The organism is Paramagnetospirillum marisnigri (assembly GCF_001650715.1).
Lineage (GTDB): Bacteria > Pseudomonadota > Alphaproteobacteria > Rhodospirillales > Magnetospirillaceae > Phaeospirillum > Phaeospirillum marisnigri.
Genome location: NZ_LWQT01000044.1, coordinates 57,672 through 112,188 on the forward strand (window position 1 = coordinate 57,672; position 54,517 = coordinate 112,188).

Annotated in this window: 53 protein-coding genes and 1 tRNA gene (2 of these 54 only partly in view); 30 read left to right on the top strand and 24 right to left on the bottom strand. The window is 67.3% G+C overall.

What is annotated here, in order from left to right:
- The 4 genes from A6A04_RS06070 to A6A04_RS06085 all read left to right on the top strand — a co-directional run.
- A protein-coding gene (locus A6A04_RS06070; RefSeq protein ID WP_068490947.1) for a carbonic anhydrase crosses the window boundary here: on the top strand, window positions 1-382 show its end. The gene continues 389 nt to the left of window position 1, outside the view; the window shows 382 of its 771 coding nt (coding positions 390-771); the start codon falls outside the window, past its left edge; its stop codon occupies window positions 380-382.
- 11 nt (window positions 383-393) lie between these two features.
- Window positions 394-1,167, top strand: a complete 774-nt coding sequence (locus A6A04_RS06075) for a hypothetical protein (protein WP_068491384.1) — start codon at window positions 394-396, stop codon at window positions 1,165-1,167.
- A gap of 30 nt (window positions 1,168-1,197) precedes the next feature.
- Complete coding sequence (locus A6A04_RS06080; RefSeq protein WP_068491382.1) at window positions 1,198-2,073, top strand: site-specific tyrosine recombinase XerD; 876 nt, start codon at window positions 1,198-1,200, stop codon at window positions 2,071-2,073.
- A 181-nt stretch (window positions 2,074-2,254) separates the two neighbouring features.
- Window positions 2,255-2,485 carry a helix-turn-helix domain-containing protein gene (locus A6A04_RS06085; RefSeq protein ID WP_068490948.1) on the top strand — a complete coding sequence of 77 codons (231 nt, stop codon included), beginning with the start codon at window positions 2,255-2,257 and terminating at the stop codon, window positions 2,483-2,485.
- Between the two features lie 4 nt (window positions 2,486-2,489).
- On the opposite strand, the gene A6A04_RS06090 is transcribed toward A6A04_RS06085, so the two are convergent.
- Window positions 2,490-2,834, bottom strand: coding sequence for a hypothetical protein (locus tag A6A04_RS06090; protein ID WP_068490949.1), 345 nt, complete (start codon window positions 2,832-2,834; stop codon window positions 2,490-2,492).
- 139 nt (window positions 2,835-2,973) lie between these two features.
- Here A6A04_RS06090 and A6A04_RS06095 point away from each other — a divergent pair, with 139 nt between their 5' ends.
- The 4 genes from A6A04_RS06095 (at window position 2,974) to A6A04_RS06110 (ending at window position 7,964) form a co-directional block, all read left to right on the top strand.
- Window positions 2,974-4,533: an ArnT family glycosyltransferase gene (locus A6A04_RS06095; protein WP_245651093.1), complete on the top strand. Its 1,560-nt coding sequence runs from the start codon at window positions 2,974-2,976 to the stop codon at window positions 4,531-4,533.
- The gene (locus A6A04_RS06100) at window positions 4,530-5,747 is read left to right on the top strand and encodes a glycosyltransferase family 9 protein (protein ID WP_068490950.1); all 1,218 of its coding nucleotides are present in this window, start codon (window positions 4,530-4,532) and stop codon (window positions 5,745-5,747) included. Before A6A04_RS06095 ends, A6A04_RS06100 begins: the two co-directional genes overlap by 4 nt.
- Window positions 5,744-6,463: a glycerophosphodiester phosphodiesterase gene (gene ugpQ, locus A6A04_RS06105; protein ID WP_068490951.1), complete on the top strand. Its 720-nt coding sequence runs from the start codon at window positions 5,744-5,746 to the stop codon at window positions 6,461-6,463. The genes A6A04_RS06100 and ugpQ overlap by 4 nt, the downstream gene beginning before the upstream one ends.
- Before the next feature lie 103 nt (window positions 6,464-6,566).
- Window positions 6,567-7,964: an NAD(P)H-dependent flavin oxidoreductase gene (locus tag A6A04_RS06110; RefSeq protein WP_068490952.1), complete on the top strand. Its 1,398-nt coding sequence runs from the start codon at window positions 6,567-6,569 to the stop codon at window positions 7,962-7,964.
- An 84-nt stretch (window positions 7,965-8,048) separates the two neighbouring features.
- Here A6A04_RS06110 and A6A04_RS06115 read toward each other — a convergent pair whose 3' ends face one another.
- The 5 genes from A6A04_RS06115 to A6A04_RS06135 form a co-directional block, all read right to left on the bottom strand.
- The gene (locus A6A04_RS06115; protein WP_068490953.1) at window positions 8,049-8,285 is read right to left on the bottom strand and encodes a DUF2934 domain-containing protein; all 237 of its coding nucleotides are present in this window, start codon (window positions 8,283-8,285) and stop codon (window positions 8,049-8,051) included.
- A 440-nt stretch (window positions 8,286-8,725) separates the two neighbouring features.
- On the bottom strand, window positions 8,726-9,766 hold the full coding sequence (locus tag A6A04_RS06120; protein ID WP_068490954.1) for an HD-GYP domain-containing protein: 1,041 nt from the start codon (window positions 9,764-9,766) through the stop codon (window positions 8,726-8,728).
- 120 nt (window positions 9,767-9,886) lie between these two features.
- Entirely contained in the window at window positions 9,887-11,170 is a 1,284-nt protein-coding gene (locus tag A6A04_RS06125; protein WP_068490955.1) for a TAXI family TRAP transporter solute-binding subunit, read from the bottom strand.
- Window positions 11,171-11,176: 6 nt separating this feature from the next.
- Window positions 11,177-12,772: a copper resistance D family protein gene (locus A6A04_RS06130; protein WP_068490956.1), complete on the bottom strand. Its 1,596-nt coding sequence runs from the start codon at window positions 12,770-12,772 to the stop codon at window positions 11,177-11,179.
- Between the two features lies 1 nt (window position 12,773).
- A complete protein-coding gene (locus A6A04_RS06135) occupies window positions 12,774-13,133 on the bottom strand; it encodes a copper resistance CopC family protein (RefSeq protein WP_068490957.1) in 360 nt (119 codons plus the stop codon).
- Window positions 13,134-13,301: 168 nt separating this feature from the next.
- On the opposite strand from A6A04_RS06135, the gene A6A04_RS06140 reads away from it, so the two are divergent.
- The gene (locus tag A6A04_RS06140; protein ID WP_068490959.1) at window positions 13,302-15,851 is read left to right on the top strand and encodes a hypothetical protein; all 2,550 of its coding nucleotides are present in this window, start codon (window positions 13,302-13,304) and stop codon (window positions 15,849-15,851) included.
- A gap of 6 nt (window positions 15,852-15,857) precedes the next feature.
- On the opposite strand, the gene A6A04_RS06145 is transcribed toward A6A04_RS06140, so the two are convergent.
- A complete protein-coding gene (locus tag A6A04_RS06145; protein ID WP_156612494.1) occupies window positions 15,858-16,118 on the bottom strand; it encodes a hypothetical protein in 261 nt (86 codons plus the stop codon).
- Window positions 16,119-16,225: 107 nt separating this feature from the next.
- Window positions 16,226-17,062: a xanthine dehydrogenase gene (locus tag A6A04_RS06150; protein WP_068490963.1), complete on the bottom strand. Its 837-nt coding sequence runs from the start codon at window positions 17,060-17,062 to the stop codon at window positions 16,226-16,228.
- A 127-nt stretch (window positions 17,063-17,189) separates the two neighbouring features.
- Here A6A04_RS06150 and A6A04_RS06155 point away from each other — a divergent pair, with 127 nt between their 5' ends.
- The 3 genes from A6A04_RS06155 to A6A04_RS06165 all read left to right on the top strand — a co-directional run bounded on the left by A6A04_RS06155 (window position 17,190) and on the right by A6A04_RS06165 (window position 19,027).
- Window positions 17,190-18,185 (top strand): SPOR domain-containing protein, encoded by a 996-nt coding sequence (locus A6A04_RS06155; RefSeq protein WP_245651094.1) that lies wholly within the window; start codon window positions 17,190-17,192, stop codon window positions 18,183-18,185.
- 175 nt (window positions 18,186-18,360) lie between these two features.
- Window positions 18,361-18,573: a hypothetical protein gene (locus A6A04_RS06160; RefSeq protein ID WP_068490965.1), complete on the top strand. Its 213-nt coding sequence runs from the start codon at window positions 18,361-18,363 to the stop codon at window positions 18,571-18,573.
- A gap of 106 nt (window positions 18,574-18,679) precedes the next feature.
- Complete coding sequence (locus tag A6A04_RS06165) at window positions 18,680-19,027, top strand: carboxymuconolactone decarboxylase family protein (protein ID WP_068490966.1); 348 nt, start codon at window positions 18,680-18,682, stop codon at window positions 19,025-19,027.
- On the opposite strand, the gene A6A04_RS06170 is transcribed toward A6A04_RS06165, so the two are convergent.
- Together A6A04_RS06170 and A6A04_RS06175 are read right to left on the bottom strand one after the other, a co-directional pair.
- A complete protein-coding gene (locus tag A6A04_RS06170; protein ID WP_068490968.1) occupies window positions 19,000-19,563 on the bottom strand; it encodes a biliverdin-producing heme oxygenase in 564 nt (187 codons plus the stop codon). The genes A6A04_RS06165 and A6A04_RS06170 overlap by 28 nt on opposite strands.
- Window positions 19,560-21,809, bottom strand: coding sequence for an ATP-binding protein (locus A6A04_RS06175; protein ID WP_068490970.1), 2,250 nt, complete (start codon window positions 21,807-21,809; stop codon window positions 19,560-19,562). Before A6A04_RS06175 ends, A6A04_RS06170 begins: the two co-directional genes overlap by 4 nt.
- A 260-nt stretch (window positions 21,810-22,069) precedes the next feature.
- On the opposite strand from A6A04_RS06175, the gene A6A04_RS06180 reads away from it, so the two are divergent.
- On the top strand, window positions 22,070-22,765 hold the full coding sequence (locus A6A04_RS06180; RefSeq protein WP_068490972.1) for a Crp/Fnr family transcriptional regulator: 696 nt from the start codon (window positions 22,070-22,072) through the stop codon (window positions 22,763-22,765).
- On the opposite strand, the gene ccoG is transcribed toward A6A04_RS06180, so the two are convergent.
- Window positions 22,766-24,205 carry a cytochrome c oxidase accessory protein CcoG gene (ccoG, locus tag A6A04_RS06185; RefSeq protein ID WP_068490975.1) on the bottom strand — a complete coding sequence of 480 codons (1,440 nt, stop codon included), beginning with the start codon at window positions 24,203-24,205 and terminating at the stop codon, window positions 22,766-22,768.
- 227 nt (window positions 24,206-24,432) lie between these two features.
- Window positions 24,433-26,046 (bottom strand): SagB/ThcOx family dehydrogenase, encoded by a 1,614-nt coding sequence (locus A6A04_RS06190; RefSeq protein ID WP_068490977.1) that lies wholly within the window; start codon window positions 26,044-26,046, stop codon window positions 24,433-24,435.
- A gap of 78 nt (window positions 26,047-26,124) precedes the next feature.
- Between A6A04_RS06190 and A6A04_RS06195 the strand changes: the two genes are divergently transcribed.
- Entirely contained in the window at window positions 26,125-26,484 is a 360-nt protein-coding gene (locus tag A6A04_RS06195; protein WP_068490979.1) for a hypothetical protein, read from the top strand.
- A gap of 151 nt (window positions 26,485-26,635) precedes the next feature.
- On the opposite strand, the gene A6A04_RS06200 is transcribed toward A6A04_RS06195, so the two are convergent.
- Entirely contained in the window at window positions 26,636-27,382 is a 747-nt protein-coding gene (locus A6A04_RS06200; RefSeq protein WP_245651095.1) for an SPOR domain-containing protein, read from the bottom strand.
- Between the two features lie 202 nt (window positions 27,383-27,584).
- Between A6A04_RS06200 and A6A04_RS06205 the strand changes: the two genes are divergently transcribed.
- A complete protein-coding gene (locus A6A04_RS06205) occupies window positions 27,585-27,785 on the top strand; it encodes a hypothetical protein (RefSeq protein WP_156612495.1) in 201 nt (66 codons plus the stop codon).
- Here the strand turns inward: A6A04_RS06205 and A6A04_RS06210 are convergent.
- Complete coding sequence (locus tag A6A04_RS06210; protein ID WP_068490983.1) at window positions 27,746-28,675, bottom strand: LysR family transcriptional regulator; 930 nt, start codon at window positions 28,673-28,675, stop codon at window positions 27,746-27,748. The genes A6A04_RS06205 and A6A04_RS06210 overlap by 40 nt on opposite strands.
- A 92-nt stretch (window positions 28,676-28,767) precedes the next feature.
- On the opposite strand from A6A04_RS06210, the gene A6A04_RS06215 reads away from it, so the two are divergent.
- Window positions 28,768-29,535, top strand: a complete 768-nt coding sequence (locus tag A6A04_RS06215) for a DODA-type extradiol aromatic ring-opening family dioxygenase (protein ID WP_068490985.1) — start codon at window positions 28,768-28,770, stop codon at window positions 29,533-29,535.
- Window positions 29,536-29,612: 77 nt separating this feature from the next.
- A complete protein-coding gene (locus tag A6A04_RS06220; protein WP_068490987.1) occupies window positions 29,613-30,026 on the top strand; it encodes a bacteriohemerythrin in 414 nt (137 codons plus the stop codon).
- On the opposite strand, the gene A6A04_RS06225 is transcribed toward A6A04_RS06220, so the two are convergent.
- Together A6A04_RS06225 and lipB are read right to left on the bottom strand one after the other, a co-directional pair.
- On the bottom strand, window positions 30,027-30,980 hold the full coding sequence (locus A6A04_RS06225) for a glycosyltransferase family 2 protein (protein ID WP_068490989.1): 954 nt from the start codon (window positions 30,978-30,980) through the stop codon (window positions 30,027-30,029). It lies immediately after the preceding gene.
- A 17-nt stretch (window positions 30,981-30,997) separates the two neighbouring features.
- Window positions 30,998-31,630: a lipoyl(octanoyl) transferase LipB gene (gene lipB / locus A6A04_RS06230; protein WP_068491392.1), complete on the bottom strand. Its 633-nt coding sequence runs from the start codon at window positions 31,628-31,630 to the stop codon at window positions 30,998-31,000.
- 81 nt (window positions 31,631-31,711) lie between these two features.
- Between lipB and A6A04_RS06235 the strand changes: the two genes are divergently transcribed.
- Window positions 31,712-31,798: transfer RNA gene (locus A6A04_RS06235), tRNA-Leu, on the top strand.
- A 227-nt stretch (window positions 31,799-32,025) separates the two neighbouring features.
- Window positions 32,026-34,296, top strand: a complete 2,271-nt coding sequence (locus A6A04_RS06240; protein WP_068490991.1) for an NADP-dependent malic enzyme — start codon at window positions 32,026-32,028, stop codon at window positions 34,294-34,296.
- A 9-nt stretch (window positions 34,297-34,305) separates the two neighbouring features.
- Here A6A04_RS06240 and A6A04_RS06245 read toward each other — a convergent pair whose 3' ends face one another.
- Together A6A04_RS06245 and A6A04_RS06250 are read right to left on the bottom strand one after the other, a co-directional pair.
- Window positions 34,306-34,932 (bottom strand): HD-GYP domain-containing protein, encoded by a 627-nt coding sequence (locus A6A04_RS06245; protein ID WP_068490993.1) that lies wholly within the window; start codon window positions 34,930-34,932, stop codon window positions 34,306-34,308.
- Window positions 34,933-35,009: 77 nt separating this feature from the next.
- Complete coding sequence (locus tag A6A04_RS06250) at window positions 35,010-35,576, bottom strand: cob(I)yrinic acid a,c-diamide adenosyltransferase (RefSeq protein WP_068490995.1); 567 nt, start codon at window positions 35,574-35,576, stop codon at window positions 35,010-35,012.
- Between the two features lie 99 nt (window positions 35,577-35,675).
- On the opposite strand from A6A04_RS06250, the gene lptG reads away from it, so the two are divergent.
- From lptG to A6A04_RS06275, 5 genes are all read left to right on the top strand, one after another.
- On the top strand, window positions 35,676-36,779 hold the full coding sequence (gene lptG, locus A6A04_RS06255) for an LPS export ABC transporter permease LptG (protein WP_068490997.1): 1,104 nt from the start codon (window positions 35,676-35,678) through the stop codon (window positions 36,777-36,779).
- Between the two features lie 2 nt (window positions 36,780-36,781).
- On the top strand, window positions 36,782-37,498 hold the full coding sequence (locus tag A6A04_RS06260) for a phosphatase PAP2 family protein (RefSeq protein WP_068490999.1): 717 nt from the start codon (window positions 36,782-36,784) through the stop codon (window positions 37,496-37,498).
- A 129-nt stretch (window positions 37,499-37,627) separates the two neighbouring features.
- Complete coding sequence (locus A6A04_RS23395) at window positions 37,628-38,242, top strand: cold-shock protein (RefSeq protein ID WP_082914743.1); 615 nt, start codon at window positions 37,628-37,630, stop codon at window positions 38,240-38,242.
- Between the two features lie 323 nt (window positions 38,243-38,565).
- A complete protein-coding gene (locus tag A6A04_RS06270) occupies window positions 38,566-40,158 on the top strand; it encodes a hypothetical protein (RefSeq protein ID WP_245651096.1) in 1,593 nt (530 codons plus the stop codon).
- Window positions 40,155-41,645: a glycosyltransferase family 39 protein gene (locus tag A6A04_RS06275; protein ID WP_082914744.1), complete on the top strand. Its 1,491-nt coding sequence runs from the start codon at window positions 40,155-40,157 to the stop codon at window positions 41,643-41,645. The genes A6A04_RS06270 and A6A04_RS06275 overlap by 4 nt, the downstream gene beginning before the upstream one ends.
- A 16-nt stretch (window positions 41,646-41,661) precedes the next feature.
- Here the strand turns inward: A6A04_RS06275 and A6A04_RS06280 are convergent, their stop codons facing one another.
- From A6A04_RS06280 to A6A04_RS06290, 3 genes are all read right to left on the bottom strand, one after another.
- Complete coding sequence (locus tag A6A04_RS06280) at window positions 41,662-41,862, bottom strand: hypothetical protein (RefSeq protein WP_068491007.1); 201 nt, start codon at window positions 41,860-41,862, stop codon at window positions 41,662-41,664.
- A gap of 98 nt (window positions 41,863-41,960) precedes the next feature.
- On the bottom strand, window positions 41,961-42,791 hold the full coding sequence (locus tag A6A04_RS06285) for a M23 family metallopeptidase (RefSeq protein WP_068491009.1): 831 nt from the start codon (window positions 42,789-42,791) through the stop codon (window positions 41,961-41,963).
- A complete protein-coding gene (locus tag A6A04_RS06290; protein WP_245651097.1) occupies window positions 42,763-43,476 on the bottom strand; it encodes a hypothetical protein in 714 nt (237 codons plus the stop codon). The genes A6A04_RS06285 and A6A04_RS06290 overlap by 29 nt, the downstream gene beginning before the upstream one ends.
- A gap of 211 nt (window positions 43,477-43,687) precedes the next feature.
- Between A6A04_RS06290 and A6A04_RS06295 the strand changes: the two genes are divergently transcribed.
- From A6A04_RS06295 to A6A04_RS06315, 5 genes are all read left to right on the top strand, one after another.
- Window positions 43,688-44,074 carry a DUF6165 family protein gene (locus A6A04_RS06295; RefSeq protein WP_068491012.1) on the top strand — a complete coding sequence of 129 codons (387 nt, stop codon included), beginning with the start codon at window positions 43,688-43,690 and terminating at the stop codon, window positions 44,072-44,074.
- 216 nt (window positions 44,075-44,290) lie between these two features.
- Window positions 44,291-45,406, top strand: a complete 1,116-nt coding sequence (locus A6A04_RS06300) for a glycosyltransferase family 9 protein (RefSeq protein WP_068491014.1) — start codon at window positions 44,291-44,293, stop codon at window positions 45,404-45,406.
- Window positions 45,403-46,521, top strand: coding sequence for a glycosyltransferase family 9 protein (locus A6A04_RS06305; protein ID WP_068491015.1), 1,119 nt, complete (start codon window positions 45,403-45,405; stop codon window positions 46,519-46,521). Before A6A04_RS06300 ends, A6A04_RS06305 begins: the two co-directional genes overlap by 4 nt.
- 172 nt (window positions 46,522-46,693) lie before the next feature.
- Window positions 46,694-47,842: a glycosyltransferase family 9 protein gene (locus tag A6A04_RS06310; RefSeq protein WP_068491018.1), complete on the top strand. Its 1,149-nt coding sequence runs from the start codon at window positions 46,694-46,696 to the stop codon at window positions 47,840-47,842.
- A gap of 42 nt (window positions 47,843-47,884) precedes the next feature.
- Window positions 47,885-48,541, top strand: a complete 657-nt coding sequence (locus A6A04_RS06315) for an MBT domain-containing protein (RefSeq protein ID WP_068491020.1) — start codon at window positions 47,885-47,887, stop codon at window positions 48,539-48,541.
- A gap of 12 nt (window positions 48,542-48,553) precedes the next feature.
- On the opposite strand, the gene A6A04_RS06320 is transcribed toward A6A04_RS06315, so the two are convergent.
- Window positions 48,554-51,307, bottom strand: a complete 2,754-nt coding sequence (locus A6A04_RS06320) for an ATP-dependent DNA helicase (RefSeq protein WP_068491022.1) — start codon at window positions 51,305-51,307, stop codon at window positions 48,554-48,556.
- 57 nt (window positions 51,308-51,364) lie between these two features.
- Window positions 51,365-52,864, bottom strand: coding sequence for a bifunctional metallophosphatase/5'-nucleotidase (locus A6A04_RS06325; RefSeq protein ID WP_068491023.1), 1,500 nt, complete (start codon window positions 52,862-52,864; stop codon window positions 51,365-51,367).
- 242 nt (window positions 52,865-53,106) lie between these two features.
- Here A6A04_RS06325 and A6A04_RS06330 point away from each other — a divergent pair, with 242 nt between their 5' ends.
- Entirely contained in the window at window positions 53,107-54,267 is a 1,161-nt protein-coding gene (locus tag A6A04_RS06330; RefSeq protein ID WP_068491026.1) for a tetratricopeptide repeat protein, read from the top strand.
- Here the strand turns inward: A6A04_RS06330 and A6A04_RS06335 are convergent, their stop codons facing one another.
- Window positions 54,268-54,517 carry the 3' portion of an Hpt domain-containing protein gene (locus A6A04_RS06335; RefSeq protein ID WP_245651098.1) on the bottom strand. The gene runs 143 nt beyond the window's last position, so the window shows 250 of its 393 coding nt (coding positions 144-393); the start codon falls outside the window, past its right edge — the gene reads right to left on this strand; the stop codon is at window positions 54,268-54,270.

The following is a 54,517-nucleotide window of genomic DNA, read 5'->3' on the forward strand; positions in this document are numbered from 1 at the left end:
CGCCACCTTCGACATGGAATGCCACTTCGTCCACAAGGCGGCGGATGGCGGTCTGGCGGTGCTCGGCGTGATGATCGCCAAGGGGGCGCCCAATCCGGCGCTGGAAGCCATCTGGCAGGTGATGCCCGCCAATGGCGGCGAGACGGTGACCGCCGCCGCCATGCTGGATGCCTCCATGCTGCTGCCCAAGGACGTGGTGACCTTCCGCTATGCCGGGTCGCTGACCACGCCGCCCTGTACCGAGGTGGTGCAATGGGTGGTCTTTCGCCAAGCCATCACCGCCTCGGCCGAGCAGTTGGCCCGCTTAGCCAAGCTGTTTTCCAACAATGCCCGTCCGGTGATGCCGCTCAACCGGCGCAAGCTGTTGCTCGACGTGATGTGAGGATGGCCAAGATGCTCCGTCTCGCTATCCGTTCGCTCCGACTGGCGCCATTGTTGCTTTTGGCCGCCTGTGCCACCGAGCCGGGGGGCATGGCCGCGTCGGCTCCCCCCGACAGCATCGCCGGAACCTGGATCGTCACCGATGCCTTTCCCGCCGGGCCGGTCACTGACATGGCGTCGGCGCCCCGCGGCCAACGGGTCCGTCTCGACCCGGATATGGCGGGCGACGTGGCCGGGCGCGCCTGTCCCTGGCCGAGCTATGCCGAGTCCATGGGCGCGGCGGAGTCGGTGCTGGGCCATGGGGGCGCCGCGACGCCGCAGCCGATCCTGACGGTGATGTGCGCGGGCGAGGCATTCGCCCGCTATGCCGTCCAGGCAGATGGCAGCCTGCTCACCCGCTTCGGCGCCTGGCTGCTGCGGTTGGAGCATGGCGAGAAGCTGGCGACCAATCCCGCCCCCATGACGCCCGAGGCCGTGCCCATGCCGCTCGTCGCGCCTCCCCCTCCGGCGGCAACGACACCGCCGGCGGTCATGGCGCCGCCTACCCTGGTCTATCTTGCCTCGTACCGCACCGAAGCCTGGGCCCGCAAGGGTTGGGGCATCCTGTCGGGCCAGGCCGCCTCGCTGAAGGGGATGGAGCCGGTCATGCGCAGTGTCGATATCAAAGGCATGGGCAAGTTCATCCGCCTGTTCGCGCCCGCCCAGGATGGCGCCCAGGCCAAGGCCATCTGCAAGGAGCTCTCCAAGGCCATTGCCGAGTGCGGAGCCGCTGGTCGCGATAAGTAAGTGACGCGCCATACCGAGGCCTTTCTGGAGATGATGGCCGCCGAGCGGGGCGCGGCGGCCAATACCCTGGATGCCTATCGTCGTGATCTCGACGACCTGCAGGACTGTGTGGGCGATCCTCTCACCGCCGATGCCACGGCGGTGCGGGGCTGGCTGGCTCGTCAGGCGCAATTGGGCATGGCGCCCCGCACCCAGGCCCGCCGCCTGTCCTGCATCCGGCAATTCTATGGATTCCTGGTGGCCGAGGGGCTGCGCCGCGATGATCCGTCCGCCGACCTGGATTCGCCCCGGCTGGGGCGGCCACTGCCCAAATATCTGAGCGAGGACGAGGTCAAGGCGCTGCTGGATGCCGCCCGCGCCCTGGAGGCCGAGGCTGGAGTCCTGGCCACCGCCCTGCTGGAGACCCTCTATGCCACCGGCCTCAGGGTCTCGGAACTGGTGTCGCTGCCCGCCGCCGCCGTCGCCCGCGACCCGTCGGTGCTGGTGGTGCGCGGCAAAGGCGGCAAGGAACGCATGGTGCCGCTGTCCGATCCAGCCCGCGCCGCCCTAGCCGCCTGGCGCTCGGTGCGCGACGCCGCCCAGCCCAAGTCCCGGCCATCGCGCTGGCTGTTTCCCTCCACCGGCGTGTCGGGACACCTGACCCGCGCCGGTTTCGCCGCCATGCTGGGGCGTATCGCCTTGGCCGCCGGGATTGACCCCGGCCGGGTCTCGCCTCACGTGCTGCGCCATTCCTTCGCCAGCCATCTTCTGGCGGGCGGCGCCGACCTGCGCAGCCTGCAGCAGATGCTGGGGCATGCCGATATCGCCACCACCGAGATCTATACCCATGTCCAGGAAGCGCAGCGCCTGAAGCTGGTGACAAGCTGCCACCCTCTCGCGGATTTGGCGGCGAAACGACGGGAATGACCGCAATAGGAGACGGGGAATTGCCGGATAAAATCTAATGTTTTGGTTGCATTACGTCGATGATCGTGGATAATACTTAGTGATTATGACGATTGTTGACATGAGTCTCATATATATGCATTTTCTCCATCTGCCAGTCTTCGGGAACCGATGAATCGGGGCCCTGGGTACGGAGCGGACCATGACGGAAGACGAATTCACCATTGCTTTGCAGCGCCTTGGCTTGTCCCAGGCGGCCCTGGCGCGCCTGCTTGACGATCTGGGCGAGCAGCAGCCCGCCCCCACCACCGTATGGCGCTGGGCGGATGGGCGATCCAAGGTTCCCATTGGGGTGGGTGCGCTGCTGCGCCTGCTGGAGCAGTTGCCCGACGAGTTGCGGATTCAGCTGACGCGCAAGGCGCTGCGGGTCTGAGCGGCTACTTTTCCAGCACCGTCCAGGCCTTGTCGCCCTTGACGAAGCGGCCCGAGGCCTTTTCCGTCTTCTCGCCCAGGGGGCCGTCCACGGTCATTTCGAAGTCACAGCGATAGCCGGGCGTCCCGTCCGCCTTGGCGCAACTGATCTTGCGCAGGGCCTTGATCTTGGTGCTGAGATCCTTGCCGATCAGGCTGCCGACGCTGCCCAAATCCTTGTTCAGGGATTTGTAGGTTTCCTCGACCGCCGCCTTCATGTCTCCGTCCGACGGCTCGCCGCCGCAGGCCGCCAGCGTGGCGCAGGCCAGAACGGCCACGGACAGTCCCTTGAAGCTCCTTGATCCCATCATGATGTCATCTCCCCGAACGATGTCATCCGGTATAGCTGGAAGACCACGGCCCCACAACCGTGTCCTCTGGCACGGGGGCGGGTTTCATGGTATTGCCGGGCCTCTTTTCGCGGGTCGGTAAAGCTAGGGAGGCTGGCTGGTGGCAGACGCGTCGCTTCCGACGCCCCGGTGGGAGACGGCCCTGAGCCGCCCGATCCTGATCCTGGTCTTGCTGGTGGCGGGGCTGACCCTGGTTCGCATGGGGGTGGCCGGCTCCGCCCTGCTGTCCGGCGACGAGGCCTATTACTGGCTGTGGTCGCGTCGGCTGCAACTGTCCTATTTCGATCATCCCGGCATGGTGGCGTGGTGGATGGCGGCCTCCACCTGGGTCTTCGGCGAGTCCGAACTGGCGGTGCGCCTGCCCGCCATACTGGCCTCGGCGCTGGTGACCGGCCTGGTGTTCGATACCGCGCGGGTGGCCTTCGGCGATGTGCGCGCGGGTTTGTGGGCCGCGGCCTGGCTCAACGCCACCGTGCTGTTCGGCGCGGCGGCGGTGACCGTGACCCCCGATCCGCCGCTGCTGGCCGCCTGGACCACGGCGCTATGGGCCATGACCCGGCTGATGCGGCAAGGGCGCGCCGTCTGGATTTATGTGCTGGGGGCGGCGCTGGGCCTGGGCTTCGCCAGCAAATACACCATGGTGCTGATCGCGCCGGGCATTCTGGCCGTGTTCCTGCTGTTCCCCGAAGGGCGCCGCTGGTGGCGCAGCCCGCATTTCTATCTGGCCATCGCCCTGGCGGTGGCCTGCACCGCGCCGGTGCTGGTGTGGAACCTGACCAATGACTGGGTGTCGTTCAGGAAGCAGTTGTCCCATTCCTTCGACACGCCGGTCAGCAGCCCACTCAAGAGCCTGGGCACCTTTGTCGGCACCCAGTTGGGAGTGGTGACGCCGCTGGTGCTGGGCTTTGCCCTGTGGGGCATGGGTTGGGCGCTGTGGGCGGGCTGGCGGCGGGGGCGTGCCGACTGGTTCCTGCTGGGCGCCAGCTCGGCCCCGGTGCTGGCCTTCTTCCTCAACCACAGCCTGGGCGGACTGGTGCAGCCCCATTGGGCCGGTCCCGCCTATCTGGGCGGGGTGATGGCGGCGGTGGGCGGCTGGCGCTCGTGGCCGCTCGGGGAGGGGCCGCGCGGCCGCCTGGGCGAGTCCCTGTTCAAGGCGGCGCCGCTGCTGGGGGCCGTGCTGTTGGCGGTGGTCTATCTTCAGATGGCGACGGCGCTGCTGCCGGTGCCGCCGAAAAGCGATCCCCTCGGGCGCCTGGGGGGCTGGGACCGGGTGGCGGAGGCGGTGGAGGAGCAGCGCCGCCTGCATCCCGACGCCTTCGTCTTCGTCCAGAAGCACGAGATGAGCGGGCTGTTGACCTATTACCTGCCGGGCCATCCAAAGGCCTATCTGACGGGTTCGGCTGGAATTCCCCGAATTCCCTCGTATGATGCCGGGGACGTGGCCGGGCTGAGGGGACGCGACGCACTGTTCGTGACTCGCGTCAGCCCGCGCGGGGTGGAGGACGCGGCGAAATTCTTCGACCGGATCAGCCTGGTGGGCGCGCTGGATCGCAGCTGGGGCGGGCGGGTGATCGACCGCTACGAGATTTGGCTGGCCGAGGGCTATCGCCAGGGCATGTTCGAGGAATTCGCCGAGGATAAGGCACGGGGGGTGCAGTGAACGTCGATCGCATGCGGCAGATTGATTTTTGGGTGGGGGTGCCGCTGTGCGCCGTGGTCAGCCTTGTCCATCGCCTGTGGCGGCTGTTCCGACCCGAGGCGCCACGCAGCGGCCGCGACATCCTGTTCATCGAATTGTCCGAGATGGGCAGCGCCGTCATCGCCGATTCCGCCTTCAAGCGGGCGCAAACCCTGTTTCCCGAGGCCCGGCTGCATTTCCTGATCTTCGCCAAGAACCGGCCCAGCCTGGATATCATGGGGACCATTCCGGCCGAACGCACCCTGACCATCCGCGCCGAGTCGCTGGTGACGCTGGTGATCGACACCGTCCGCGCCATCATCGCCATGCGCCGCCTGGATCTGTTCGCCGCCATCGACATGGAGATGTTCTCGCGCTATTCGGCGCTGCTGACCTTCTTTTCCGGCGCGGCCAACCGGGTGGGTTTCCATCCCTTCCACACCGAGGGCCTGTACCGGGGCGATCTGCTGACCCACCGGGTGCACTACAATCCGCATCAGCATGTGGCCAAGTGCTTCCTGGCCCAGATTCATGCCCTGACCGAGCCCGCGGGCACCACGCCCCACACCAAGATCATCTTTTCCGACGAGGATATCCGGCTGGAGCGGATCGTGCCGCCCGCCGCCGAGATTGAGGCCTTCCGCGCCCGCATCATCGAAGCCCATCCGGTGCTGGCCACGGCCCCGAAATGGATTTTGCTCAATCCCAACAGCAGCGAGTTGATGCCGCTGCGCAAATGGCCCGCGCAACGCTATATCGAAGTGGCCCGCCGCCTGTTGCAAGACCCAGAAATGGCGGTGCTGATCACCGGAGCGCCGGGTGAACGGGCCGAGGCCCAGCGGCTGTGTGACGCGGTGGGGGGCGAACGCATGGTCAATCTGGCGGGCTTCACCCGCATGACCGACTTGCTGCCGCTTTACACCCTGGCGACGCTGATGCTGACCAATGACAGCGGTCCAGCCCATTTCGCCGCCCCCACCGGCCTGAAGACCATCGTGCTCTTCGGTCCCGAGACGCCCAAGCTTTATGGGGCGCTCAATCCCAATGCCGAATTCCTGTTCGCCGGGCTGGCCTGTTCGCCCTGTGTCTCGGCCATGAACCACCGCAATACCGCCTGTGACGATGCCCGCTGCATGACCGCCATTCCAGTGGATGCAGTGATGGAGCGCATCGCCGACCTGCTTGCCCGCCCGTGATCCGGCCGCCGCCGGTCATCGGTCATCGCGGCGCCGCCGGTCTGGCACCCGAGAATACCCTGGCCTCGTTCCGGCAAGCCGCCGCCCTGGGGGCGGGCATGGTGGAGTTCGATGCGCGGCTGTCGGCCGATGGGGTGCCGCTGGTCTTTCATGACGACGGTCTGGCCCGCACCACCAACGGCGTAGGTGAGGTGGCCGAGATGTCCTGGGCGGAATTGGCGCGGCTGGATGCCGGGGCCTGGTTCGGGGCGGATTTCGCGGGCGAAGCCATTCCCCGTCTGGATCGGGTGCTGACGCTGTGCCTGGAACTGGGCCTCGCGGTCAATATGGAGATCAAGCCCGATGCCGGGCGCGAGGCCGAGACCGCGCGGGTCTGCCTGGAGGCCGTCCGGGGAGCCTGGCCCGCCGAGGCCGAGCCTCCCCTGATATCGAGCTTCGCCCGATCCTGCCTGGAAGTGGCTCGCGATCTGGCGCCTGCTTGGCCGCGCGGAATGCTGGTGGAGACGGTGCCGCCGGATTGGCGCGCCGAGGCCGGGCGCCTGGGATGTGAGGCCATCCATGCCGAGCACGACGGGTTGGAGTCCGAACTGGTTGCCGAGATCACGGCTTCCGGGCTATTGGTAATGGCCTACACGGTGAATGACAAACAACGACAACAAGACCTTTGGGAGATGGGCGTGACGGCGGTATTCACCGATTTTCCGTATTCGTCATGATTCCGTAACGTCACTGGTGACGCCCTTCGCCCGGCACTATATAAGACCCCTCTTGGACAGGTGGGCGCCCGCCTGTCGTTTGGCCTAAGGAGTGATCGTCGCCTTGAAACCGCTCGATCCCATTCTCATTTCCGGTCGTGAAGTCCTGCCCATCGTCGAAGGCGGCAAGGGAATCAACGTCTCCAATGGTGAAAGCTCCGGCGCCTGGGCGGCTGCCGGTGGTGTCGCCACCTTCTCGGGCGTCAATGCCGATCTCTATGACGAGAACGGCAATCGCATCGATATGGTCTATTACGGCAAGACCCGCACCGAGAAGCATAATGAGCTGATCGCCTACGGCATCCGGGGCGGCATCGCCCAGGCCCGCATCGCCCACGACATCTCGGGCGGCCACGGCCGTATCCACATGAACGTGCTGTGGGAGATGGGCGGCGCCGAAGCCATTCTGGAAGGCGTGCTGGACGGGGCCAAGGGGTTGATCCACGGCGTCACCTGCGGCGCGGGCATGCCCTACAAGGTGGCCGAGATCGCGGCCCGCTATGGCGTCTACTACTATCCCATCGTCTCCTCGGCCCGGGCCTTCCGCGCCCTGTGGAAGCGCGCCTACAACAAATACGGTCAGTTGCTGGGCGGCGTGGTCTACGAGGACCCCTGGCTGGCAGGCGGCCATAACGGCCTGTCCAATTCCGAGGACCCGAAAAAGCCCGAGCCGCCCTATGGCCGGGTGCGCGAACTGCGCGCCGTCATGAACGAGTGCGGCCTGAACCAGACCCCCATCTTCATGGCGGGCGGCGTCTGGTGGCTGAAGGAATGGGAAGACTGGATCGGCAATCCCGAACTGGGCCCCATCGCCTTCCAGTACGGCACCAGGCCGCTGCTGACCAAGGAAAGCCCCATTTCCGATGCCTGGAAGCAGCGCCTGCTGACCCTGCAGCCCGGCGATGTGCTGCTGCATCATTTCAGCCCCACCGGCTTCTATTCGTCGGCGGTGAAGAACGGCTTCATCAACGAGCTGTGCCAGCGCCTGGATCACCAGATTCCCTATTCCAGCGAATGCGTCGGCGACCACGAAGCCGAACTGCCCATCGGCGCCAGGAAGCGTATCGTCTGGGTCACTCCCCATGACCGCGACCGCGCCCTGGGCTGGATGGCCGAGGGCTTCACCGAGGCGCTGCGCACCCCGGATTCGACCCTGATCTTCGTCACCCCGGACAAGGCCGAGGAAATCCGCATCGATCAGGTGGCCTGCATGGGCTGCCTGTCCCAGTGCATGTTTTCCAACTGGGCCCAGAATGAGGCGGGCACCACCGGTAAGAAGGCCGATCCCCGCAGCTTCTGCATCCAGAAGACGCTGCAGAATATCGGCCATGGTGGCGACGTCGAGCATGAACTGATGTTCGCCGGGCACAACGCCTATCGCTTCGGATCCGATCCGTTCTATGCCAATGGCTTCATCCCCACGGTGAAGCAGTTGGTCGAGCGCATCGCCACCGGCGAATAAGGTCTGTCCGGTTTCGGTGGAAGTCCCCTCTCCTCGTCACCCTCGGGTCAAGCCCGAGGGTGACAAGGAAAAGGCCCGCCCTTCCTATTTCGCCTTGGGTTTGGCCGCCGTCTTCGTCTTGGCGGGTGCCTTCGCCTTGGCCGCAGCCTTGGGGGCCGCGTCAGCCTTCGGCTTGGCGGGCGCCTTGGGCTTGGCCGCCTTGGCCGGAGCGGACAGCGCCTCTTCCGCCTGCAGCCAGAAATCCATGTCCCGCCCTTCGGGGCGCCCGGCCTCGTCCCACAGACGATAGGCCAGATCCTTGACGTCATTCCGGTGGCTCATGGGTGCGTTCCTCTTGCCGCTGCTGCGTATCGCCGAAACTTTAGCGCACGCGGTGCGGCGCGACAATCTCGGCAGACGGCAAGGCGGCCGCGTCATCGAGGCTCGAAGCTCTATAAAAGCCGAAGCCCCGCGGGGATCAAAGTCCGGCGCGGGGCATTTGGCTTGCGGGCTCACAGGCCCTGTTATGTCGGCGCTCTGGCCGATAAGTCGTGCATCAGTACTGTAAAAGTCGGAGATGCCAAGCTAGCAGCACCTCATATTCGACCCGGTGGCGTCATGTCTATTGTAACACCCTCCCATCCCTTACGGCGCGCCCCACATGAGGCGGGCTGTCAGTGGATACTCTGGTGACAATCGTCCAAGCCGCTGTGTCCTCCTGATTTGCTACAAAACAATTATGTCTCAACTTGCCGCCTATTGTCAATGAGTCGGCGCTGGCCTTATGACGATAACCTCATTATGTCAGTGGGATCTTCGTCGAAAGGCATGGCGCCGTCCTTTTCGCGAACCAGGTCGAGGCAGGCCGCCACCACCTTGGGATCGTAGCGGGTGCCGGAATGACGCTCGATTTCTTCCATGGCGGCCGCCAGCCCCAGGGCCGGGCGATAGGGACGGTGCGAGACGATGGCCTCGAAGACGTCGGCCACGGCGATGATGCGGGCCTCCAGGATGATCTGGTCGCCCTTGAGCCCATCGGGATAGCCCGAGCCATCCATGCATTCATGGTGCTGGCGCACCATCTGGGCCACCGGCCAGGGAAAATCGATATTGCGGATGATCTCCCAGCCCATGCGGGGATGGGTCTTGATCACCTGGAAGGCTTCGGCCGACAGCTTGCCGGGGCGGCTGAGGAATTCAGCGGGAATGTGGATCTTGCCGATATCGTGAATCAGGCCGCCGGTCTCCAGCCCCTCCACCATATCGTCAGCCAGGCCCAGTCGCCTGCCGATGGAACCGGCCAGTTGCGACACCCGGCGCTGGTGGCCGGTGGTATAGGGATCGCGCATTTCCAGGGCCAGCGACACCGTGCGCACGGTCTGGCGCAGCACCTGCTTCAGCCGCTCGGCACTGGCGCGGCGTTCCTGGTCCATGGCCATGCGCTCGATGCCATAGAGGATGGTGCGGCGGATGGAATGGCCGTCGCCCTGGCCCTTGATCAGATAGTCCTGGCAGCCGTGCTGCACCGCCTTCAGGGCCATGTCCTCGTCCTGAAGCCCGGTCACAACGATCAGCGGAACGTCGGGAGCGGCCTTGCGGATGGCGTCGATACCCTCGGTGCCGTGGGCGTCGGGCAGCGACAAGTCCAGCAGGACCGCATCCGGACCATTCGCGGCCAGCCGCGCCAGCCCAGACGCCAGACAATCGGCGAAGGTCATGTCGAATCCGCCGACTTCGGAGAGAAGCAACTCCATCAAGCGGGAATCACCGGGATTATCCTCGATCAGAAGGACCCGGATCATGGATGAGGCTGTAATGGCCATCACCCGTCCTTTCGCAATAATTTCTTCATGCAGTGTGGGGCACGGAACGGTGACGGGGGTATGCCGGTTCGGCATATCCGATCCGCGATTCCCGCTGGAAAAGATGATGTCTCTGGCCGCTTATGGCCTGCGCCCGACAGCCAGTGCGTCGCGGGCATGCTCATAGGCCAGTTGGAAGGCCTCCATGCCATGGGGGGACACCGTGCCATCGGCCAGACCCAGCAGCACCTGATTGAGAATCTGTTCCAACTCGGCCTCGGCGGCGTTCATCTCCTCGGCGCTGGCGGCGGCCTTGATGCGCTGGCCCAGGCGGATGACATCTGCGGTGCGGTCGCTGGCCACCGGGCGGCGGCGGCGGAGAACCGTGCCATACAGGGCGACGGCCATGGAGCCGACGACGCTGGCCACCGACATGCCGATATAGATCAGGTCGGAATAGCGGTCGAAGAAGGTCTTCACCTCGCTGTCGACATATTGGTTGGCCCCCTCATGGGCGGGGATCAGGGCGCCTTTTTCGGTGTCGGGCGGTTCGATATGGGTGGCGAAGGCGTTTTCCACCGCCAGGAGGCGGCCGCTTTCGAACAGGGCCCGCATCAGCTCGACCACATGCTGCTCGGCCAATCCCCGCCGGACCACCAGAATCTTCTGCAGCGCCACCGTCTCCATATCCTCGTCGGGGATGCGGGGCGAGCCCATCAGCAGGCCGGCCTCGATGGTTTCGGCCTGGATGCCGGGAAGCTTGCGCTGCAGCGCCTTGGCGTCGGTCAGGGCATGGACGGTATAGCCCTTGGCGGTATTGGACAGGAACTCGAAATCCGACGACACCCCCAGGCGTGACAGGGGATAGACCAGGACCGCCAGATCGGCCTGGGCCGGGATCAGCTTGTCCATCTGGGTGCCCGGCGGATGGGTCTTGATCTCGGTCTTGGCGAAGTCGAACTTGTACTGCTCCAGCAGGCGGCGCAGGAAGGCCTCGTTGCGGCCGTCGCGGCCGATCACCGCCACCTTGCGCCCCTGGAGGTCGGCCAGGGTGGACATCTTGGCCCGCTTGGCGCTGATCAGCAGCAGCACCTCTTGTTCCAGCACCGCCAAGGCACGGGCATTGGTGGGTATCTTGCGGTCATCGGTGCGGATGATGGCCAGATCGGCTTCGCGGTGGGTGAAGCTGTTCAAGGCCTGGGTGCGCGATTCCGAGGTGATCACCGTCAGGCGCACCGAGGAATGGTTCTGGCGCAAAGCCTCCGCCAGCTTGGCCGCGAAGCGGTTCTCGGGCGTGCCCTCGGGGCCGACGGCGATGGTGATGACCGTGGGGCGGCGGATCCACTCATTGGCCACCAGCACCGCCACCACCGTCAGGAAGGTGGTGGCCAGCGCCAGCAGCAGGATGCGGATCCGGTTGGGCACTTCTTGCTAAAGCTCCCGATAAATGATGAGCAGGACGCCCACCATGGAGAAGCAGATCGGCCAGACCAGTCCGGCCACGGTCTTGATCCGGCCATCGGTGCGGATTTCCAGCCAGCGCATCCAGCCAGCCATCACCCCGAAGATGCCCATGGGAATATGGCTGAACTCGATCAGGAAGCGCTCCTTGACGTCGCTCAGCGTGTGGTTGTGCACCAGCAGCAGGGCGGCGCCCACCGCGCACAGGATGGGGAAGATCAGGGCGTGGCGCTCGGCTTTCAGCCGACCGGTGCGCACCGCCCATTCGAACAGGCCGAAGGGGAACAGCAGCAAGCCCACCACCCGGTGCTGGAACACCTCGGGATCGGTCAGGGTCTCGAAGAAGCCCCGGGGGCCGATGGGCCAGCTTTCCGGGTCGGAACGGATCATGATGGCGGCGCCCAGGACCAGGAAGATCAGCGGCCAATGCCGTGCCCAGCGGGCACCGGCCCCATTGGCGATGGCCATCAGCCCCATGGCCAGCACGAAGATGCCCGCCCAGTTGTGGTTGAACTCCGACCACATCTTGTCGGCGGTTTCCATCTCGGCGGTCTTGCCCTCGGCGTCCACATAGATGCTCAGCGTCGAGGGATCGGGGCTGACCAGGCGCGGCATGCGGTCGGGCAGCATGCGCTCGGCGATTTCCCTGATCGTGGCCTGGAACTCGGTCTGGTCGATGGACGGCGGTTGCGAGGCCATGGAGGCGGCGATCATCAGCACGGTGATGCCGATGCCGATCTCCACCTCGGCGAAGCGGCGCAGGCGGAACAGGCCCTTTTCCACATCGCCCTCGGGGCGGTGGGTGGCGGAGCGGTTCATGGCGGCGAGCAGCAGCAGAACCGCCAGCAAGGTGATCTTGGCCCCGGTCATGATGCCATAGGCGGTGCCCACCAGCCCGGCGAGGGTGTTGATGTAGCCCCAGGCCAGCAGGGCGGCGCCGGCCAGCAGCAGACCCACCGCCACGGTGAACAATTGCGAGAACCGCACGCCGACGGCCAGGCGGATATGGCTGTCCTTGAAGCGGCCCAGGGCCAGCAGCATGAAGGGAATGCCACCGATCCACAGCGAGGCGCCCAACTGGTGCAGCACGCCCGCCGCCACGAAATAGGGGCGGTCGTCCAGGCGGGCATAGGCGTGGCTGGACAGGATGGAGGCGATCAGCACCACCGCCGCGGCGGCGGCCAGCACATAGGCGCGATTGCCCCCGGCGGAGCGCGCCGCCAGCCCGGCGGCGACGGCGGCGGCGGCCATCACCAGATTCCAGGCGATGAAATCGGCGCCCATGGCCTCGTGGGTGTCGATCTCCAGTCCCGCCACCAGCTGCGCCAGGGTGTTGAGGATGGCGATGGTCACCACGGCGGTCAGGGCGAAGCCGGACCACGAGGTCCAGCGCAGGCCGGTGGCCTCGAGCTCGGCGGCCTGGCCCGCCAGGCGGGGCGCCATGGGCCGCACGAAGGCCAGCACGAACATGACGCCGCCCAGTACGAAGGACTGGGCCGTCAGTTGCAGGCCGCGCAGGATGACGCCGATGAAAGCCAGGATGTCGGGAGGAAGGGCGGCCAGCATCTCAGCGCTCCTTCGCGGTGAAGGGAACCTTGCCGCGGCTGACATGGCCGTCCACCGACAATACGTCCCACAGCAGCTGATAGGTCCCGGGCGCCAGCTTGGCCGCCGTGGCGGCCAGATCGGCCTCGGTCTTGCCCTGGCGGACCTCCAGTACGGACTCGCCGCCCGGTCCCTTCAGCACAAGGCGCGACCGCCTCGCGTCGACCCGGCTGTTGTAGCGGAGCACGAACTCCACGGCCTCGCCGACCACGGTGGCCTTGGCGTTGGGTTGCGAGTCCACCAATACCGCATGGGCCCGGACCGGGGACGCCATCAGCAGCCCAATGGCTACCGCGACGCATGACAATAGCAGTCGACTCATTTCTCCACATTCCCTGGCAATCATCCGAATTCGCGGCAGACCGTGCCACGGTCCGGCCGCCGGAGCAACCTTCTGGCATACATGTGCGGTGTGATTTCCGCGCATGCGCTCTTGACGGATGGCCCCGGGGCGGCACAGTGATGGCCGAGGATGGTCTTAGGGGATGACATGGAGCGCGGTGAGCCCGAAGAGCTGTGGCGGCGGTTGCAGGCCGAGGGGGCTCATGCCCTGGACGCGGCCGAGCGGTTGCGTCTGGCGTCCTGGGCGGAAAGCCCGGCCCCAACCCATGAGGCGGAGGCGACCCGCCTGCAGGAACTGGCCGCCGCCCTGATCGCCGAGGGCGAGACCGAAGCCGCCCTGGCAGCCCAGCGGCTGGCGGTGGACGGGTTCGAGCGTCTGGCCGTGCCCGGTTCGATCGCCCGGCTCGATGCGTTGCGCTCGCTGGCCACCGTGCTGCTGCGGGCGGACCGGCTGGACGAGGCCGAGGCGGCGGTGGACCGGCTGGCCCTGCTGGCGGCGGAGTTGAAGCGCGGTCGTGACGGGCAGGAGGCCCTGGTCCTCTATCATCGCGCCGCCATCGCCGACCGGCGGGGCGACGGGGCGACGGCTCCGGTGCTGCTGCGTCAGGCCCTGGCCCTGGCGGAAGGCGAATACGGCCCGGTGGGCGGATGGCCCGAGATCATCCGCCGTGCCCTGGCGGGCAGCCTGGATTTCCTGGGCATGGACACGGAATTGCTGGCCCTGCTGCGCCGGGGCGCCGCCCTGGCCTCCGGCACCCCGGAGGCCGAGCGCGTCTGGCTGGTGCAACTGGCCAAGCATCTGGGCCGCCAGGGGCCGTCCGCCGAGCTGGAGCAGGTGCAGCAGCGGCTGGTGGATCTGGGCGAGGTCGCCCTGCCCGAGGAGCAGGCCGAGGATCTGATCGGCCTGGGCCGCCTGCTGACCGAATCCGGGCGCGCCGCCGAGGCGGTGGAGCAGTTGAGCCGCGCCTTGTCGCTGATCGATCCCGCCGACATGGAGCCGGGGGTGCTGGCCTCGGCGCGGTTCTGGCTGGCCGAGGCCATGAGCCGCACCGAGGATGGCGACCCCGAGGTGATCCACGATCTCTACCGCGCCGCCATCGATGGTTTCGTCGCCATCGCCGGGCCGGGTGACGATGCGGTGCTGCATGCCCGCCACGCCCTGGGGAACTTCCTGTGGAGCATGGGCCTGCTGGAGGAGGCCGCCGCCGAACTGGGGGGCGCCTTGACCGAGGCGGAGGCCGCCCAAAGCCTCCTGGCCGCCGAACTGGGGGACACCCTCACCCGGCTGCGCCGTCGTCGCCTGTCGGTACGCGAAAAGGGGCGCATCTTCGCCTGGGCCCTGGCCCTGGCGCGCGACGCTCATGGCGAGGACAAGCTGTCGGTGGCGCTGGCCGCGCTTCGCGCCGCCGCCGAACATGCGGAATCGGAGGCCGATCGCCGCCTGCTCTGGGCCGAGGCCGCCATTTTGCTGGTGGCGGTGGGGCACGAGGATCAGGCCCTGGCCATCGCCGAGGGCGCCCTGGCCGAGGCCGGAGCCAGCCAGGAACGGGCGCGGGTTCATGCGGAGATCGCCGCCGAGCGGCTGCGCACCGGCGACGACGCCTTCGTGGCTGCCGCCATTGCGCGGGCCTGCGACCAGGCCGAGGCGGTGGGCGGCTCCGCCATGGATGATCTGGTGACGGCCCTGGCGCGCAGTTGCGGCGCCGAATCCCCGGCGCTGCGAGCCCTGCCGGATTCGGCCCTGCCCCGTCTGCGTCAGGCCATGATCGCGGAAAAGGTGGCACGGGGAGATCTGGCGGGGGCCATGGTGCTGTTCGAGGCCTGGAAGGGCCCGCTCCTGGCGGGAGACATCCGCCGCGATCTGGCGCGACTGGCCGCCGACGAGGGCCATGCCGAGGCGGCGGTGCGCCTTGCCCGGGGGCTGGGCGATGGCCCGTTCGCCCTGGACGGTGTCGAGATCCTGTTGCGCATGGGCGCCGAACCCGACGCCCTGGCCGCCATTGGCGCCCTGGAGTCCGGTCTTGCCTTCATCGAGGGCGTCGCCCGGGCGGCGCGTCATTTCGGCCTCAAGGGCGACCGGGGCGCTTTCGTCCGCCGGGCGGGCGAGGCTTTCACCCATCTGGCCGACCGGCCGCTGGAGCCCGAGCAGGTGGCAGGGCCGCTGGCCCGCATCGCCGAGGGCGCCCTGGAACTGATGGGCAAGGATCAGGCCCTGGTCTGGGCGGCCGGGCAGTTGCCGGATTCCATGCTGTCCGCCTTCGCCGGCGCCATGGGGCGGGCCTTGGAGGAAAAGCGCGGCATCGGCGGCGATGCCACCGCCGTGGCGGTAGGGGTGGCGCTGGAACAGTGCCGGGCCTTGACCGCCCTGGGCCGCTGGGACGACGCCATCGCCGCCCTGTCGCCGCTGGACCGGCCCGCCTCGCTGGTGGGGGCCTGTGTTCAGGTGGCCGAGGCCGCCTGCGCCGCCGGACATGCCGAGGCCGCCGCCCGTGCCCTGAAAGCCGCCTTCGCCCGGTTGGGCGGGGCTGATGCCCGCTGCGGCCGGGGCCTGGGCGAGGCGGTGGCGGGGCTGCTGCCCGCCGAATGGCGCGGCGCCTTCGCCGACGCGGCGCTCAACCGGGCCGCCGCCATGGATGACCTTCGCGCCGCGACCACCCATGTGGTCGCCGCCGCCCATGCGGCGGTGGGGGCGGTCTGACGCCGATCAGGCCAGGATCGAAACGCCGCCACCACGGCTGTTGCCTCCACCCGCGCCGCCGCGTCCCTGGGCATCGCCATAAAGCAGCGCCGCCTTGCTGGGGGACTGCGACAGGGTCTCCCCGGTCTTGCTGTCGCGCCAGACCTGGACCAGGGCGCCGGTCAGGGTGTCGACGGTGAAGATGGGGCTGGAATAGAACAGCGTGTCATCGGAGGTCGCGCTGCCGGTCGAACTGGCAGTCGTCGTTCCGCCGGACGATGCCGACACCTTCGTCGAGGACGTCTGGGAGGCTGCGACCTTCGTAAGGCCGGTGATGTCCATGGTGTCACCCGCATGACCGATGGACGATCATCGCATGGATCGTCCTTGTCGGGTTACACGGCCGATAGCGGCGCTTCCATGCGCGAAGGCCAGTCGAGGCGTCGGCGGATGATGTCGACCACCGCCTCGGCGATGCGGCGGGGGCGCTCGTCGATGCCGTCCAGCCGGGCCTGGCCGATGCGGGGGTCGATCTCGGCGATCTTGTTGCCCGCCAGCACCGGCACGCCGTCGCGGGTCAGGCCGCGCACCATGCCGTCGAAGGCGGCCATCACCGGCAGTTCCCCCACCCAGGCCACCACCTCGCCCTCGCGCACGGTGGCGCCGATGGCCACCGCCGAGCGCAACACCCCCGCCGCCGGGGCATAGCGGAAACGGTCGCGGGCATGGCCCAGGACGGCGCGGGGCTCGCCTGCCAGCTCCATGGTGGCGCCCTGGGCGACGATGGTTCCCAGGGCCTCCCAACTGGTCTCCACCGCCATGTCCACATTGACGCCGACGACGCAGCCCGGCCCCATGCCGATCACCAGCGGCGCCAGCCCGATCTGGGACTCGGGGGCCTGCTGCTTGTTCATGCGGGCATCCACCAGCACCTGCCAGGGGGCCTGGGCCAGCATCTGGCCGAAATCGCCATAGAGCAGGGGGATCTCGCCCGCCTCCCACACCGTCTCGGCCCGGGTCGCGCTGTCCAGGCGCCGGGCGGTGAATTCCTCCAGCCGGGCAGTGCCGTCGAACACCGCGTCGGAAAAGGCCATGCGACGCCGGATGGCGATGGGCGGACGCGAGGCCTGGACGGCGGGTCTGGCCCCGGCCCGGCGCAGCAGGCAGGCCACCGCCGAGGCGATCTCGCCGACGCCGCGCACCAGGACCCGTGTCGATTGCGGATGACTCACGCCGTTGTCTCCCCCGTGATCGGCCCAGAATACCAACCCGGGGCGGCGCTGTCGCGGCGGTTGACTTTGCCGGGCCACGGCATACCCTCTGTCCCATGGGGGCGGATGACAAGGGGCGCCGGTGGCGATGACGAGACCAAGGACGGGGAGGCTGCGGGCGGTGCTGGTGGCGGCCATGCTGGCGGGCGCCCTGGCGGCCTGTTCGTCCAAGGCGGTGGTCGGCCTGCCGCCGCTGGAGGCCTCCTGGCCCGTCCCCGCCGAACCGGCCCCGGTGGTTCCGTTGCCCGAGGCGCCGCTGGTGCAGCTCGACATGCCCGCGGACCTAGCCACCGATCCCGAGGCCCAGCGCTTCCATGCCCTGCGTCGCTTGGTGGAGGACGGAGTGGTGCGGCCCGACGAGGCCGATGCCCGCCGCAATGCCAATCTGGGCGCCATGCTGCCCTATTCCATGCCCTCTCCCGCTGACGGGCTGGCGCGGGTGGCGCCGTTGCAGGATATCGCCCGCCGCCTGGGCCGCCTGTCGGTGCAACCCGGCCCCGCCACCGGCGCCGAGCGCGACCTGCTGCTGGACGCGGTGCTGCCCGCCCAGCCCCGCACCCGGACGCCGCCGCCCCGAGGCGATGCCGCCGCCCTCAAGCTCGGCCGCGACCGGGTGGAGCGTCTGGCCGGGCTGGGGCTGGTGGCCCCGGACGAGCGTCACAATGAGCTGGAAGCCATCGGCCAGCGCGAGAAGGTGCTGGCCAACCAACCGCCACCGCCGCCGCCCGAGCCGCCCAAGAAAAAGAAGCCGGTCCGCAAGAAGCCGCCGGTGGGGTCGGAGGGCGGCTCCAAGCCCGGCGACGTTCCCGGTGGCGCCATTCCTCCCAAGGACACCAAGGGCCCCATGGGGGTGCATCTGCTGTCCATGGCCTCGGACAACCTGACCGACAAGGCGGTGGACGCCTTGAAGAAGGAGTTCCCCGAGCAGTTGGGAGCGCTGACCTTCAAGGCGGTCAAGACCGAGATTCCCGATCTCGGCACCACCTACCGGCTGCTGGCCGGGCCGCTGTCGGCGGCGGACAGCGAGCAGCTGTGCAAGGCGCTCCGGGCCAAGGGACAGTCCTGCGCCGTGGCGGCTTTTTAAGAAATTCTCAAAGGAGCCATGCAAACGCGGATGGCCGCCATGCTGCCGCATCGCAGCAATGCGGTCGCTTTGGCTCGCTAAATCAACCGGTTTGTAAGAGATTTGCGCTATGCTGCATTGCGTCATGAATGCAGACCGCATTGCGACAGAGTTGATTTGGATTTGGGAGCTTGCCATGAAACCGTCATCGGGCCTTCGTTTCGCGCATGCGCGGCTGGTGTGCCAGGACGCGCTGTCCAAGGGACATCACAGCCCGGCCATCTGCGAAGTCATTCGCGTCGCCGAGAACATCGTGTGGTATTCGGTGCTGGGTGGCGACGGCATGCCGGTCAGCCGTGAATGGTGCGAGGAAGCGCGCTTCCCCGAGATTTGCGCCAACGCCGCCTGAGGCGGCTTCACCTCGCATGACAGGCATGCCCCATGGAGGCTTGCCTGTCGGGACGGAATATTAGATTATTCTTAAATAATCGACCATTCCGAGCGCGAGGCATCCCATGATCAAGGACTGGAACGAACTGGCCGGTGGCCTGTCGAAGCTTGTCGGCCAGATTCGCGGCGGCGCGCCCGACGCCATGAAGGGTTTTTCCGCCATGGCCAAGGCGGCGACGGCGCCGGGCGCGCTCGACGCCAAGACCAAGGAACTGATTGCCCTGGCCCTGGGCATCGCCGCGCGCTGCGATGGCTGTCTCGCCTTCCACGCCAAGGCGGTGCACGAGTTGGGCGGCACCAGGGAAGAGGTGATGGAGACCATCGCCATGTCGGTCTATATGGGCGGCGGGCCGTCGCTGATGTACGGCGCCCTGGCCCTGGAAGCCTACGACCAGTTCGCCGACAAGGCCTGATGAAACATGCGGAAGGTGGCGATGGCCGCCGCCGTCGCCCGTTCCAATGCCTCCGGCCGGGTCAGCCGGGTGTCCAGCGCGGCGCGAAAGGCCCGCCAGGCCTCGCCCGCCCCGTCCCCATGGGGCAGGAAGACCGCCAGGGCGGCGGCCGGGTGGCGGGCCGATAGCTGCTGGTGGATCATCTGTCCGCCCATGGACGACCCTTCGATGACGTAAAGCGCGCCCAGGCGGGCGTCGTCATGGTCCAGCACCGGGGCGGGTATGTCGGCGGCCGTGGCGGCGGCGCCCAGAACCGCCAACCCATCCAATAGCAGCGGCAAGCGGGGGCGATAGACCAGCGACAGGGCGGGCTCGACCCCCACCAGTCGACGCTCCAACGGGCGGTAGACCGACACCATGCGGTTCAGTAGCCCGGTCAATTCGGCTTGGGAAAAGTCCTCGGCGAACAGGCGGCGGTTGAGCGGCACCGACTCGAGGGTGGCGTGGGCTTCGGCGGTGGCGGCCCTCAGCGCGGCCCAGGCGCCTGCCTGGCTCATGCCAGATTGGCCGAGGCCGGGAAATTCAGCCGGATGGTGGTGCCGTGGCCCGCCGTGCTGTCCAGGTCCAGCGTGCCGCCATGCAGTTCGATCAGGGCCTTGACGATGGGCAGTCCCAGGCCGGTGCCGGCATGGGTGATCATCATGTCGTCATGGGCCTGACGGAAGGGTTCCAGGACCCGGGCGTGCAATTCCGGCGGAATGCCGATTCCGGTATCGGCCACGGAAATACTGATGCCGCCATCGGGCCTTTGGCTGGAGACGACGGTGATTCGGCCGCCCTGGGGGGTGAATTTCAGCGAGTTCGACAGCAGGTTCAACAGCATCTGCTTCACCAGCCGCTCATCCACATTGGCCTGGGGAAGGGGGCCGGCATGGTTGTTCTCGATGCGGACGCCCTGTTCGCGGGCAAAGCCGGTCAGCAGGGTGATGACCCGCTCGATCAGGGGGGCCAGATCGCAAGGCTGCGGCCGCAGCTCCATTTTGCCGGATTCCACCTTGGACAGGTCCAGGATGTCGTTGATCATCATCAGAAGATGTTCCCCGGCCTCGCGAATCAGGCGGACGCCCTCGATCTGTTTTTCGGGCATGGGACCATAGATGCCAACCTCGAGCACCTCGGCGAAGCCCAGCACGGCGTTGAGCGGCGTGCGCAATTCGTGGCTCATATGGGCCAGGAAACGCGATTTGGCCTGGTCGCTTTCCTCCAGGCGGGCATTCAGGTTCCGGATGGTCCGCATCTGGCGCAGGATCACGTCATTGAGCGCGGTGCGCAGCGAGCGGGCGATGTCGATCTTCCACCGCGGCCAGGGACGGGAATGGCCGCGCCGTTCCTCAACCCAGCGGGCGAAGGATTCCCGGGGCAGATAGTTTCCCGCCCGCTTTGCCTGCTCCACCTGATGGGGATTGGCACCGCCCCAGACCGTGGTCCGCACCGTTTCGGGACGGAACCACAAGATCATATGGCGGCCTTCCTCGCCCACGGTGATGGCCAGCACCCCAGAAGCATAGTCGGAGTGACGGGAAAAGGCGGGCAGGATGGCGGCGGCATGGTCGGTGGCGAAGACGCCGTCCGCCAGAAGCGGGCGGCAGGCCCGCGAGAACGCCACCACATGCTCGTGGTCGGGGGCCTGGCCCACGGTGCGCACTTCCAGATGCTCGTCGTCGCTGTCGTCGCGATAGACCACCGCCGCACCCGACGAGGCGAAGAAGATGTCGGTCAGCTTGACATCGCCGTGGACCAGCGGCGACACGAAATCGTCGGCGCCCGCGATCTGTTCCAGCAGCTTGGCGTGCAGGATCACATGGCGGGCGCGGGCATCGCGCTCCTCGGCGGTTTCCGTGGCCGACAGCCGCATGGCCAGGCCGGTGGTGATGGTCATCACCTGCTGGCGGGCGGGAATGCTGACCCGGTGGGGCTGGCGGTGATGTCCCACCACCAGGCCCCACAACCGTCCCTCGTTGATGATGGAGATGGACATGGCGCCATCGACGCCCAGATTGCGCTGATACAGGCGATGGACCGGCGACAGGCTGCGCAGCCGCGAAAAGGTCAGGTCGAAGGGCGCGCCGCTGCGGGGGTCCAGGGGCGGGTCCAATTCGGCGGGGTCGTAGTCGCGACGAGGAACGAAACGGCAGGGGCTGAGCAGATACAGGGCGCGCGCCTGCGCCGGGATGTCGGCGGCGGGGAAGTGAAATCCGACGAAGCTTTCCTCCCATTGGTCGGTCTTGGACTCGGCCATGACCTCGCCATGCCCTTCCTCTTCGAAGCGATAGATCAGCACCCGCTCCATGCCGCTGATGCGGCGAATGGCCCGGGCGGCGATGTCGCAGAGGGCTTCCAGGGTATCGGCGTTGTTCAGGCGCTCCAGGACGGCGCCAAGATCGGTCAACTGCAGGGCAGAGGCCTTGTCCTCGTCGCAAAGCGGCTCGATCTCGATGAAGGTGGTGTGGTCATGGGTATGGATAAAAGCGACGTGGTCCTGGTCCAACTGGAAAGCGCCATCGCTGCCGCAAGCCGCCAATTCGGGCCAGAGTTCACTCAGCCGGTGGCCTTCCAGCGGCCGCGCCAGACGGGGAATCATGGCATGGTTGTCGCTGGCCGACAGGATCGTTCCGTGCCGGGTGTCGACGCACAGCATCACGCCATGGGGCTGGATGCAGGCGGCATGGTGGAGTGCCTCGGTCTCGCAGTGATCGCGAACGGGCCCCCCGCTCGCTTGCGCCCCGGTCTGGCTTGGCATCATTTGATCGCGCAACCGTTCCTGCCCTGGCTGAAAGTCATACTTCCCATACCATGGTATGATAGCGAATATCCCGCCTGGGAAGAACGCGAATATACAACTTTGTTATTCAATCTGAAATCATTCGAGTGCGCCTGGCCGCCAAGACCGAAGCGGGCCGCCGGTTTCGGCCGCGTTGACGCCGGGTGGTCAGGCGGTCCACCATGGCGGCGGTCCGGTTGCGGTCCGGTTGCGGTCCGGTCCGCGCATGGTTGGGATGGCCCATGAAAGAGCATGAGATCGAGGCGGCCTGGCAAGGCCTGGCCTCCTGCGAGCGGTGCCAGATCCGCGATCTCGTCCTGTTCGCCGATCTGGCGGGCGAGGATTTCGGGGTCATCCATCTGCCCATCGAGGATCTGTGGCTGCCACCCGGCGCGCCGCTCTATCAGCCGGATCAGGCGGCCACCCATATCCACACGGTGCGAGAAGGTCTGTTCAAGCTGGAACAGTACCTGCCCGACGGCAACCGCCGCATCGTCAGCCTGTTGCGCCAGGGCGACGTGGCGGGGCTGGAGGCCATCGTCGCCGACCGCTACGAGCATGCGGCGGTGGCGTTGCAGGCCTCCAAGGTCTGTCGCATTCCCAAGGATGTGGTGGCGCGGCTGTCACCCAAGCTGAACCGGCAATTGATGAATAAGTGGCACGAGGCGGTGCGGCGTTCCCATGAATGCACCCGCGAACTGTCCACCGGCAGCGCCCGCCAGCGCCTGGCCCGGCTGTTCGGCCTGCTGGCGCCGCCTCTGGTGCCGCGCTGCCGCCTGTTCGGGCGGGAGGATGTGGGCGCCCTGCTCGGCATCACCACCGAGACCGCCAGCCGGGTGGTGGCCGAGTTCAAACGGAGCAGCATCATCACCGAGGTCGCGCCCAATCTGTTCGAGCGCGACCTGGCCGCCCTGGAGCGCATCGCCGCCGAGGGGTGATCAGCGTTCCGGCCCGGCGAACAGGCTTTCGCTCACCACCCGTCCCTGGGGGCCGTCGAGGACGAAGCGCAGCGGCACCGCCTTGGCGGCGACCGAGGCGGACGGCGCCGACACGAAGAGCTGGAAGCTGCCGACGCTGTCGCGGGCGACGTCCAGATCCACCGTCTCGCCGCCCTTGCCGCCGCCGACCACGTCCATGCTGGCCCCGGCCAGGCCGTCCAGCGTCAGGCGATAGGTCCGGCCTTCCGACGACATGTTCAGCACCTTGTAGACATAGCCGTTGCGGATGGAGCCGTCCGACATCTGCACGAATAGCGGCGAACGCTCGTGCAACACGTTGACGGTGGTGTCGGGGCGCGACACCAGACGGACCAGCATGACCGAGGCCACCGCCAGCAGAATGCCGCCATAGATCAATGTGCGCGGCCGGATCAGCCGCAGCCGGGTGGCAAGCCCCTGGCCACGTGCCGCCAGATTGGCGGAAGAGTCATAGGACACCAGCCCGCGCGGCAGGCCGAAGCGGTCCATCACCGCGTTGCAGGCGTCGATGCACAAGCCGCAGCCAATGCAGGCCAACTGGTTGCCGTCGCGGATATCGATGCCGGTGGGGCAGACCTGGACGCAGGCGCGGCAGTCGACGCAATGGCCGCGCCCCTGGAAGTCGCGGTTGGCGGGGGCGGGAGCGCGGGCCTCGCCGCGCCAGGCCTCGTAGGAGATGATCAGGGAATGCTCGTCGAACATGGCCGACTGGAAGCGGCCATAGGGGCACATATAGATGCAGACCTGTTCGCGGGCGTAACCGGCCAACAGGAAGCAGAACCCACCCACCACGGCGATGGCGCCATAGGTGGCGGTGCTGGCCTGGCCGGTGAAGATCTCGCGCAGCATCTGGAAGGCGTCGCCGAAATACAGGGTGAAGCTGATGCCGCAGGCCGCCGAGATGGACAGCCAGACCAGGTTGACCAGCGCCTTCCGGGCGATCTTATTGGCGCCCAGGGGCTTCTTGTCGAAGGCGATGCGGGCGTTGCGGTCGCCGATCACCAGACGCTCCACCGCCACGAACAGATCGGTGTAGACCGTCTGCCAGCACAGGAAGCCGCACCAGATGCGCCCGGCCAGGGCGGTCATCAGGAACAGCGAAATGGCGGCGATGAACAGCAGGCCGGTCAGGTAGTAGACCTCTTGCGGCCAGATCTCGATGAAGAAGAAATAGGCCCGCCGTCCGGCCATGTCGGCCAGGATGGCCTGATCCGGCGCCCCCGGCCCCCGGTCCCAGCGGATCAGCGGCGCCAGATGCCAATAGGCCAGCAGCAGGGCCGTGGCCGCCCATTTCAGAGTGCGGAAGGTGCCCGATACCTTGCGGGGATGCACCTTCTGGGTGGCGACGTAGGCCGCCGAGGATTTACACTCGGCGACGGGGGACGGGTCGATGGCGGACATGGGTCATCCTTGGCGATAGTGGTGTTCAGCGCTTCTTGACCAGCATGAAGGCCAGCAGCCCGAAGCTGATGACCAGGATCGAAACCAGGCCGCCCAGGGCGATATAGGCATCGGTGTCGAGATGCATGAAAAGGACTCCTTGAATGGCCGATATGCCAAGTCTCGGAGCCTACGGAAGCCCATGGGGCGGCCGCATTGACAATTCGCAGTGCAGGCTGAAAAGAGTCTCAAGGTGCCAGGTGGTGATAGGCCGGGCGGGTGGCGATGCGGCTGTCCTCGACGGCGCCGCCCACGGTGAAGTGATAGAGCGACTGCCACTCCTCGGAACCGGCCGCCAGCCCCAGCAGGGCATGGACCTCGTCGTCGTGATAGCAGCCGATGCCGGTGCCCGCCACCCCGGCGGCGGTGGCTTCCAGATAGAGGACCTGGCCGATCATCCCCGCCTCCCAGAACAGGCGGCGATAGGCCCAGGCGCCCTCCTCGGCCAGGGTGCGGGCGAAATCGGCCAGCATGCCCAGGCTGAAGGCGCCGTTGCCCGCGATGGACTGCTGGCAGGACAGATGCGCCGCCGCCCAGCGGATATCGCCATCTCGCAGCCGGAACAGCGGCAGCGGGCAGGATTCCACCGCGTCCCAGGCGAAGCCGGACTCGCAGGCGGCGGGCAGGCGGTCCGCCGCCTGCGGGTCGCGGATCAGGGCGTAGAGGCCGGGGCTCAGCCCCTCGACCCGATGGACGAACAGGGCCAGGGCGCCGATACGTGGCGCCCAGGGGAAAGCCCGCCACGGCACCGCCTCGGCATCCGGCAAGGTGGCGGCCAGCATCCGGAAGAAGGCGTCGCGGCCCAGCCCGGTCTTGTTGTCCATGCGCTGGGCGCTGCGGCGGCGGCGGATGATGTCGCCCGCCGGTTCGCCACTGCCGAGAAGGCTGCCGAAGCGCAGGGGCGGCGCGACAATCGGGGCGGCATCGGGGCGATGGGCGCAGGCCAGGGCCTCGCCGATCACCGGCCAGCTTTCATGAATGTCGCCCAGCCGGTTGGCGGCGCCGAACCAGTGCCCCTCGACCGGTTCCAGCACCGGTTCCGCCAGCGCCAGGGGCGAGACCACGCAGATCAGGTCGGGATGCTCGGGCTCCTCGGGGTGATGGGCATCGGCGCGGTCCAGTCCCAGCAGATGGGCAAGGCGATCGTCGCCCGGTCCGGCCAGGGCGCGCACCCGCCAGCCCAGGCAGGCCCCGGCATAACTCGCCGCCGCCAGGGCGTGCCCGGCGTCATGCTGGCAATAGCGCAAGGCCCGTTCGCCGTATTTCCAGGCCTCGCGCCAGGGAATGGCCGACAGCGCCAGCAGGAAGGTGCCCTCGGGCAGGGGAGCGGGCAGGCGCTCCAGGCGGCAGCGTTCCTCCAGGGCATGGTGATAGGGGGCGTAGTGGTAGAGCGCCGGTGCCTCGCCGATACAATCCAGGGCGGGCAGCACCACCCAGCCCTCGGTGGGGTGCAGATTGCCGCTGCTGGGATTGTTGCGCAGCGCCCAACTGGCGCCGCCCGCCTCCTTCCAGGCCGACAGGCCCAGCGCCAGTTCCAGGAACAGCCCCAGCGCCAGTTCCAGGAACAGCCCCAGCGACCCGGCGTCCAGCGGCGCGGGCGGAGTCTCGGCCAGGGCGGCGAAGGCGGGGGTCGGGCGCTCGGGCGACAGCGGCAGCGCCACCCGGCGCGCCCCGTCGAAGCGGCGGAAAGGGTCGGGCTGGCTGTCCCAGTCCAGATATCCAGGGCCAAGGGCGTAGCGATCGGCGGCGTGCTTGGTGCGGCGGTGATAGGCGGTGATCCGGCGGATGGCATTTTCGGGCATAAACATCTTCTCCGCTGCCGATCTGGCTCCTATATTGGAATGATCGCAAAGAAACTCCAAGGGAAAGGACCGCGGATCATGGATCGCCCCCTCGCCGACCTCGCCGGGGAACGGCTGGTTCGCAAGGCGCCGAACCAGATTCTGGCGCTCGAAGCGGGCGACCAGACCTATATCCGCGACAGTCTGGCGGCCATCGAGGCGGCCTATGGGGTGGCGGCCCTGCCCGACATTCCCATCCAGCTGATGCCGGGCCGCACCCTGATGCGGCTGCTGGTGGATTTGCGCGCCACGCTGCGCCCGGCCAATGACGAGCAGCGCGAGGCCTGGGGCCGTCTGGCCGGGGCCATCCTGATCCTGGATACCGCCTGCGCCTTCGCCAACGAGCATCTGCTGGCGCAGCAGCGCCGCCGTCAGGCCGAGGAACTGGACCCGGACTGAGTCAGTCCAACGGCCGCAATGCCTGACCTTTGGTCGGCATTGCGGCGCCCTCATGCGCCGGGCGGGTTTCTCCGAAACCCTTGGCTTCGCCGCACGGGCGGCGCGGCCGCGCTTGCGGCCGTCCAGCGGTCGAAACATTCGACCGCTGGTATCAGTTCCTCTTGCCCGGCCAGCAGCCGATCTTGTGGCGGGCCGCCTCCTGGCAATAGGCTTCCACCGCCTCGGGTGATCCCACCGCCAGCAGGCGGTGCCAGGTGCCGCGCTCGCCCATGCGGACGCTGATGATTTCCCGCTCCAGCCCCTTGGGGCGCAGCCGCAGCCAGTCCTTCTCGGCATCGGCCAGCACCCGATAGGACCCGATCTGCACCTTGGCCACGGCCGGGGGATCGATGAAGGGCGGCACCACTTCGACCGGGACCGCCACATCCTTGGGAACCGCCGGTTCGGCGGCGACCGGAGCCGGAGCGGGTGCCGGTTCGGCGGTCTGGCGCTCCAGCTCCACCTTGGCGGGGGGCAGGCCGGCGGCGGCGGCCTTGCCCAGCCAGTGCAGGCCCAGGGTCCGGTCGGGGGGCAGGGTGTTGCCGCCCTTGAGATAGAGCATGCCCAGATTGTACTGGGCCGAGATCACCCCGGCATCGGCCGCCACCTGATACAAATCCCGCGCCTTGGCGGCGTCCTGCTCCACCCCCAGGCCCTGGCGGTAGAGATGGCCCAGATTGCGGGCGGCCTCGGCGTCGCCGAAGCGGGCGGCGCGCTCCCAGCGGTTGGCGGCCTCGGGGTAGAAGCCTTCGTGGAAGGCGGCGAGCCCGTCATAGAACAGGCCGTCTCGCACGGTCTGCATGCCGTCCTTGCGCTCGGCGCAGGCGCCCAGCAGGGCCAGGGCGGCGATCAGGGCCATGCTCCTGGCGCAATGGCCCATGATTTTGGTCGTCGCAGGGAATCGGATCGGCATGCGTGTATCACTCGGGAGGAGCCGCTGGAGCAGTCGCGGCGGGAATAAACTTTCGGTTATGTGGTTCCTCTCACAGTGCCTCGCCGCCCGGTCCGATACGATAACCGTCATGGTCCGATACGATCGTGCCTGCGAAATGGAACGCCACATGAGAATAGACCTTACAGATTGGGCGGCCCTGCTGGAAGCCCTGGACGGCATCCGGGCCACGCCCCCGGCCCTGCCGCCGCTGCCAAAGGCCTGGATCAAGCTTGCCGCTCCGGCGCCCCGTCCAGGCAAGGCCACGGCTCGGCGCCGGACCGCGTCCCGTCATTCCCGCACGGGCGGGGCGATGCCCCTGTCCCAATAGGGTTCAGGTCCGAAACTCTCGGCCAGATGGTCGACGAAGGCGCGGACCTTGGGTGACAGATGCCGTGAATGGGGATAGACCGCGTTCAGGGTGGCGCCCTGGGGGACGAAGCCCTCCAGCACCGGCACCAGTCGTCCCGCCCGGATATCGTCGCCCATGAAGAAGCTGGGCAGCAGCACGACGCCCAGCCCGGACAGCGCCATCACCCGCAGCACATCGCCATTATCGGCATGGAAGCGTCCGCTGACCGCCACATCGACGCTTCGGCCGTCCTCGGCGGCGAAGCGCCATTCCGCCGTCATGGACAGGCCATGGGTCAGGCAATCATGCCCGGCCAGGTCCTGGGGCTGGTGGGGGACGCCCTTGCGGGCCAGATAGGCGGGCGCCGCCGCCGCCATGACCCGGATGGGGGCCAGCCGCCTCGCGATCAGCGAGGAATCCGCCAGCCGCCCGATGCGCACCGCCAGGTCCCAACCCTCCTCCACCAGATCCACATGACGGTCGGTCATGTTCATGTCCAGCTCGATTTCGGGATAGCGCTCGAGGAAGGCGGGCAGCACCCCGGCCAGATGGCCGATGCCGAAGGATAGCGGCGCGCTGACCCTGAGGCGGCCCCGGGGCACCGCCTGCAACCGGCTGACCTGGAGATTGGCCTCTTCCAGATCGGCCAGGATGCGCTGGCAGCGTTCCAGATAGGCTCGCCCGGCTTCGGTGGGCGACAGCGAGCGGGTGGTCCGGTGCAGCAGCCGCACCCCCAGATCGGCCTCCAGCGCCGAGACCTGGCGGCTGAGCATGGACTTGGACAGGCCCAGCCGACGCGCCGCTTCCGAGAAGCTGCCGGTTTCGGCCACCTTGACGAAGGCTTGCAGGCAATCGAAGCGGGGCGTCATTGATCCTGATCCCTCAACAATCCGTTGCCTCGATCATGCATTGTTGATCGGCGCGGCAGAAGACAAAATCGGGGGGATGAAGGAGCCTTCCCATGGACATCGCCACCCTGTTCGTTTCCCACGGATCGCCCATGATGGTGCTGGACGAGACCCCGGCCCGGGACTTCCTCAAGGGGCTCGGCGGCCGGATCGGCAAGCCCCGGGCGGTGCTGGCGGTCTCTGCCCATTGGCAGACCCTGGAACCCGCCCTGGGCTTCGCCGCCTGGCCCGACAAGATCAACGATATTTACGGCTTTCCCCCCGAACTCTATCAGATGCGCTACGAGCCGCCGGGAGCGCCGGAGGTGGCGGCGCGGGCCGCCGATCTGCTGGGCGAGCCGGTGCGCCGCGATCCCGGCGCCGGCATCGACCATGCCATCTGGTCGGTGATGAGCCTGATCTGGCCCGATGCCGATGTTCCGGTGGTGCCGTTGTCGGTCCTGCGTGGACCTGGCGCCCGCGAGCATTGGGAGCTTGGCCGCCGCCTGCGACCGCTGGTCGCCGAGGGGGTGCTGGTCATGGGCACCGGCGCCGCCACCCACGGTCTGGAGGATTATTTCCGCCGCCCGGCGGGCGGCCCGGTGGAGCCCCATGTCCAGGAATTCACCGACTGGCTGGCCAGGACGGCCGAGGCCGGTCTGACCGAGTCGCTGCTCAATTACCGCCGCCTCGCCCCCGAGGCCGGGCGCAACCATCCCACCGAGGACCATCTGATGCCGTTCTTCGTCGCCCTGGGCGCGGCATCGGGTGGGAAGGCGCGACGGCTGCATCACAGCGTGGATTCCGGGATTCTGGCCATGGATGCCTATGGTTTTCCATAACCCCAATGCACATGTTCTCAGCATCGGAGGCCTCGTGCTAAGTAGCGAGGCATCAAGACCAATGGGGGGCGTGGGGCATGGCCTATCTGGAATGGACCGAAAATCTGAGCGTCGGCGTCAAGCGCATGGACGATCACCACAAGAAGCTGGTGGACCTGATCAACATGCTGTTCGACGCCATGAGCGGCGACGCCACCCGGGCGGTGGATACCGTGCTCAGTGATCTGCTGGACTATACCCGCTATCACTTCGGCGAGGAGGAGAAGCTGCTGGCCGCCTGCGGCTATCCCGACCTGGAGGAGCACCAGGGGGTGCATCGCGGCATGGTCAAGGAGGTGCTGGACATGCGCCAGCGCTATCTGGACAACCCGGTCAGCGTGTCGCCCAACGAAGCGCTGGATTTCCTGTCCAAATGGCTGATGCGCCACATCATCGGCAAGGACCTGCGCTATCGCTCCTATGCCGAGGGGCAGCCCGATCCCGGGGCCTGATCAGCGTTCGCCGGGCTCGTAGAGCTGGCGGATGATGAACAGCGGCCGCCCCTTGACCTCGTCGAACACCCGGCCGAGATAGTCGCCGATGATGCCCAGCGTCAGCAGTTGCACGCCGCCCAGGAACAGCACCGACATCAGGATGGATTCGTAGCCCGGTACGTCGACGCCCCAGATCATGGTGCGGATCAGGCGGGCGACGATGTAGAGGAAGGCCAGGGTGGAGATGGCGGCGCCGACCCAGCTCCACACCTTCAGCGGGAAGTTGGAGAACGAGGTCAGGCCGTCGAAGGCGAAGCGCAGCAGCTTGATGGCGTTGAACTTGGTGGTTCCAGCGGCTCGCTCGCCCTGGCGGTAGACGATCTCGGCCTCGCGATAGCCCACCCAGGCGAAGATGCCCTTCATGAAGCGGGAGCGTTCCGGCATGCGGTTGATGGTGTCCACCACCTTGCGGTCCATCAGGCGGAAATCGCCGACCTCGCGCGGCAGCCGTACCTCGGACAGGTGGTCGAACACCCAGTAGAAGCCCTTGGCGAACAGCTTTTCCGACAGCTTCTGGCCGGTGCGGGCATCGCGCCGGGCGAACACCACCTCGGCGCCGTCGCGCCACTTGACCAGCATGTCGGCGATGGCCTCGGGCGGGTGTTGCAGATCGGCGTCCATGGGCACCACCGCCCGGCCGCGCGAATGGAACAGCCCCGCCGACAGCGCCTTTTCCTTGCCGAAATTGCGCGACAGGTCGATCACCCGCAGGCGAGGCTCGGCCTTCTGCATCTCCAGCAGCCGCTCCAGGGTGTTGTCCTTGGAACCGTCATTGATGGTGACCACCTCGAATGTGACGCCCAGGGCCTCCAGCGCCGGGATCAGCCGGGCGAACAGCAGCGGCACGTTCTCCCCCTCGTTGTAGCAGGGGATGATGACGGACAGGTCGGGCGTCACTGGGGTCTCGGTCATGATCGGTCCAGGATAGCTCAAGGAAACACCTCGGGAAAGGTTGCCATCAAGGCGCAGTCCAGGTCTTCCAGGGTGGGCGTCAGGCCCAGGTCCCACAGCGAGGTCACGCCGTGCTCGCGGATGCCGCAGGGCACGATGCCCTCGAAATGGGACAGGTCGGGGTCGACATTGATGCTGATGCCGTGGAAGGTCACCCAGTGGCGCACCCGCACCCCGATGGCGGCGATCTTGTCCTCGCGTCCGTTGCCGCGATCGACCCAGATGCCGACCCGCCCCGCGCGGCGCTCGCCCTTGATTACGAAGCGCTCCAGGGTCCGGATCACCCAGTCCTCCAAGGCGCAGACATAGGCGCGAACATCGGGGCCGCGTCGCTTGAGGTCGAGCAGGACATAGGCTACCCGCTGGCCGGGGCCGTGATAGGTGTACTGGCCGCCGCGCCCGGTCTGGAACACCGGGAAACGGTCGGGATCCACCAGATCACGGGGATCGGCGCTGGTGCCCGCCGTATAGAGCGGGGGATGCTCCAGCAGCCAGACCAGTTCGGGCGCGGTGCCCGCGCGGATGGCGGCGACCCGGGCCTCCATCTCGGCCACGGCGGTGGGATAGTCCACCGGCTGGTCGGAAATTCGCCACTCGACGGGGACAGGCATGGAGACTCCGATTGATTCGACGGATGCGATTTGGTATTCCCCTGTCTCCCCGTTGGCAAGTCCCAACCGGGAGACCGGTTCGCGGCCATGGCGGAATTGGTAGACGCGCAAGCTTGAGGTGCTTGTGGGGTAACTCCCGTGGAAGTTCGAGTCTTCTTGGCCGCACCACCTGTAATGACCAAGGCCCGCCGGATCACCTCCGGCGGGCCTTGTCGTTGAGGCCGGGGCGCGCAATTTTGATACCCATGATTATTTTGGTGGTAATACCTCCAACCCCGTGAAAAGCCTGTGGTTTTCCGATAATAGGGTCATGCGGCGCTTTTCGCGCGGCCGCGACTCGGGTATGGTGTCCGCCCTTATGTGAAATATTGTTGCCCGAGGTTGCCTCCATGAGCATGTCCGACGAGCTGCGCGACGCGGCGCTGGAATACCATCGCCTTCCCACCCCCGGTAAGATCAGTGTCACGCCGACCAAGCCGCTGGCCACCCAGCGCGATCTGGCGCTGGCCTATTCGCCGGGCGTGGCCGCCGCCTGCGAGTTGATCGTCGCCGATCCGGATTCGGCGGTGGATGTCACCGCCCGGGGCAATCTGGTGGCGGTGGTGACCAATGGCACCGCCGTGCTGGGGCTCGGCCCCATCGGGCCGCTGGCCGCCAAGCCGGTGATGGAGGGCAAGGGCGTCCTGTTCAAGAAGTTCGCCGGCATCGACGTGTTCGACATGGAACTGGCGGAGCTGGACCCCGACCGGCTGGTGGACATCATCGCCGCCATGGAGCCCACCTTCGGCGCCATCAATCTGGAAGACATCAAGGCGCCCGAGTGTTTCGAGGTCGAGCGCAAGCTGCAGGACCGGGTCAAGATTCCGGTGATGCATGACGACCAGCACGGCACCGCCATCGTGGTGGGCGCCGCCATGGTCAACGCGCTGCGCGTGGTGGGCAAGAATATCGGCGACGTCAAGCTGGTGGCTTCGGGCGCCGGTGCCGCCGCCCTGGCCTGTCTCAACCTGCTGGTCAAGCTGGGCGTGAAGCGCGAGAACGTCTGGGTCACCGACATCAAGGGTCTGGTCTATGAGGGCCGCACCGAGCTAATGGACGAGTACAAGGCCATCTATGCCAAGCAGACCGACATGCGCGTCCTGGCCGAGGTGATCGAGGGCGCCGATATCTTCCTCGGTCTGTCGGCGCCCCGCGTGCTGACCGCCGAAATGGTGGACAAGATGGCGCCAAAGCCCATCGTCTTCGCCCTGGCCAATCCCACCCCGGAAATCCTGCCCGACGAGGTCAAGTCGGTGCGTCCCGATGCCATCATCGCCACCGGCCGCTCGGATTATCCCAACCAGGTCAACAACGTCCTGGTGTTCCCCTATATCTTCCGTGGCGCCCTGGATGTGGGCGCCACCAAGATCAATGACGAGATGAAGCTGGCCTGCGTCTACGCCATCGCCGGGCTGGCCATGGCCGAGTCCGACGAACGGGTGCGCGCCGCCTATGGCACCGCGCCGCTGACCTTCGGGCCGGAATACCTGATTCCCAAGCCGTTCGATTCCCGCCTGATCATCAAGATCGCTCCGGCGGTGGCCCGCGCCGCCATGGAATCCGGAGTGGCGCGCCGCCCCATCATCGATTTCGACGCCTATCTCGACCAGTTGAACCAGTTCGTCTTCCGCTCGGGCCTGGTGATGAAGCCGGTGTTCGACCGGGCGCGCCAGGACCAGCGCCGCATCGTCTATACCGAGGGCGAGGGGCGCCGGGTGCTGCACGCGGTGCAGACCGTGGTGGACGAGGGGCTGGCGCGGCCGATCCTGATCGGTCGGCGCGAAGTGGTGGAAAAGCGTATCCACGACCTCGACCTCCGCCTCCAGATCGGCGAGCATTTCGACCTGTGCGATCCGGAAGACGATCCTCGTTTCAACGAGTATTCCAAGCTCTACCACTCCATCATGGAGCGGGCGGGGGTCAGCCCGGAATACGCCCGCACGGTGGTGCGGACCCGCAATACGGTGATCGGCTCGCTGATGGTCAAGCGCAAGGAGGCCGACGGCCTGGTCTGCGGCACCATCGGCCGCTACGACAAGCATCTGTCGCACATTCTCAACATCATCGGCACCCGTGACGGCGTCAAGGTTCCGGCGGCCATGAACCTGCTGATCATGCCGGCCGGCACCTTCTTCATCTGCGACACCTATGTCACCCCCGATCCGACGCCGGAACAGATCTGCGACATGGCGCTGCTGGCCTCGGAGGAGGTGCGGCGCTTCGGCATCGAGCCCAAGGTGGCCTTCCTGTCCCACTCCAATTTCGGCGCCCGGCAGTCGGCCTCGGCCATCCGCCAGCGCGAAGCCCTGGCCCTGCTGCGCGAACGCGCCCCCTATCTGGAGGCCGAGGGCGAGATGCACGGCGACGCCGCCCTGGACGAGGACATCCGCGCCCGCATCTTCCCAAATTCCAAGCTGAAGGGCGCCGCCAACCTGCTGATCATGCCGACCCTGGATGCCGCCAATATCTCGTTCAACCTGCTGAAGGTGGCGGGCGACGCCCTGTCGGTGGGGCCGATCCTGATGGGCGTGGCCCAGCCCGCCCATATCCTCACGCCGTCGGCCACGGTGCGCAATATCGTCAACATCACCGCCCTGGCGGCGGTGGAAGCCCAGATGAAGCGGTAACAGGCCGTCTCAGTGCGCCGATACCCGGCCCGCCCGGATATCGGCGCGCATCAGGTCGATGGCGGCATCCACATAGGCGGCGGGAAAGCGGACGCCGCGATCCCGTTCCATGGCCTCGAAGATCCAGTCCTCGCCCCGTTCCTGGTGATAGGAGCGGCGCGACGCCATGGCGTGGCTGGCATCGGCCACCGCCACCGCCAGGGATTCATCCATGATGGCGCCGTCGCGAAGGCCATCGGGATAGCCGGACCCATCCAGGCGTTCATGATGCTGCCGGATGACGGTGGCCAGCGGCCCGGCGAAATCGATCTCGCGCAGGATCTCGAAGCCCAGTCTGGGGTGTTCCTTGACCACGGCGTATTCGGCGGCGGTCAGCCGCCCGGGTCGCATCAGGATGGAGCGGGGAATGCCGATCTTGCCGACGTCGTGCAGCAATCCGCCCGCCGTGATCAGCCGGACCGAGGCAGAGGAAAAGCGCAGCCGGCGGGCGAGGCGGGCGGCGAAGCGCAAGGTGCCGCGCTGATGCCCGGCGGTGTGGGGGTCGGCCCGCTCCACCGCCAGGGCGAAGGCCCGGACCACGCCCAGGAAGGTCCGGCCGGGCAAGGGGACTGAAAAACCGCTTCCAAGTTCGATCATGGTCGATCCGATCGCGATGGCGCCCGAAGGGCATATGGGATCGGCGGACGAAAATTAAACCGGGTGGAGCGGGAGGATCAGCGATTGGCGCCCGGCGTCCACAGCACGTCGGCGGCGCCGCCCGCATTGGCGGCGCGGGCCAGCACGAACAACAGGTCGGACAGACGGTTGACATAGGCCACCGCCACCGGATTGACCGGCTCGCGCCCGGCCAGGGCGGTGATCAGGCGCTCGGCCCGACGCACCACGGTGCGGGCATGGTGCAGATGGGCGGCCAGCGGCGTTCCGGCGGGCAGGATGAAGGATTCCAGCGGTGCCAGTTTGGCATTGGCGGCGTCGATCTCGGCCTCCAGCCGGTCCACCTGGGACTGGACCACCCGCAGGCGGGTGCCGGGCTGCTCGTCCCCGGCGGGCGGCGTGCACAGATCGGCGCCCAGGTCGAACAGGTCGTTCTGGATACGCGCCAGGATGGCGTGCTCGCCCGCCTCTGCGTGCAGACGGGCCAGGCCCAGCACGGCATTGGCCTCGTCGACGGTGCCGTAGGCCTCGACCCGCAGCGCATGCTTGTCGACGCGGGCGCCGTCCCCCAGAGAGGTCTTGCCCTTGTCGCCTGTCCGGGTATAGATGCGCGTCAGCCTGACCATGATGCGTCCCCAAGTCGTGATCCGCGAGGTTTATGACACGAGGGGCGGCGAAAGCTCTATACTCTCGTGCGTGCCCCCTGATTTCGGCCGGAACCGACCATGCGCCTGTCCCCTCTGCTCAGCGGCTATATCGCGCGCCAGTTCGCCTCGGCGTTCGGCGGCGTTCTGCTGGTGATCCTGGGGATCATCCTGCTGTTCGACCTGATCGAGCTGATCCGCCGGGCGGCGGGCAAGGCCGAGCTGGGGGCCGGGCTGATCTTTGTGCTGGCGCTGCTGAAGCTGCCGCAGATGCTGCACACCGTGCTGCCCTTCGCCATGATGATCGGAGCCATGATCTGCTTCTGGCGCCTGACCCGGTCGCATGAACTGGTGGTGGCCCGCTCGGCCGGAATATCGGCCTGGCAGTTCATCGCGCCGGTCCTGGCGGTGTCGTCGGTGTTCGGAATCTTCGAGATCACCGCCTTCAATCCCCTGGCCGCCAGCATGTACGGCCGCTACGAGCGGCTGCAGGACGAGTTGATCAACGCCAAGTCCTCGGCCTTCGACCTGTCGGAGGTGGGGTTGTGGCTGCGCGAGCCCCACGACCAGGGCGAAATGGTGGTGCATTCCCAGGATGTGCGTCAGGAAGGGCTGACCCTGTTCCTCAAGGATGCCCAGTTCTTCATCTATGACCGGCCGGACCGTTTCGCCCGGCGCATCAGCGCCGAGACCGCCACCCTGGTGGACGGGGTGTTCGAGGTGCATGGCGCCTGGGTGATGGAAGGCGGGCGGCCGTCCAGTTTCGTCCAGGCCATGCGCATCAACACCCAGCTGACCCTGGACCGTATCCACGACAATTTCGCCGCGCCGGAAACCCTGTCCTTCTGGCAATTGCCGGGCTTCATCCGCTTTTTCGAGCGGGCGGGCTTCACCGCCGCCAAGCATCGCCTGTATCTCCAGTCCCTGCTGGCCTCGCCGGTGCTGTATTGCGGCATGGTGCTGCTGGCGGCGGTCTTCTCGCTCAAGCCCAACAACCGGTCCGGCGGGCTGGGGACGCGGGTGGCGGCGGGCGTGGCCACCGGCTTCGCCGTCTACTTCTTCTCCAAGGTGGTCTACGCCTTCGGCCTGTCCTCGACCCTGCCCCAGGCCATGGCCGCCTGGACCCCGGCGGTCTTTGCCGGGCTGGTGGGCATGGCGGGGCTGTTCCATCTGGAGGATGGCTGAACATGGACCTGTTGGGATCGGTGGAGCGCCACCCCTGGCGGTGGTCTCTGGCCCTGTTCCTGCCGCTGGTTCTGTTTCCCCAGATCGATATCGCCCTGTCGGGAATGTTCTTCGACCCGGTGCGAAAGATCTTTCTGTTGCGCACCCACCCCCTGGGCGAGTTCGTGCGCAAGGTCCTGCCCGGCATCCTGTTCGCCCTGGCGGCGGCGGCGGCGGCATTGGGGGCTTTCGCGGCCTGGCGGGGGCGCGCCTTGTTGGGGATGGACGGGCGCCGGTCGCTCTATCTAGTAGCCAGCCTGGCCCTGGGGCCGGGGCTGGTGGTCAATGTGCTGCTGAAGGATTTCTGGGGGCGCCCCCGGCCCAGCACCATCGCCGAGTTCTCGGGACCGTTCCAGTATGTTCGGGCCCTCATTCCGTCCGACCAGTGCCCCGATAACTGCTCCTTTCCCTCGGGTCATGCCGCGCTGGGTTTCTGGATGGTGGCGTTCGCCCTGCTGGCGTCCCCGGCGTGGCGGCGTCCGGCCCTGCGCGCCGCCCTGGGATTCGGGGTGCTGGTGGGGGGGGTGCGCATCGCCCAGGGGGGGCATTTTCTGTCCGATGTGATCGCATCAGGCATCATCGTCAGCGGTCTGTGCCTCTGGTTGCACCGGGTAATTATTGTGCAAAGCAGCATGACATTTTGGAAAAATAATCGTCATGAAGGCAGTGAATCTCCGTAAGACCCTAGCGGCAGCGCCCTTTCTCGGGTAATGATATCCGTTCAGACCGATCTGGGCATACAGAGCCGGGGCGGAATGCCTTCGCGTCAGTGCGGGGGACTTTAGTTTACTTATCGACGAGAACGACACATGGCATGGAACCGAGATAATCATGGCAGCCGCTCCCGGGATCGCGGGCGGCGGGACGACTTCGGAGAGCCGGCGTACGAGCCGCCGCGCAGCAGCTCTCCCCGCTCTGCCGGACCCAGCTCCTTCGACCGTCAGATGGTCAGTCAGGCGAACGTCAGCGCCACTGTAAAGTGGTTCAATGCCTCAAAGGGCTTCGGCTTCGTCGCCCCGTCCGATGGCTCGCCGGATGCCTTCCTGCACATTTCGGCGCTGGAACGCGCCGGTCTGTCCCAGGTTGCCGAGGGAACCACCCTGGTGGTGGACCTGGGCCAAGGCCAGCGCGGCCCGCAGGTGGTGACGGTGCACGAGGTGGATGCCTCCACCGCCGTGGCGCGCGCCCCGCGTCGCGAGGAACGCGGCCCGACCCAGACCGTGGAAGGCGTGGTCAAGTTCTTCTCCGCCGAGAAGGGCTTCGGCTTCGTCGCTTGCGACGAGGGCGGCAAGGACGTGTTCGTTCATGTGAAGGCCCTGGAGCGCTCGGGTATCGGCGCCCTGGAATCCGGCCAGCGCGTGCGCGTCACGACTACGCTGGGCCTCAAGGGTCCGCAGGCGGATACGGTCGAAGTCATCGCCTGAGTCTTCTAACCGGCCTCTCCCCAGGAGAGGCCGGTTTTCATTTTCCCAGCCTACGTTCCCCGTGATGGGGCGGCGGAGGGAGATTGCGCGCTACGCCGTGACGCTCTCCCGGTCTGACCTATCCGAAGGTATGGATTGACCCAAATCCTGCATTCTGGTACCACAATACCCATTACTGCTTTGTCTCCCTGAGATTGGGCGGGACGCGGTGAAAGCCGGGTCCCGCCACTTTTTTGCCTGCTCTCAATCAGGCTCAACCGCATGCGCTGACAGTCCCTGTCGCCTGTGCTAGCTTCCGCCCGATCAGGGAGGAACCCAAGGACTTGAGCAGATCACGATCCAATGCGGCGGTAACATGGGCTGAGACCATGGCGCTGTGGCTGTTGCCCGCGCTGTTCGTGGCCTCGCTGTTCGCCATGCGCGATGCCAGCCTGCCGTTCTGGCAGGCCTTCAACCTGGACCCCGACTATTATTATCTGCTGAACGGTCTGCGGCTGGTCGAGGGCCTGTCCCCCACCGATGTCAGCCATCCCGGCACCCCCATCCAGGTGCTGATCGCGGCGGTGATCCGGGCGCTGCATCCCCTCGATCCTATGGAGCGGGTGGTGGATGCGGTTCTGGCCGATCCGGAAGGCCATCTGATGGCGGCGACCACGGTCATCTTCCTGCTGGTGGGGGCGTCACTGTGGCTGATGGGCCGCGAGGCCTTCCGCTGGGGCGGCCTGGCTCCCGCCCTGCTGGCGCAGTCCTCGCCGTTTCTGGCCCGCATCATCGTCAAGATGGCGCTGCATCCCAAGCCCGAGCCCTTCATGGTCATCGCCGCCGCCCTGCTGGTGGCGGTGGGGTTCGCCGCGCTGCGGGCCGAGCGCTGCCGCGATGGTCATGCCGTGTTGGCCGGGCTGGTGATGGGGTTCGGCATCTGCTGCAAGATTCACTTCATGGCCCTGGGCGTGTTGCCGCTGTTCCTGTTCGACCGTCGCCGGGTGGTGGTCTATGCCGGGGTCACGTTGCTGTCCTTCGGGCTGTTCTTCGCCCCCGCCCTGGGCTCGCTGGATATCTGGCTGGACTGGCTGCACCGGGTATTCCTGGGCGCCGGGGCCTATGGCGACGGGCCGCAGACGGTGATCGAGCCGGGAAAGTATGTCCGCGCCATCTGGCGGTTGTTTTCCGCCAAATGGTTCTATACCGGTGCCGTCATCCTGTCGCTGTCGCTGCTGCTGGTACATGGCCTGGCCTTGCGCTCCGGTCGCGCCGCGCCTGACCGGCGGACCCGGTTGCTGCTGGGGCTGGTGGCGGCCGCCTTCGCCACCCATGTGCTGATCGCCAAGCAGCCCGCGCCCCACTACATGGTGCCCGCCCTGATGCTGACCGGCCCCATGCTGGCGCTGCTGTGGGCCATCAGCCGGGAGAGCGTGCCGGAGCGGCTGTGGCGCCCCGCCTGGGCCGTGTTGGGGGTGGTGCTGGTGGTGGCGGGGGGCAATGCCCAATGGCGCCAGCGCACCGAATTGGCCCAATGGAGTCGTGATACCCAGGCCTTCGTCATGGAGGAGCGGTTCGCCGCCTGCGCCCGGGTCTATTTCGATGCCGCTTCGGCCAAGTCCTTCGCCTTCCAAAGGGGCGACATGAACGCCCTGGCCCGCTATTCGCCCAGGCTGGAAAAGCTGTTTCCCGCCGAGGAATACAGCTGGTTCATCTTCGACCATACCTGGTGGAAGCAGAGCCTGATGCGCTGGAACAAGCCGGTGGAGCTGGACGCCATCCTGGCGGCGCATCCTTGCACGGTGTTTCGCGGCAATCAGTATCAGCGGTTCAGGGACCTGAACCACACCATGCGATTCGACGACTCCTGCCCGGTGGGCGAGGAGATGATCTTCACCCTGGGCGTGACCTGCGACGGGCAGCCGGTGGGACGATGAACAAGGATGGGACCGGGGCCATGAATATGGGCAAGACGTGGGAAAAGGCGGGTTGGACCCTTGCGGCGCTGGCTTGGGCGAATGTGGTGACGGTCGCCGTCCTCTACATGCTCTATCCCGGCTATATCGACCATGGCGAGCCCGCCATCTCGGCCATGATCTGGAAGATGCTGGGTGGCGCCAAGGCCTACTATCCGCTGGAGTCCGCCGAGCGCATCACCAATATCTACGGCCCCGTCGCCTATCTCTGGCATATGTGGCCGCTGGCCCTGTTCGGCGGTTCCATCACCGCCAGCAAAGTGGCCGCCTGCCTGGGCGCGGTGCTGATGACCCCGGCCCTGTTCCTGCTGGCCCGCAAGGCCGGTCCGGTGGCGGGCTGGACGCTGGCCTTCCTGACCGGCATCTACACCATCGTCATCGCCTTTCCGGTGGTGATCCGCCCTGACGCCATCTTGTTCCTGCTGATCGCCTTCGCGGTCTTCGCGGTGGCCCGCGCCGGGGATTGGCGCTGGAAGGCCAGCCTGATCCTGGGCCTGGCCGCCGGTCTGGCGGTCAACATCAAGTTGCATGCCGCCATCTATCTGCTGCCGGTGGGGCTGTACCACCTGGCGGCGGGAAACTGGCGCCACCTGCCCATGATGGCGGTGGCCGCCATGGCGGCCGCCGTGGCCTTCTTCCTGCTGCCCACCTTCCCCCTGATGGATTATCTGGCCTGGCTGGGCCCCATCTCGGCCAAGGAAAACAACTGGATGCTGGGCTGGTACTGGGAGGTGGCGCTGTATTACTTCCCCTTCCTGTTCCTGGCCCTGGGACGGCGCCGTCCCCTGGATCTGGCCGAGAAGATTTATCTGGGCGCCTATGGCCTGTGCATCCTGGTGACCCTGTTCCCCGCCACCAAGGTGGGCGGTGGCAGTCATTACTTCCTGCCTTTCCTGCCCCTGGCCGCCGATCTGATCCGCCGCCTGTCGGCCGATTCCCCCAATGGGCGCCAGAAGATCGCGGTGACGGTCTTCGCCCTGTTCGCCCTGGCGGGATCGTTCCAGGCCGAGCGGCGCTTCTTCAAGAAGCTGGAATGGGCCAAGTCGCGGGAGGTGGTGGCCGAGATCTCCGCCGTGCTGGACAGGTACAAGGACAAGCGGGTGCAGATGACGGTGGGCCGGGTGGACACCGATCTGGGAACCCAGCTCTCCTATCATTACTATTCCTGGCGCAATCTGCCGGTGTTCAGGGGCAATCCCTATACCATGGACGCCGGAATCATGATGGAACTGACCAAGCTGGGAGTGCCGTTCCCGGACGAGGCCATCCGCCGCATCGAGACCTGCCATACCCAGGTCTGGCTGGTGCCCAAGGATGGCGAGCCCATGAACCTGACCGGCTATTATAACCAGCAGGTCTTCCCCGAGGCGGCTCGCGCCGCTTTCTTTGCCCACCACACCAAGGTGAGCAGCGGGGCCTTCTACGATATCTGGGAATGTCGCCCCTGATCCCTGTCCAGGCGGGTCACGCCATCATGAATTGCGGGCCGGTGCGGCGGCGCAGGCGATGGATCATGGCCAGGGTCCGGCGCGCCATTTCGACGGTGATCGGGGAATAGCGCTCGGGATTTTCAACCACGATCAGGGCCTCGCCCTCGATCTGGTCCAAGGCGTCATCGTCCAAGTCCTTATGGTCATCCTCGGCCGTAGCCTGCAATCCGAACATGGCGGCCCCCTCCCGTCTAATAGGATAGGGTGTATCATGCGAAGGGGTAGTTTTCTACTTCTTTAGGGTAAGTTAATTCGAAGGCGCGGGGCGAATTATTACCTTCGTAGGAGCTTTTCCACGGATACAGGGTCCAGTCTGACCTCCTGCCAGGACATGCCCCAATGGAGGTGGGCACCGGTGGCGAGACCGCTGGCGCCGATGGCGCCGATGGGCTGGCCGCGAATGACCCGTTGGCCCGCCGTCACCGCGATGGCGGACAGATGGGCGTAGCTGGACATCAGTCCCAGCCCATGGTCGATCATCACCGTCCGGCCGGTCAGGAACAGGTCGGGAGCCGCCAGCACCACCACGCCATCGGCGGCGGCCCGCACCGGGCTGCCCGTCGGCCCGGCGATGTCCAGGCCGGAATGGGGCGCGCCGGGATTGCCGTTGTAGAAGCGCTGGCTGCCGAACACGCCCGAGACGATGCCGGTGGCGGGCCGCTCCAGGCCCGACAGGAATTGGGCGAGGGGGGTGGGGCGGCCGCGCAAGTCGCGCATCATCTGGCTTTCGGCCTTGATGCGGGCGACAGCGACCGGGTCGGGCTCGGCCTTGTCGCGGGGCAGGCCTTCGACCTTCTGGACCGGCCAGTCGCGGCGCGCCACCACCAGGAGTCTCTCTTCCGTCGCCGGGGTGCCCTCGATGACCAAACGGGCGGCTTCGGCGGCGTCGCGGCCGAAGCCCAGCAGGAACAGGCCGTCAGCGGCCACCGGCACATCCCGGCCGTCGAGGCTGACCCGGGCACCGGGCGAGGTCTGGCCCAGGACCAGCCCGCCCTGCTCCGGTGATCCGGTCAGGACCGTCTGGGCCTGGAGGGGAAGCGACAGGGACAGCAGCGCGATTGCCAGGGCGATGGTTCTATTTCGGCGCCCACATGATGGAGGCATCGCCCTCTTCCTTGTTGCACAATTCAGTGATGATGGCCGACGACACCCGGGTCGGCGTGACGCCGTTGACCGAGAGCAGGCCCTTCCTGACCAGGCGCATGCCCGAGGCGGCGCAGATGCGTGGCGGCACTCCGGCGGCGGTGACCACCGGCATGCCGCCCATGGAGATCACCTTCAACTCGCCGCCGAACATGTGGTTTGGCGGCGCGTTGCCTTCCACCGCCTTGACGATCTGTTCGACGAATTTCTCGGTATCGCCGGAATCCGTCACCTGGGCATCCTGGCCGATCCACCAGCCGATGCCGCCCGCCAGCACCAGCACCCCGGCCACCGCCGCGACGATGCGGGCGACGCGGTTGTTCGAGGCTTCCTCGGGATCGGGGCGATGGATGGGCTTGGTCTTGGGCTTGGGGCTAGGATGGGACGCGGCGGGCGGGTGGGCCGCTTCCTGCAGGTGGCGGGGCAGGCGCTTTTCCTTGGCGGCTTGCAAGGCCTTGACGCAGGCCCGGGCCGCTCCGCGCATTTCCTCGCGGATGGATTCGGGTGAATGGCTGGGTTTGACCTCGGCCACCGCCGCCTTGATCTGGCGGATCAATTCATCGAGCAATTCGCTGTCGGCGGGGCGCCGCAACATCAGCGCCAGGGCCAGCAGGGAGATTTCCTCCAGCTTGGCGACATCGCGCACGGTCGGTATCTTCCGGACGATGGCCTGGAAGAGAGCGTCCTGCTCCTCGCTCGTCATTGGCTTTTGCACAGGGTATATCCCATCGACCCAGGCTGCCCGGTCCCTGGATATGCTATCTCCGAGCAGTTAACGAGCCGTTAGCTTCGGTCCTTTTGCTCCCCCATGGGAAATCTGCTAAGAACCCGTGGTTCAATCCTTTTCAAGGTTCGCCATGTCCGTTCTTGTGCCCGTGTCGTGGGGCGAAATCATCGACAAGATCACCATTCTCGAAATCAAGGCCGAGCGTCTGGCCGATGCCGCCAAGCTGGCCAATGTCACCAAGGAACTGAACGAGCTGGTGGCGGTGCGCGAGCGGGAATTCCCCGCCCATGCCGGTCTCGCCGCCCTGTCGGCCGAGTTGAAGGCCATCAACGAGAAGCTGTGGGTGATCGAGGATGATATCCGCGACTGCGAGCGCGCCAAGGATTTCGGCGCCAAGTTCATCGAACTGGCCCGCGCGGTCTATGTCACCAATGACGAGCGCGCGGCGGTCAAGCGCAAGGTCAACGACCTGCTGGGCTCGGCCCTGGTGGAAGAGAAGTCCTACGCGCCGTATTGACGCGCCAGCCCGGTTCCCATGTCCGGGCGGCATGCAACGGGCCGATACCGTTTGGTGTTTGAATTGACCTGTCATCCCGACGACCGAGGGGAGGAGGGATCCCATCCTGACCAGGCGGTTCAGACTTGGCCCCGCCGCTCCAGATGGAGATCCCTCGCATGCGCTCGGGATGACAAACGCTAGGGCGTAAACCCAATCGATGACGGGGATGAATCAATGAAGCTTCACCGCCTGATCGACCCGCTGCTGGCGGTGGAACGGCGCCTGTCGCCCCGCCGGGGCGAGGCGTCGGGCGTGCTGTTGCTCTCTGCCGGGGGGCTGGGCGACACCGTCTTGTTCTCGCTGCTGCTGCCGCGTTTCCTCCGACTGGCGCGGCCGGGCGAGGAGGTCACGGTGCTGCTGCGCTCCGATGGAGCGAAGATGAGCTTCCTGTTCCCCAAGCAGGTCAAGGTGGTGGCGGTGGATTTCGCCAAGCTGCGCCAGCCCGGCCATCGCCGCCGGATCATGGCCGAGCTTTACCGCGCCCATTTCCGGCTGGTGGTCTCCACCGACTATCTGCGTCATCCCGACCTGGACGAGGCCCTGGCCTTCGCCTGCGCCGCGCCCGAGCGCGCCGCCATGGCGCCCCGGCCCTGGCCCAAGCACGACCGCCGCCTGACCGCCCATGCCCGGCGCTGGGGCAAGGTGGTGGAGTGCGGACCGGTCCGCCGCGACAAGGTGCTGCGCTGGGCCGCCTTCGCCGATGCCCTGCTGGGAGAGGCGGAGCCCGCCCCGGTGGTGACGCTGCGTCCCGACCAGATGCCCGAAGCGGTGGCGCTGGACCGCCCCACCGTCTTCATCCAGCCTTTCTCGGCGGTGAAGGCCAAGCAGAGTCCGCCCGGCCTATATGCCGACATCATCAAGGCGCTGCCCGAGGGCTGGGAGGTGCGCATCGCCGGTCATCCCTCCGACCTGGACAAGAATCCCGATTACCGGCCACTGCTGGCGTTGCCGGGAGTGTCGTTCGAACCGGCGCCCTTCGCCCAACTGGCCGGGCTGCTGCGCTCGGCCCGGCTGGTGATCTCGGTGGATACCGCCTGCATGCATCTGGCCGCCGCCTTGGGGGCGCCCACCCTGTGTCTGGCCAGCGCCGCCTATGTGGGCGAGATCGTGCCTTATGCCGCCGAGGTGACTCCTGCCTCGTTGAAGGTTTTATACCACCCCATGGACTGCCAGGGATGTCTTGGCGATTGCCGTTTCCCCGCGGTTGAAAGCATGTATCCTTGCGTTGCCGCCCTGGACAGGGCAGAAGTGATCAGGACGGTCGTTGCCATGACGGAGGGTGGGTCATGAGTTTCGCTGCCATGCTGGACCCGGTCCTGCGCTTCCTGCTGCGCTACAAGAGCCGCCGCAAGCGGGCCGAGGGCATCTTGCTGGTCAGTTCGCGCGGCCCGGCCGAGATGGTGTTCCTCTCGGCGGTGCTCAGCCGCTTCATGCGGCTGGCCGGGCTGGACGAGAGCGTCACCCTGCTGTGCCGCCCCGACGCGGCGGGCATGGCCTTCCTGTTTCCCCGGCTGCTGAAGATCCGCAAGATCGAGTTCCGCCGCCTGGACGATCTGGAATACCGCTGGCAGGCCTTCATCGACCTGCATGCCCAGCATTACCGCATGATCGTATCGCTGGACTATGTGCGCGAGCATGACCAGGACGAGGCCCTGATCCTGGCCGCCGATCCGGCCGAGACGGCGGGCATGGTGCCGCCGCCCTATAAGCGCAATTATCACCAGCGCCTGGAAGAGAGCGAGAAGGTCTTCGACATCTTGTTCGACTCGGGGCCGCTGCGTCAGGACAAGATCCTGCGCTGGTCGAAATTCGCCGATGAAATTCTCGACGACCGCCAGCAGCCCGCTTTGGCGCTGTTGCCCGACAGCCAGTTGCCCCCGGCCGAGCACCTGCCCGAAACCATCGTCTTCTTCCCGTTTTCCGGCGTCAAGCAGCGCCAGATTCCCATGGAAATCTGGCGCCAGATGGCCGAAGCGGTGCCGTCGCACTGGCGCATCCTGGTGGCGGGCCACCGCAACGACTTCGACCGCAACCCCGAATACATGGCGCTGATGGCCCAGCCCAACGTGACCATGGAGACCTCGGGCTTCGACCGGCTCGCCTCCATCCTGCTGGGCTCGCGCCTGTCCGTGGGGGTGGACACCGCCGGTCTGCATCTGGCGGTGCTGCTGGGCACCCCGACCCTGTGCCTGGCTTCGGCCGCCTATGCCGGGGCGGGCGTGCCCTATGACGAACGGGTCGCCCCCGACAATGTCCAGTTCGTCTACGTCCCCATGGAATGCCAGGGCTGCCTGGGCCGCTGCAAGTTCCCGCTGGAGGACGGCATGTATAAATGCGTCGCCGAGCTGGATACCAAGGCGGTGGTGGATTATGTCCGCGCCGCCACCGGCGGGGGGATGCCGTGACGGCAGCGGTCGGCCATTTTCCCTCGCCCGCTTGCGGGAGAGGGAGGAGGCCCGCAGGGCCAGAGGGTGAGGGCTTAGTGTCCACCATCCATGCCCTCACCCGGCTCGCTTTCGCTCGCCACCCTCTCCCGCAAGCGGGCGAGGGTTTGTTCGCGAGGTCCTGGTGTTTGTCATGAGTCTTTTCCCGCGCGGCATGCGCCGTCGCTGGTGGATGTTCCGTCCCATCGACGCCCTGGTGGCGCTGTGGCCCGCGCCGCGTGAGCGCAAGGGCGTGCTGGTGGTGCGCATGGACGGCATCGGCGACATGGTGATGTTCCGCGCCGCGCTGGAGCACTATCCCGACGCCTTCGGAGTGGCGAAGTCCGAGATCACGGTGCTGGGCTGCAATTCCTGGAAGCCGCTGGCCGATCAGGTGTTTCCCGGCTTCAAAGTGGTGGCCATCGACGAGCATGCCTTCGAGAAGAAGTGGCTCTATCGCCTGAAGATCGCGCTCATGGTTCGCCGCCAGGGCTTCCAGGTGGCGGTGTGCGACATGTTCATGCGCAAGACCCTGACCGCCGATAGTCTGGTCTGGGCCAGCCGCGCCGAGCAGCGCATCGTCTGCACCCCCTTCATCACCGAGCGGACCAAGGCGGAATACGCCTGGTACCTGGCCAAGGCGACCCGGGTGATCGATACCGGCCCCTATCCCACCCATGAGGGGTTGCGGCATTTCACCTTCCTGCAGGCCCTGACCGGCACCCGCATGCCGCCGGAAGTGCCCGCCATCCCCTGGCGGAATGAGCCTCCGGCCCTGCCCGAGGGCGGCGCCTATGTGGTGATGAATTTCGGTTCCAACGAGCCGGGGCGGCGCTGGCCCTTCGCCCAGTTCCTCGACCTCGCCCGCCATTGCCTGGAGGCCGGTCTCAGGGTGGTGTTCGTGGGAGCGCGGCAGGAGGACTTCGCCAAGCCCGCCATCGCCGCCCTCGATCATCCCGGCGTGGTGGACACCATCGGCAGCCTGAAGCTGCCGCAACTGGTGGACGTGCTGAAGCATGCCGCCTGCGTGGTCAGCAATGATACCGGCCCCGGCCATCTCGCCATCGGGGTGGGGGCGGCGACGGTGCTGCTGGCGGGGGGCGGCCATTTCGGCTGTTTCGTGCCCTATCCCGAGTCCATCCGGCCGCCCCGGGCGGTGTTCCTCAACCACGAGATGGACTGTTACCACTGCCTGTGGCGCTGCCCCAAGCGGGCGTCGGACGCCGATGCCTTTCCCTGCGTCGCCGGAATTTCGGTGCAACGGGTGTGGGAGGCGGTGCGAGGGCTTGTTTCGCCGTCCTGACTTGCGCAAGATCGTGGCCCGACAGTCGCGAGGAACGTCCCCATGCCCAAGCTGCTCCACTGGCTGCCTGTCCTGGTCGTGCTGCTGTTGGGGGGCTGTGGCCCGGTCTATGAAACCGTCTACGACCTGACACCGCCCCGCTCGGCCGAGGGGCGGCAATGCGCCACCCAGTGCCAGACCACCCAGACCTACTGCAAGCGCAACTGTGAGCTGGAGGAGGATCGCTGTCGCTCCCGCGCCCGCGACGAAGCCCGGCGCGACTACGACCGCTATGTGCGCGAGCAGCGCGACAGGGGCAGGAAGGTCGAGCGCAGCGAGAGTTCCTTCGAGAGCAGCTATGGCTGCGGCGACTCGTCATGCAAGGCCGAATGCGGCAGGGACTTCCGGACCTGCTACACCACCTGCGGCGGCCAGGTCAGTTCTCGCCGGGTCTGCACCGCCTTTTGCGACAAGGAAACCGCCCCGGCTGCCGAGGCGGCGCCCAGTTCCCCCAGCGCAAAAGGGTCCGCCAGATCGGAAGCCTCGTCGTCGCTCTGCCGTCCCAATGCCCGGGTCAGCGTCCTGTCCGAGGGTGACTGGTATCCCGCCCGGGTGACCGGCGCGGTGCTGTCCGATGGCCGTTGTCCCATCCATTACGAAGGCTATGGGTCCGAGGACGACGAGGCGGTGCCCGCCCGTCGCATGAAGCCGCTGCCATAACGGTTTCCGGGCTCAGCCCGTCGGCGGCGCCAGGAACTCGGAGGTCAGCCTGACCGCCTCGGCCAGTCCCACCTTGACGGGGGTGACGCCCTCGGGGAAGGCGCCGAACAGCCGTGACGGCATCATGGGGTCCAGCAGCACGAAGACACCGTGATCACTGGCCCGGCGCACCAGCCGCCCGAAGGCCTGTTTCAGGCGCAGCCGGGTGATCATGTCGTCATGGGCCTTGCCACCGAACTGGGCGCGCCGCGCCTTGTGCAGGATGTCGGGGCGCGGCCACGGTACCCGGTCGAACACGATCAGGCGCAGCGAGCGCCCCGGCACGTCGACGCCGTCACGCACCGCGTCGGTGCCCAGCAGGCAGGACTCCTCCTCGGCGCGGAAGATGTCCACCAGGGTCGAGGTGTCCATGTTGTCCACATGCTGGGCCAGCAGCGGCAGCCCGGCATCCTCCAGCGGCGCGTTGATGCGCTTGTGCACCGCCCGCAGCCGCGAAATGGCGGTGAACAGGCCGAGCCCGCCGCCGCCCGAGGCCAGGAACAGCTCGCGATAGGCCGCCGCCACCTGATCCATGTCGTCCTTGCGCACATCGGTGACGATCAGCACCCGGGTCTGGGCGGGATAGTCGAAGGGCGAGGCCACGGCGGCGCGCAAGGGGGCGGCGGCCAGATGGGCGGCGCCGGTGCGCCGCTCGGCCGCCCGCCAGTCGGCATCCACGTCGCCCGAGCCGTCGCGCAGCGTCGCCGAGGTGATCACCACCCCGTGGGACGGCTCCACCACCGCCTTGGCGAAGGGAATGGTGGGATCGATCCAGTGGCGATGCATGCCCACATCCATGTCGCGCCCGTCGATGCGTTCCACCGACAGCCAGTCGACGAAGCGGTCGTCACTGGTGCCGCCCAGCGCGTCCAGCATGCCCTTCCACCCCGCCAGCGGCGCCAGGGCGCGGCGTTCGATGGAGCGGCAGATGCCCTCGATGCGCGATCGCGTCGCGCTGTCCAGTTCGGTGGCCTCGTCGTCCAACAGCCCGGCCAGGGATTTCATCAGGGTCTGCAGCGGAATGGCGAGGCGGCCCAGGGCCTGGGCGAGGTCGGCCGCCGCCTCCGGCAACCCCGGCACCGGCGGCTGGGTATCGGTCTCCAGGCTGAAGGGCGATGAGCTGTCGGCGCTGCGGGCATAGACCTGCTGGCGCACCAGGGCCAGGAAGGTCTCGGACGGGCCATGCGCCGCGCCCTCGCCCAGCCGCATCAGCCAGCCGGGGCCGGGCAGGGCGCGGGCGGCGGCCAGGGCGTTGTCCAGGGCCTGGACGCAATCCTCGGAATGGCCCACCAGATCCTCGGCGCGGCGATGCAGTCCCCTGGCCCGCGAGCGGGTGGCGGCGTCGCCTTCCGGCCCCAGCAGCCAGCGGCGCAGCTCGGCCGCCTCCAGCCCGGTCAGATGGGCGGAAAAGGCGGCATCGGCGGCATCGAAGACATGATGGCCCTCGTCGAAAATGGTCCGCGTCGGCATGATTCCGTCGTCGAGCCCGCCGAGCGCCGCCTGCACCATCACCAGGGCATGGTTGGCCACCACGATGTCGGCCCGGCGCGCCCGGCGCACGGCGCGCTCGATGAAGCATTTGCGGTAGTGGAAGCAGGCCGAGAACACGCATTCGCCCCGGCGGTCGGCCAGTCCCATGGTCCGCGCCCGTCCCAGCAGGTCCACCAGCCAGCCGGGGAAGTCGCCGCCCACCATGTCGCCGTCCCGCGTCGCCAGCACCCAGCGCGCCATCAGGCCCAGGGCAGGGGCGTCCTGGTTGCGGTTGCGGGTCAGTTGTTCCTCGAAGTTCAGCAGGCAGACATAGTTCTCGCGGCCCTTGCGGATCACCACCTTGCGCGCCTTGTCGTGGGGCAGGGGGAACAGCCGGTCCAGCTCGCCGTCCAACTGGCGTTGCAGGTTGCGGGTATGGGTGGAAATCCATACCGGGGCGGCGTTCTTCTCGGCCCAGACGCTGGCGGGGGCGATATAGCCCAGGGTCTTGCCGGTGCCGGTGCCCGCCTCGGCCAGCACTAGGCGGGGCTCGTCTTCCCGCTCGCGCGGCAGGAAGGCGAAGGACACCGCCGAAGCGTAGTCGGCCTGGGCCGGGCGTTGCTCGGCGCCGCTTCCCAGCATGGATGCCAGCCGGGCGCGGGCCTCGGCGGGATCGACCGGCAGGCTGCCGCCCGGTGGCTCGGGGGCGAATTCATTCCATTCCGGCAGTCGCTCCCACACCCGCGCCGCGCCGCCGCCGCGTCCCGAATCGCCCTGGACGCCCAAGGCCGCCAGCACCGGGCTGCCCCAGCCCCAACCCGCCCGCGCCATCATCCAGGCCAGGCCGCGGGTGTCCACCGCCCGGGCGGCGGTGTCGGCGGCGGTATTGCGGGCCAGTTCCTCCAGCAGGCGGCGGCTGGCGGTCATCAGCGCCTCGGCCTCGTCCTCCAGATCGGCGGGACGGGGCAAGCCCATGATCTCGGCCAGTCCGCGCGGCGTCGGCAGGCAGAACCGGGCGGGACGCACGAAGGCGAACAGTTCCAACACGTCCAGGCGGATGAAATCATCGAGGCCGAGCCGCGCCGCCACCGCCGGTCCATGGCAGACCATGGGGGATTCGTTGCGGGCGTAGCGGGCGGCCTGGGCGAGGCTGAGACGCCTGAATTCGCCATCGGGCTCCAGCGCCACGGCGCCCCTGGCCCCCGTCACCAGGACCGGGGCATGGGGCAGCAGGATGCGGGGGGCGTCGGGCGGCATGGCCGGAGACTACAGGGGGAACGGAAAGAGCACAAGCGCGCTCGGGCGCCGGGTGATCTACCGCACCGCCACCACCCTTCCTTCCACCTTGGGCGCCACGCTGGTCCGCGCCGCCAGATAGTCGGCCACCACATTGACCAGCAGTGGGCCGCCGCTGGCGTCCACCACCACCTTGGCCTCGGTCAGGGATTTGTAGCCGTCGCCGCCCCGGCCAAGATAATCCGAGGTGGCCAGCCGGTAGACCCGGCTCGGTTCCAGCGGCTTGGCGCCGACGCGCACCGAGATGACGCGGCTGCCCGGCGGCTTGGCGCCGTCATAGGTGATGGCCATGCCCGAGACCTGGGGGAAGCGCCCGGCCTTGGCCTCCACACCCGACAGGCTGTATTCCAGCACGGCGAGCAGCTGCTTGCCGGTGATGTCCACCGCCATGACCGCATTGCCGAACGGCATCTCGGTCAGGATGTCGCGCCGGGTCAGGGTGGTCCCCGCCGCATAGTTTCGGTTGCCGCGCAGACCGCCGCCATTGATCAGGGCCAGCTCGGCCTTGAAATGCTCTCGTAGCGCATCGGCGAACAGGTTGCCCACCGCCGATTCGTCGCTGCGCACCACGGTGCCCCGGCTGTCCATGGCGGTGTCGAGCCGGGTCAGAGGCTGGTCCAGCGCCTGGGCCAGCAAGGTGTCGTAGCGGGCCACCAGCGGCAGCAAGGCCGGGGCGGGGGCGGCGCCTGCCACCCGGACAAAGCGCCAGCCCTCGGTGACCACCTTGGTCGGGCCGGTGGCGCCGGGGTCGGGGCGGTCGACCACCAGATCCACCACCCCCAGCCAATGGGCATTGTTGCCCGCCTTCAGCACCAGGGCACCGTCTTCCTTGACGCTGATGGGGTCGTGGTCGTGGCCGCCCAGCACCAGATCGACTCCCTTGGTCCTGAGCGCCAGTTTGCGGTCCTCATCCAGGTCGAGATGGGTCAGCGCCACCACCACTTCGGCGCCCTGGGCGCGAAGTTGGTGGGCCATGGCCTGGGCGGCGGCCATCTCGTCGGTGAAGGTGACGCCCTCGGCCTGGGCCAGATCCCTGGTCCGCGCGGTCAGCACGCCGAGAAAGCCGACCTTGACCCCGTTGATCTCCCGGATCAGCGATTCCGCCATGCCGCCAAAGGGCTTGCCGTCGCTTCCCAGCACATTGGTGCCGACCCAGGGGAAGCTGGACTGGGCGATGCGCTCGGCGAAATTGGCGGGTCCGGCGTCGAATTCGTGATTGCCGGGGACGGCGGCCACCGGCGCCAGGGCGTTGAAGAACTCGATCATATGGGCGCCCTTGGTCAGGTTCGACGCCAGCGAGGGGCTGATGAGGTCGCCGCCGAAGGTGAAGGCCGCCAGGGGCGACTTGGCCCGTTCCTGGTCGATGCGGGTTTGAAGTTCCGCCAGGCCGCCCTGTCCATCCACCGGCCGGTATTCGTAGATGTCGTTGACATGCAGGAAGGTCAGGCGAAGCTGCTCGGCGGCGGCGCCCGATGCCCAGAGCATCAGGCACGCGGCCAGCCACGATGTCTTGATCATTCCCCTCGGTCCCCTTCCCCTGTCCAAGCCCCACTTTGCCCGCATCGCGGGCGTCGGACTAGCCAAATGCGGAAATGGAAGGTCCGGGCTCTCCAAGCTCCGATTGCCTTCGTTCGCCGGAAATGGAATCATGCGCCCCCATTCCCTGGTGTTTTCCGCTCGTCGTCCAGTATCCGGGTCGCGCGGCAGGAGGCCACCAACTTTTTGAATCGTTTTCACCTGGACGTGGAAAGCCCCATCGCATGAGGATCGCCGTTCTCGTCGCCGCATTGGCCGCAATAGGCCTGTCGAGCGTGGCCCAGGCCGAAACTGCCCGGCCGGTCAAGGCCAAGGCCCCCGCCAAGGCTGCCAAGCCGGTGGTCGACTCGCCGTTGGTGATTCTGACCAATGCCGCCAACCGGGGCGAGGCCGAGGCGCAGCGCCAGTTGGGCCAGGCCTATCGCGACGGACACGGCGTCAAGGCCGATATCCACGCCGCCCTGGGCTGGTTTGGGCTGGCGGTCGCCAATGGCAGCGCCGCCGCCGCCCTGGATGCGGCCGATCTCTATCAGCGCGGCCACGGGGTCAAGCGCGATATGGAGCAGGCGGCGCAGTGGCTCTACCATGCCGGGGTTTTGGGAGATGCCGGGGCGCGCGACAAGTGGGTGGAGCTGGTTCTGTCGGGCGAGGTCGCCTCGCTGGGTGGCGGCGCCGGGGTCGAGTGGCTGGTGGAAGCCGCCGGTCGCGGCGACAATCGCGCTCCCATGATCCTGGCCGATGCCTTTGAACGCGGCCAGGGCGTCGCCGCCAACGAGGATGCCGCCGAGGGCTGGCTGCGCGTCGCCATTACCCGGACTGGCGACCTGGAAGCGGAATACCGGCTGGGGCGGCTGTTGCTGGCCCGTCCCGCCTATTGGCGCATGCCGACCCTGGAGGAATGGAATCTGAAGGAAGCCGAGCGCAAGGGCCTGCCCTTCGGCGCCATCCCCTTCACCGTCAAGCCCACCGGCCAGGAAGACAAAATTCTCAGCCAGATGCGGCCGGGCATGGTCGAGGGCGAGCGGCGCCTGACCGCCGCCGCCCGTCGTGGCCATGCCGAAGCCCAGTTCCTGCTGGGCAAGTCCCTGGTGACCGGCATGGAACTGCCCATGGACATGCCGCGCGGCATCGGCTGGCTGGAGGCCGCCGCCTCCCAGGGCCATGCCGAGGCCACCATCACCCTGGCCGCGTTGGCGGCGGAAGGGTTCGGCCATTTCGCCCGGGATGCGGTGCGGGCCTTCGTGCTCTACGACCTTGCCGCCGCCGAGGGCGAGCCCGCCGCCGCCGCCGCCCGTGACGCGGTGGCCAAGGGGCTCAACCAGCGCCAGTTGGGCCGGGCGCGGGCCATGGTCCAGGGCTTCCGCGAATTGCAGCAAGGACTCTGATCACTCGCCCAGCAGGGTATTGCCGATGGCGCCGCCATCGCCGCTGAGGCGTTCGCGGATCACCCGGCCCAGGGCGGCCACCAGGGCCGCCATGGGCTCCAGCGCCTCGGGCCGCGTTTCCAGCAGTCGGCACAGCCGCTGGCCCAACTCGCTGACCAGGGGGTAGTCGAAGGTGCTGCCCTGGCCCTTCATGTCATGGGCAATCTGGAACAGTGTCGCCAGATGCGACGGGCGTTGATCCGGCTCGGCC

What these genes read in the sequence shown, in the direction of transcription:
- A6A04_RS06170 (WP_068490968.1), bottom strand. Translation starts at nt 19,563, where the DNA reads ATGAGCCAGGCAGGCGCCTGGGCCGCGCTGAGGGCCGCCACCGCCGAA.
- A6A04_RS06310 (WP_068491018.1), top strand. Translation starts at nt 46,694, where the DNA reads ATGAGTCTTTTCCCGCGCGGCATGCGCCGTCGCTGGTGGATGTTCCGT.
- A6A04_RS06320 (WP_068491022.1), bottom strand. Translation starts at nt 51,307, where the DNA reads ATGCCGCCCGACGCCCCCCGCATCCTGCTGCCCCATGCCCCGGTCCTG.
- A6A04_RS06155 (WP_245651094.1), top strand. Translation starts at nt 17,190, where the DNA reads ATGACGAGACCAAGGACGGGGAGGCTGCGGGCGGTGCTGGTGGCGGCC.
- A6A04_RS06075 (WP_068491384.1), top strand. Translation starts at nt 394, where the DNA reads ATGCTCCGTCTCGCTATCCGTTCGCTCCGACTGGCGCCATTGTTGCTT.
- A6A04_RS06215 (WP_068490985.1), top strand. Translation starts at nt 28,768, where the DNA reads ATGGACATCGCCACCCTGTTCGTTTCCCACGGATCGCCCATGATGGTG.
- A6A04_RS06250 (WP_068490995.1), bottom strand. Translation starts at nt 35,576, where the DNA reads ATGGTCAGGCTGACGCGCATCTATACCCGGACAGGCGACAAGGGCAAG.
- lipB (WP_068491392.1), bottom strand. Translation starts at nt 31,630, where the DNA reads ATGCCTGTCCCCGTCGAGTGGCGAATTTCCGACCAGCCGGTGGACTAT.
- A6A04_RS06200 (WP_245651095.1), bottom strand. Translation starts at nt 27,382, where the DNA reads ATGGCCCTGATCGCCGCCCTGGCCCTGCTGGGCGCCTGCGCCGAGCGC.
- A6A04_RS06260 (WP_068490999.1), top strand. Translation starts at nt 36,782, where the DNA reads ATGGACCTGTTGGGATCGGTGGAGCGCCACCCCTGGCGGTGGTCTCTG.
- A6A04_RS06205 (WP_156612495.1), top strand. Translation starts at nt 27,585, where the DNA reads ATGAGAATAGACCTTACAGATTGGGCGGCCCTGCTGGAAGCCCTGGAC.
- A6A04_RS06315 (WP_068491020.1), top strand. Translation starts at nt 47,885, where the DNA reads ATGCCCAAGCTGCTCCACTGGCTGCCTGTCCTGGTCGTGCTGCTGTTG.
- A6A04_RS06190 (WP_068490977.1), bottom strand. Translation starts at nt 26,046, where the DNA reads ATGCCCGAAAATGCCATCCGCCGGATCACCGCCTATCACCGCCGCACC.
- A6A04_RS06295 (WP_068491012.1), top strand. Translation starts at nt 43,688, where the DNA reads ATGTCCGTTCTTGTGCCCGTGTCGTGGGGCGAAATCATCGACAAGATC.
- A6A04_RS06285 (WP_068491009.1), bottom strand. Translation starts at nt 42,791, where the DNA reads ATGCCTCCATCATGTGGGCGCCGAAATAGAACCATCGCCCTGGCAATC.
- A6A04_RS06280 (WP_068491007.1), bottom strand. Translation starts at nt 41,862, where the DNA reads ATGTTCGGATTGCAGGCTACGGCCGAGGATGACCATAAGGACTTGGAC.
- A6A04_RS06080 (WP_068491382.1), top strand. Translation starts at nt 1,198, where the DNA reads ATGATGGCCGCCGAGCGGGGCGCGGCGGCCAATACCCTGGATGCCTAT.
- A6A04_RS06245 (WP_068490993.1), bottom strand. Translation starts at nt 34,932, where the DNA reads ATGATCGAACTTGGAAGCGGTTTTTCAGTCCCCTTGCCCGGCCGGACC.
- A6A04_RS06175 (WP_068490970.1), bottom strand. Translation starts at nt 21,809, where the DNA reads ATGATGCCAAGCCAGACCGGGGCGCAAGCGAGCGGGGGGCCCGTTCGC.
- A6A04_RS06210 (WP_068490983.1), bottom strand. Translation starts at nt 28,675, where the DNA reads ATGACGCCCCGCTTCGATTGCCTGCAAGCCTTCGTCAAGGTGGCCGAA.
- A6A04_RS06195 (WP_068490979.1), top strand. Translation starts at nt 26,125, where the DNA reads ATGGATCGCCCCCTCGCCGACCTCGCCGGGGAACGGCTGGTTCGCAAG.
- A6A04_RS06130 (WP_068490956.1), bottom strand. Translation starts at nt 12,772, where the DNA reads ATGCTGGCCGCCCTTCCTCCCGACATCCTGGCTTTCATCGGCGTCATC.
- A6A04_RS06225 (WP_068490989.1), bottom strand. Translation starts at nt 30,980, where the DNA reads ATGACCGAGACCCCAGTGACGCCCGACCTGTCCGTCATCATCCCCTGC.
- A6A04_RS06165 (WP_068490966.1), top strand. Translation starts at nt 18,680, where the DNA reads ATGATCAAGGACTGGAACGAACTGGCCGGTGGCCTGTCGAAGCTTGTC.
- A6A04_RS06325 (WP_068491023.1), bottom strand. Translation starts at nt 52,864, where the DNA reads ATGATCAAGACATCGTGGCTGGCCGCGTGCCTGATGCTCTGGGCATCG.
- A6A04_RS06275 (WP_082914744.1), top strand. Translation starts at nt 40,155, where the DNA reads ATGAACAAGGATGGGACCGGGGCCATGAATATGGGCAAGACGTGGGAA.
- A6A04_RS06180 (WP_068490972.1), top strand. Translation starts at nt 22,070, where the DNA reads ATGAAAGAGCATGAGATCGAGGCGGCCTGGCAAGGCCTGGCCTCCTGC.
- A6A04_RS23395 (WP_082914743.1), top strand. Translation starts at nt 37,628, where the DNA reads ATGGCATGGAACCGAGATAATCATGGCAGCCGCTCCCGGGATCGCGGG.
- A6A04_RS06305 (WP_068491015.1), top strand. Translation starts at nt 45,403, where the DNA reads ATGAGTTTCGCTGCCATGCTGGACCCGGTCCTGCGCTTCCTGCTGCGC.
- A6A04_RS06240 (WP_068490991.1), top strand. Translation starts at nt 32,026, where the DNA reads ATGTCCGACGAGCTGCGCGACGCGGCGCTGGAATACCATCGCCTTCCC.
- A6A04_RS06330 (WP_068491026.1), top strand. Translation starts at nt 53,107, where the DNA reads ATGAGGATCGCCGTTCTCGTCGCCGCATTGGCCGCAATAGGCCTGTCG.
- A6A04_RS06140 (WP_068490959.1), top strand. Translation starts at nt 13,302, where the DNA reads ATGGAGCGCGGTGAGCCCGAAGAGCTGTGGCGGCGGTTGCAGGCCGAG.
- A6A04_RS06115 (WP_068490953.1), bottom strand. Translation starts at nt 8,285, where the DNA reads ATGAGCCACCGGAATGACGTCAAGGATCTGGCCTATCGTCTGTGGGAC.
- A6A04_RS06120 (WP_068490954.1), bottom strand. Translation starts at nt 9,766, where the DNA reads ATGGCCATTACAGCCTCATCCATGATCCGGGTCCTTCTGATCGAGGAT.
- A6A04_RS06300 (WP_068491014.1), top strand. Translation starts at nt 44,291, where the DNA reads ATGAAGCTTCACCGCCTGATCGACCCGCTGCTGGCGGTGGAACGGCGC.
- A6A04_RS06160 (WP_068490965.1), top strand. Translation starts at nt 18,361, where the DNA reads ATGAAACCGTCATCGGGCCTTCGTTTCGCGCATGCGCGGCTGGTGTGC.
- A6A04_RS06135 (WP_068490957.1), bottom strand. Translation starts at nt 13,133, where the DNA reads ATGAGTCGACTGCTATTGTCATGCGTCGCGGTAGCCATTGGGCTGCTG.
- ccoG (WP_068490975.1), bottom strand. Translation starts at nt 24,205, where the DNA reads ATGTCCGCCATCGACCCGTCCCCCGTCGCCGAGTGTAAATCCTCGGCG.
- lptG (WP_068490997.1), top strand. Translation starts at nt 35,676, where the DNA reads ATGCGCCTGTCCCCTCTGCTCAGCGGCTATATCGCGCGCCAGTTCGCC.
- A6A04_RS06220 (WP_068490987.1), top strand. Translation starts at nt 29,613, where the DNA reads ATGGCCTATCTGGAATGGACCGAAAATCTGAGCGTCGGCGTCAAGCGC.
- A6A04_RS06090 (WP_068490949.1), bottom strand. Translation starts at nt 2,834, where the DNA reads ATGATGGGATCAAGGAGCTTCAAGGGACTGTCCGTGGCCGTTCTGGCC.
- A6A04_RS06085 (WP_068490948.1), top strand. Translation starts at nt 2,255, where the DNA reads ATGACGGAAGACGAATTCACCATTGCTTTGCAGCGCCTTGGCTTGTCC.